The 57,671-nt window shown below is 59.1% G+C and carries 45 protein-coding genes and 4 pseudogenes (2 of these 49 running past the window's edge); 36 read left to right on the top strand and 13 right to left on the bottom strand.

The features are described 5' to 3' along the window. From JW799_RS19940 to JW799_RS19955, 4 genes are all read left to right on the top strand, one after another. Positions 1 to 413, top strand: the 3' portion of a protein-coding gene (locus JW799_RS19940; protein WP_080840334.1) for a hypothetical protein. 7 nt of this gene lie to the left of the window's left edge; 413 of the gene's 420 nt are visible here — the last part of the coding sequence; its start codon lies beyond the left edge, outside the window; its stop codon occupies positions 411 to 413. A gap of 103 nt (positions 414 to 516) precedes the next feature. Further along, complete coding sequence (ytxJ, locus tag JW799_RS19945; RefSeq protein ID WP_240353349.1) at positions 517 to 873, top strand: bacillithiol system redox-active protein YtxJ; 357 nt, start codon at positions 517 to 519, stop codon at positions 871 to 873. 140 nt (positions 874 to 1,013) lie between these two features. Next, positions 1,014 to 2,021 carry a catabolite control protein A gene (gene ccpA, locus JW799_RS19950; RefSeq protein WP_080840330.1) on the top strand — a complete coding sequence of 336 codons (1,008 nt, stop codon included), beginning with the start codon at positions 1,014 to 1,016 and terminating at the stop codon, positions 2,019 to 2,021. An 89-nt stretch (positions 2,022 to 2,110) separates the two neighbouring features. Further along, positions 2,111 to 2,806 carry a 5'-methylthioadenosine/adenosylhomocysteine nucleosidase gene (locus tag JW799_RS19955; RefSeq protein WP_080840329.1) on the top strand — a complete coding sequence of 232 codons (696 nt, stop codon included), beginning with the start codon at positions 2,111 to 2,113 and terminating at the stop codon, positions 2,804 to 2,806. A 30-nt stretch (positions 2,807 to 2,836) separates the two neighbouring features. Here the strand turns inward: JW799_RS19955 and JW799_RS19960 are convergent. Together JW799_RS19960 and JW799_RS19965 are read right to left on the bottom strand one after the other, a co-directional pair. Continuing rightward, positions 2,837 to 4,041, bottom strand: a pseudogene (locus JW799_RS19960) (acetoin utilization protein AcuC). Positions 4,042 to 4,061: 20 nt separating this feature from the next. Then, entirely contained in the window at positions 4,062 to 4,694 is a 633-nt protein-coding gene (locus tag JW799_RS19965) for a GNAT family N-acetyltransferase (protein WP_080840325.1), read from the bottom strand. 213 nt (positions 4,695 to 4,907) lie between these two features. On the opposite strand from JW799_RS19965, the pseudogene acsA reads away from it, so the two are divergent. Further along, a pseudogene (gene acsA / locus JW799_RS19970) lies at positions 4,908 to 6,631 on the top strand (acetate--CoA ligase). A gap of 110 nt (positions 6,632 to 6,741) precedes the next feature. Here the strand turns inward: acsA and JW799_RS19975 are convergent. Further along, the gene (locus JW799_RS19975) at positions 6,742 to 9,897 is read right to left on the bottom strand and encodes a penicillin-binding protein 1A (RefSeq protein WP_205431403.1); all 3,156 of its coding nucleotides are present in this window, start codon (positions 9,895 to 9,897) and stop codon (positions 6,742 to 6,744) included. 120 nt (positions 9,898 to 10,017) lie between these two features. Here JW799_RS19975 and tyrS point away from each other — a divergent pair, with 120 nt between their 5' ends. The 3 genes from tyrS (at position 10,018) to JW799_RS19990 (ending at position 13,608) form a co-directional block, all read left to right on the top strand. Continuing rightward, entirely contained in the window at positions 10,018 to 11,277 is a 1,260-nt protein-coding gene (tyrS, locus tag JW799_RS19980; protein ID WP_205431406.1) for a tyrosine--tRNA ligase, read from the top strand. A 237-nt stretch (positions 11,278 to 11,514) separates the two neighbouring features. Then, on the top strand, positions 11,515 to 12,039 hold the full coding sequence (locus JW799_RS19985) for an NfeD family membrane protein (protein ID WP_080840319.1): 525 nt from the start codon (positions 11,515 to 11,517) through the stop codon (positions 12,037 to 12,039). A gap of 24 nt (positions 12,040 to 12,063) precedes the next feature. Next, positions 12,064 to 13,608, top strand: a complete 1,545-nt coding sequence (locus JW799_RS19990) for a flotillin family protein (RefSeq protein WP_080840317.1) — start codon at positions 12,064 to 12,066, stop codon at positions 13,606 to 13,608. Positions 13,609 to 13,675: 67 nt separating this feature from the next. Here JW799_RS19990 and rpsD read toward each other — a convergent pair whose 3' ends face one another. After that, positions 13,676 to 14,275, bottom strand: a complete 600-nt coding sequence (gene rpsD, locus JW799_RS19995) for a 30S ribosomal protein S4 (RefSeq protein ID WP_080840315.1) — start codon at positions 14,273 to 14,275, stop codon at positions 13,676 to 13,678. 373 nt (positions 14,276 to 14,648) lie between these two features. Here rpsD and JW799_RS20000 point away from each other — a divergent pair, with 373 nt between their 5' ends. The 6 genes from JW799_RS20000 (at position 14,649) to JW799_RS20025 (ending at position 20,207) form a co-directional block, all read left to right on the top strand. Further along, positions 14,649 to 16,631, top strand: a complete 1,983-nt coding sequence (locus JW799_RS20000; protein WP_205431409.1) for a diguanylate cyclase — start codon at positions 14,649 to 14,651, stop codon at positions 16,629 to 16,631. A gap of 163 nt (positions 16,632 to 16,794) precedes the next feature. After that, positions 16,795 to 17,598, top strand: coding sequence for a hypothetical protein (locus JW799_RS20005; protein ID WP_080840312.1), 804 nt, complete (start codon positions 16,795 to 16,797; stop codon positions 17,596 to 17,598). A 21-nt stretch (positions 17,599 to 17,619) separates the two neighbouring features. Continuing rightward, on the top strand, positions 17,620 to 18,735 hold the full coding sequence (locus JW799_RS20010; RefSeq protein WP_080840311.1) for an aminopeptidase: 1,116 nt from the start codon (positions 17,620 to 17,622) through the stop codon (positions 18,733 to 18,735). A gap of 84 nt (positions 18,736 to 18,819) precedes the next feature. Further along, on the top strand, positions 18,820 to 19,059 hold the full coding sequence (locus tag JW799_RS20015; protein WP_080840309.1) for an HPr family phosphocarrier protein: 240 nt from the start codon (positions 18,820 to 18,822) through the stop codon (positions 19,057 to 19,059). A 114-nt stretch (positions 19,060 to 19,173) separates the two neighbouring features. Further along, positions 19,174 to 19,788, top strand: coding sequence for a DedA family protein (locus JW799_RS20020; protein ID WP_205431411.1), 615 nt, complete (start codon positions 19,174 to 19,176; stop codon positions 19,786 to 19,788). Between the two features lie 125 nt (positions 19,789 to 19,913). Continuing rightward, entirely contained in the window at positions 19,914 to 20,207 is a 294-nt protein-coding gene (locus JW799_RS20025; protein WP_080840305.1) for an Fpa/YlaN family protein, read from the top strand. Between the two features lie 100 nt (positions 20,208 to 20,307). Here JW799_RS20025 and cax read toward each other — a convergent pair. Beyond that, positions 20,308 to 21,365: pseudogene (gene cax / locus JW799_RS20030) on the bottom strand (calcium/proton exchanger). Positions 21,366 to 21,526: 161 nt separating this feature from the next. Here cax and JW799_RS20035 point away from each other — a divergent pair. Next, positions 21,527 to 21,907: an Asp23/Gls24 family envelope stress response protein gene (locus tag JW799_RS20035; protein ID WP_080840304.1), complete on the top strand. Its 381-nt coding sequence runs from the start codon at positions 21,527 to 21,529 to the stop codon at positions 21,905 to 21,907. Positions 21,908 to 21,965: 58 nt separating this feature from the next. Here the strand turns inward: JW799_RS20035 and ftsW are convergent. Together ftsW and JW799_RS20045 are read right to left on the bottom strand one after the other, a co-directional pair. Then, positions 21,966 to 23,164 (bottom strand): annotated as a pseudogene (gene ftsW / locus JW799_RS20040) (putative lipid II flippase FtsW). Positions 23,165 to 23,181: 17 nt separating this feature from the next. After that, positions 23,182 to 23,526: a YugN family protein gene (locus tag JW799_RS20045; RefSeq protein WP_080840300.1), complete on the bottom strand. Its 345-nt coding sequence runs from the start codon at positions 23,524 to 23,526 to the stop codon at positions 23,182 to 23,184. Between the two features lie 230 nt (positions 23,527 to 23,756). Here JW799_RS20045 and JW799_RS20050 point away from each other — a divergent pair, with 230 nt between their 5' ends. The 8 genes from JW799_RS20050 to JW799_RS20080 all read left to right on the top strand — a co-directional run bounded on the left by JW799_RS20050 (position 23,757) and on the right by JW799_RS20080 (position 31,826). Then, positions 23,757 to 24,905 (top strand): M20 metallopeptidase family protein, encoded by a 1,149-nt coding sequence (locus tag JW799_RS20050; RefSeq protein WP_080841026.1) that lies wholly within the window; start codon positions 23,757 to 23,759, stop codon positions 24,903 to 24,905. An 86-nt stretch (positions 24,906 to 24,991) separates the two neighbouring features. After that, positions 24,992 to 25,432 (top strand): CBS domain-containing protein, encoded by a 441-nt coding sequence (locus JW799_RS20055; protein ID WP_080840298.1) that lies wholly within the window; start codon positions 24,992 to 24,994, stop codon positions 25,430 to 25,432. A gap of 184 nt (positions 25,433 to 25,616) precedes the next feature. Continuing rightward, entirely contained in the window at positions 25,617 to 27,323 is a 1,707-nt protein-coding gene (locus tag JW799_RS20060; protein WP_080840296.1) for a DNA repair helicase XPB, read from the top strand. Further along, the gene (locus JW799_RS28880) at positions 27,320 to 27,997 is read left to right on the top strand and encodes a hypothetical protein (RefSeq protein WP_240353351.1); all 678 of its coding nucleotides are present in this window, start codon (positions 27,320 to 27,322) and stop codon (positions 27,995 to 27,997) included. Before JW799_RS20060 ends, JW799_RS28880 begins: the two co-directional genes overlap by 4 nt. A gap of 395 nt (positions 27,998 to 28,392) precedes the next feature. Then, positions 28,393 to 29,340 (top strand): helicase-associated domain-containing protein, encoded by a 948-nt coding sequence (locus JW799_RS28885; protein ID WP_338026362.1) that lies wholly within the window; start codon positions 28,393 to 28,395, stop codon positions 29,338 to 29,340. Between the two features lie 118 nt (positions 29,341 to 29,458). Then, on the top strand, positions 29,459 to 30,805 hold the full coding sequence (locus JW799_RS20070; protein ID WP_080836672.1) for an ISLre2-like element ISTco1 family transposase: 1,347 nt from the start codon (positions 29,459 to 29,461) through the stop codon (positions 30,803 to 30,805). A 285-nt stretch (positions 30,806 to 31,090) separates the two neighbouring features. Continuing rightward, positions 31,091 to 31,510: a YlbF/YmcA family competence regulator gene (locus JW799_RS20075; RefSeq protein ID WP_240353352.1), complete on the top strand. Its 420-nt coding sequence runs from the start codon at positions 31,091 to 31,093 to the stop codon at positions 31,508 to 31,510. A 52-nt stretch (positions 31,511 to 31,562) separates the two neighbouring features. Continuing rightward, the gene (locus tag JW799_RS20080) at positions 31,563 to 31,826 is read left to right on the top strand and encodes a YlbG family protein (RefSeq protein WP_080840289.1); all 264 of its coding nucleotides are present in this window, start codon (positions 31,563 to 31,565) and stop codon (positions 31,824 to 31,826) included. A gap of 102 nt (positions 31,827 to 31,928) precedes the next feature. On the opposite strand, the gene JW799_RS30290 is transcribed toward JW799_RS20080, so the two are convergent. Continuing rightward, on the bottom strand, positions 31,929 to 34,004 hold the full coding sequence (locus tag JW799_RS30290) for an Ig domain protein group 2 domain protein (protein WP_420830641.1): 2,076 nt from the start codon (positions 34,002 to 34,004) through the stop codon (positions 31,929 to 31,931). A 378-nt stretch (positions 34,005 to 34,382) separates the two neighbouring features. Here JW799_RS30290 and JW799_RS20090 point away from each other — a divergent pair, with 378 nt between their 5' ends. The 5 genes from JW799_RS20090 to JW799_RS20110 all read left to right on the top strand — a co-directional run bounded on the left by JW799_RS20090 (position 34,383) and on the right by JW799_RS20110 (position 40,984). Further along, positions 34,383 to 35,093, top strand: a complete 711-nt coding sequence (locus JW799_RS20090; protein WP_205431414.1) for a response regulator transcription factor — start codon at positions 34,383 to 34,385, stop codon at positions 35,091 to 35,093. A 116-nt stretch (positions 35,094 to 35,209) separates the two neighbouring features. Next, positions 35,210 to 38,548: a response regulator gene (locus tag JW799_RS20095; RefSeq protein ID WP_205431415.1), complete on the top strand. Its 3,339-nt coding sequence runs from the start codon at positions 35,210 to 35,212 to the stop codon at positions 38,546 to 38,548. 126 nt (positions 38,549 to 38,674) lie between these two features. Further along, positions 38,675 to 39,112: a hypothetical protein gene (locus JW799_RS20100; protein ID WP_080840284.1), complete on the top strand. Its 438-nt coding sequence runs from the start codon at positions 38,675 to 38,677 to the stop codon at positions 39,110 to 39,112. A 134-nt stretch (positions 39,113 to 39,246) separates the two neighbouring features. Beyond that, complete coding sequence (locus tag JW799_RS20105) at positions 39,247 to 40,155, top strand: selenium metabolism-associated LysR family transcriptional regulator (RefSeq protein WP_080840282.1); 909 nt, start codon at positions 39,247 to 39,249, stop codon at positions 40,153 to 40,155. Further along, positions 40,142 to 40,984 (top strand): PHP domain-containing protein, encoded by an 843-nt coding sequence (locus tag JW799_RS20110; protein WP_205431416.1) that lies wholly within the window; start codon positions 40,142 to 40,144, stop codon positions 40,982 to 40,984. The genes JW799_RS20105 and JW799_RS20110 overlap by 14 nt, the downstream gene beginning before the upstream one ends. Positions 40,985 to 41,108: 124 nt before the next feature. Here the strand turns inward: JW799_RS20110 and JW799_RS20115 are convergent, their stop codons facing one another. Next, positions 41,109 to 42,860 carry an Rqc2 family fibronectin-binding protein gene (locus JW799_RS20115; protein ID WP_205431417.1) on the bottom strand — a complete coding sequence of 584 codons (1,752 nt, stop codon included), beginning with the start codon at positions 42,858 to 42,860 and terminating at the stop codon, positions 41,109 to 41,111. Between the two features lie 204 nt (positions 42,861 to 43,064). Between JW799_RS20115 and JW799_RS20120 the strand changes: the two genes are divergently transcribed. Then, entirely contained in the window at positions 43,065 to 45,896 is a 2,832-nt protein-coding gene (locus JW799_RS20120) for a calcium-translocating P-type ATPase, SERCA-type (RefSeq protein ID WP_080840277.1), read from the top strand. A gap of 21 nt (positions 45,897 to 45,917) precedes the next feature. Here the strand turns inward: JW799_RS20120 and JW799_RS20125 are convergent, their stop codons facing one another. Genes JW799_RS20125 through JW799_RS20140 form a run of 4 tightly spaced genes read right to left on the bottom strand, consistent with a single transcriptional unit; the run spans position 45,918 to position 49,408 of the window. Then, positions 45,918 to 46,097, bottom strand: coding sequence for a twin-arginine translocase TatA/TatE family subunit (locus JW799_RS20125; protein ID WP_080840275.1), 180 nt, complete (start codon positions 46,095 to 46,097; stop codon positions 45,918 to 45,920). 44 nt (positions 46,098 to 46,141) lie between these two features. Then, entirely contained in the window at positions 46,142 to 46,891 is a 750-nt protein-coding gene (gene tatC, locus JW799_RS20130; RefSeq protein WP_080840273.1) for a twin-arginine translocase subunit TatC, read from the bottom strand. Further along, positions 46,888 to 48,609 carry a GMC family oxidoreductase gene (locus tag JW799_RS20135; protein ID WP_080840271.1) on the bottom strand — a complete coding sequence of 574 codons (1,722 nt, stop codon included), beginning with the start codon at positions 48,607 to 48,609 and terminating at the stop codon, positions 46,888 to 46,890. Before JW799_RS20135 ends, tatC begins: the two co-directional genes overlap by 4 nt. Positions 48,610 to 48,631: 22 nt before the next feature. Next, positions 48,632 to 49,408, bottom strand: a complete 777-nt coding sequence (locus JW799_RS20140) for a gluconate 2-dehydrogenase subunit 3 family protein (protein ID WP_080840269.1) — start codon at positions 49,406 to 49,408, stop codon at positions 48,632 to 48,634. Positions 49,409 to 49,638: 230 nt separating this feature from the next. Here JW799_RS20140 and dapF point away from each other — a divergent pair, with 230 nt between their 5' ends. The 7 genes from dapF to rpoZ form a co-directional block, all read left to right on the top strand. Further along, the gene (gene dapF, locus JW799_RS20145) at positions 49,639 to 50,469 is read left to right on the top strand and encodes a diaminopimelate epimerase (protein ID WP_080840267.1); all 831 of its coding nucleotides are present in this window, start codon (positions 49,639 to 49,641) and stop codon (positions 50,467 to 50,469) included. A 523-nt stretch (positions 50,470 to 50,992) separates the two neighbouring features. Next, positions 50,993 to 52,228, top strand: coding sequence for an IS110 family RNA-guided transposase (locus JW799_RS20150; protein ID WP_205431418.1), 1,236 nt, complete (start codon positions 50,993 to 50,995; stop codon positions 52,226 to 52,228). 322 nt (positions 52,229 to 52,550) lie between these two features. Next, a complete protein-coding gene (locus JW799_RS20155; RefSeq protein WP_080840775.1) occupies positions 52,551 to 54,188 on the top strand; it encodes an IS5 family transposase in 1,638 nt (545 codons plus the stop codon). 321 nt (positions 54,189 to 54,509) lie between these two features. Beyond that, positions 54,510 to 56,387 (top strand): bifunctional homocysteine S-methyltransferase/methylenetetrahydrofolate reductase, encoded by a 1,878-nt coding sequence (locus JW799_RS20160; RefSeq protein ID WP_080841024.1) that lies wholly within the window; start codon positions 54,510 to 54,512, stop codon positions 56,385 to 56,387. Between the two features lie 258 nt (positions 56,388 to 56,645). Further along, positions 56,646 to 56,906, top strand: coding sequence for an extracellular matrix/biofilm regulator RemA (gene remA / locus JW799_RS20165; RefSeq protein ID WP_027084220.1), 261 nt, complete (start codon positions 56,646 to 56,648; stop codon positions 56,904 to 56,906). A 13-nt stretch (positions 56,907 to 56,919) separates the two neighbouring features. Further along, positions 56,920 to 57,555: a guanylate kinase gene (gene gmk, locus JW799_RS20170; RefSeq protein WP_205431419.1), complete on the top strand. Its 636-nt coding sequence runs from the start codon at positions 56,920 to 56,922 to the stop codon at positions 57,553 to 57,555. 3 nt (positions 57,556 to 57,558) lie between these two features. Further along, positions 57,559 to 57,671, top strand: the start of a protein-coding gene (rpoZ, locus tag JW799_RS20175) for a DNA-directed RNA polymerase subunit omega (RefSeq protein WP_080840261.1). 121 nt of this gene lie beyond the right edge of the window; the window shows 113 of its 234 coding nt (coding positions 1–113); the start codon lies at positions 57,559 to 57,561; the stop codon falls past the right edge of the window.

Raw genomic sequence — 57,671 nt, forward strand, 5'->3', positions numbered from 1 at the left:
TGCATAAGCGCTGTCCATGCGGCCACGGCCAGCAATTAACGCTCCGCACCGTTTTGCACGCGCGCAAGGCGAGCATTGCCAACGTGCCGGTCTATTCATGCGATGAGTGCGGTCGAAACGAAGTGTTTCCCGGAGTCAAGGCGGAGCTCGGACGCCTCATCGGCGAGCTCGGGCCGGCGCCGCGGCCGCAGACCGTTCTTTTCGACGAGCGGCATGAGTGGGTCGGCGTTCTTGCCGCTTTGCACAAGCGGGAAAGGCGGATCACGGCGACGGCCGTCGCGAGACGGACCGAGGAGCGGATGGACGAATTGCTGGATTTGCTGCTGGTCGCATCCAACGTCGGAGACGAACAATGGAAAACGGAGCTGAACGGACGATTGTCGCAATTAAGCTCGCAATACATATGCTATTGACGAATGGAGCGAAAACGGGGCGGCATCGCCTCGTTTTTTGCGAAAAAAACGATTTTCTGTTACCATGAAAATAAAGAGCATCATTTTCAAGGAGGCATCGGCATTGGCACAAATACGCCGTTTGATGACGGTAGACGATTGGGAAGACGCCCTTCGCGCCACGAAGGAGAAGCCTTTGCTCGTATTCAAGCACAGCACGCAATGCTCCGTAAGCGCGGGCGCGCACGAGGAGTGGCAGCATTATACGGCGGACGACGAAGCGGGCGGGGTCGACTACGCTCTCGTTCATGTGATCGAGGAACGGCCCGTCAGCAACGCGATCGCCGAATCGCTCGGCGTTACGCATAAATCCCCGCAAGTGATCCTGGTTCGGGACGGAAAGCCGGTCTGGGACGAGTCGCATTGGCGAATTACGTACGATTTTCTCAAAGACCGTTTGAGTTCCGCGGAAGCCGGATGAGGCCATTCGGCCAAAAGTCGAGATTTGGCTTTTCAAGCGGCCGTGTTACATTGCGTTAACGGCAAATTTGTCGTATCATTACCTTATTATCCCATGGACAAGCCCTATCGAGGATGTCTATGAACATTGGAGCGAGGACTGTGACGGTAACCATTTATGACGTGGCTCGTGAAGCTGGCGTGTCGATGGCGACAGTTTCCCGTGTCGTTAACAACAATCCGAACGTGAAGCCGCAGACACGCAAGAAAGTATACGAAGCAATCGAACGGCTCGGTTATCGCCCCAACGCCGTCGCCCGCGGGCTGGCGAGCAAGAAGACGACGACGGTCGGCGTGGTCATTCCCGACATTGCCAATGCGATCTTCGCCGAGGTTGCGCGCGGTATCGAAGATATTGCGAACATGTATCACTACAATATTATTCTCTGCAACGCGGACAAGCGCAAAGAGAAGGAAATCCGCGTCATCAACACCCTTCTGGAGAAGCAAGTGGACGGTTTGCTGTTCATGGGCGGAGCGGTGACGGACGAGCACCTTCAGGCGTTCAGCACTTCGAACGTTCCGATCGTCCTGTGCGCGACGACCGACGAGAAGGGGACGATGCCGTCCGTGGATATCGACCACGAAGCGGCTGCTTTCGACGCGGCGAGCAAGCTGATCGCGGACGGCCACCGGCGGATCGCCATGATCAGCGGTACCCTTCAGGATCCGGCCAACGGCTATGCCCGTTACCACGGATACAAGCGCGCGCTCGAGCAGGCGGGGCTTGCGCTCGACGAAACGTACGTGCGCGTAGGGAACTACAAGTACGAATCGGGAATCGAAGCGATGCAGTATTTCCTGGAGCTGCCGGAACGGCCGACCGCGGTATTCGCCGCAACCGACGAGATGGCGATCGGGGCGATCCACAGCATCCAGGATGCCGGATTGAAAGTGCCGGATGACATTTCGGTCATCAGCGTGGACAACATTCGCATGGCATCGATGGTTCGCCCGCAGCTGACGACGGTCGCGCAGCCGATGTACGACATCGGGGCGGTATCGATGCGGCTGCTGACGAAGCTGATGAAGAAGGAAACGGTAGACCAGGCGAGAGTCGTTCTCCCGCACGAGTTGATCGTTCGCCGTTCGGCCAGCGCTCTTTCTTGAGCCTGATCGCGCAAGCGGCCATACGACAGGCCCCGCTCGGGAAGTTTCCGTCCCGGCGGGGTTTCTTTATCTGAAAACGAAGGGAATGAATGCCCGTGATCGGAATTATCGGGGCCATGCAGGAGGAAATCGACCTGCTCCTCCAAGGAATGCGCGATGTCGTGACGATGAACCGCTCCGGCATCGATTACGTCATCGGGTCGCTCCATGACCGCAAAGTGGCCGTATGCAAATCCGGCGTGGGGAAAGTCAATGCCGCCGTTTGCACGCAAGTGCTGATCGACCGTTTTTTGGCGGATAAAATCATTTTTACCGGGGTGGCCGGCGCGGTGGATCCGAGCCTGGAAATCGGGGATATCGTCGTCGGGTCGAGCTGCCTTCAGCACGACATCGACGTGACGCCGCTCGGCTTCAAACGCGGAGTCATTCCGTATCAGGACGTATCGGAGTGGAAGGGCGACGACACGCTGATCCGAATGGCGGTCGAGGCCGGCGAACGGCTATACCCGGGACGCTGCAGGACGGGCGTCATTCTTTCCGGCGACCAGTTCGTCGCCGACCGCGATGTCGTTCGGGCGCTGCACGAGCAGTTCGGCGGCGCTTGCACGGAGATGGAAGGAGCGGCCGTCGCCCAGGTCTGCGCCATGAACGGGGTGCCCCACGTCATTATTCGCTCGATGTCCGACAAAGCGGACGGCTCGGCGCACGTCAATTTTGCGGAATTTACCGTCGAGGCGGCGGGCCGCTCCTTCGCGATCGTCGACGACATGATTCAAAGGCTGTAACCCGAGCCGGAAAGGCAGGGCAGCCAGGCTTTACGCGAGGTGCTGGAGCGCGAGTTCCAGCACCTCGCGGTTTTTGGCGGCGATTTCGGCGCGTCTTGGCATTGGCGTCCACGCGGACGCATCGTCAAGCCAGGAAGCCGGCATGCCTTCGGGGACGCCGTCTTGCCGCGCCGGCAGCCAGGAGGCCGGCAGAGGCGCTCCGCTCGGCGCGGCGTCGATGGCTTCGAGAAGCGGATGGCCGGTCATTTCCAGCCACAGCAGCCCCCAAGCGCGGGGAACGACGCGGTAATGATCGTAGCCCCCGCCGCCCAGCGCGATCCAACGGCCGTCCGTCCATTCGTGGGCGAGGCGGTGGATCCGCTTTGGCATTTCGCGGTAGATGCGCATGCTGCAGTGAACGTGCGACAGCGGATCGAACGCATGGGCGTCGCAGCCGTGCTGGCTTACGATGACGTCGGGCTTGAACGCGCGGACGGCTTTCTCGATGGCGGCCCCGAAGCTGTCGAGCCAGGAATCGTCCTCCGTATACGGCTCCACGGGAACGTTCAGGCAAGCGCCGTAGCCGGACTGGGTTCCCCGCTCGTGGGCGAATCCCGTTCCCGGAAACAAATATTTTCCCGTCTCGTGAATGGACAGCGTAAAGACGTCGGGATCCGTGTAAAAACACCACTGCACGCCGTCGCCATGATGGACGTCCGTGTCGATGTACAGCACTTTCGCGTCATACTTCCGCCGTATCCAGGCGATGGCCGCCGCTACGTCGTTGTACACGCAAAAACCGGCTCCCCGGTCGGGAAACGCGTGATGCAGCCCGCCCCCAAATGAAGCGCATGCGGCGCCGCCCCCGACATGACCGCCTCGGCCGCGGCGATCGTGCCGTGCACGACCGCTTGCGCCGCTTCGTGAACGCCGGGGAAGTAAGGGGTGTCCCCGTCGGGCTCCAGACCGTACTTCGCCGCCAGTTCGACGGCTTCTTCGGCGGGAGAGGTCCCGCTCAAGCGGCGGACCGCCTCGATGTAGTCGGCGCGATGGATCCAGGCCAGCGCGGCTTCCCAGTCCGCCGGAGGCTGCGGGACGGCGATTTGCCGCGCTTCGAGCGCGCCGCATGCTTTCAGCAGCCGTTCCGTAAGCTTGAGGCGGACCGGGTGGAACGGATGGTCTTCGCGAAACCGGTACCGGCCCGAAGACGCGTTGTCGATCCAAATCGGGCCGGAAATCGGTGAATTCACAAACATCGCTTCCTTTCGTACGAGCGTTAGTACATAAACCGCTGCCGGAACCGGACCCGGTCGAACTTTTCCACGGAGGAAAGCGGCACGTCCTTGCCGATCCGGACCATGAGGCAGTTCGCCGGATGGGCGCAAATTTCCGGGTCGTCGGTTGCGAACCAGACCATCCCTACGGATTTCATCAATTTCTCCATCATCGCCCGGTATTCCCAGACGTTCAGTCCGCTTCCTTCCAGGTCCCAGTGCCAATAATACTCGGTCGTATAGACGATGGCGTTATCGAGCTGGCCGTCTTCGAAAGCCGTTTGAATCAGGCTCTTGCCGAGGCCGAGTCCCCGGTAATCGTCCGCCACTTCGATGGCCCCGAGCTCGATCAAATCGTCCATCCCGCCTTGCGACCAGGTTTCCAGCTCGTCCGGGTAGTGAAACGTGACGTAGCCGACGATCAGGTCGCCTTCGAGCGCCGCGACGATTCGGCCTTCGGGGAGCTCGGCGATTTCGACGAGCGCGGCATGCTGCTCCGCGGGACGCCGGAAAGCGTCCAGCTTCGGGTGAAGCCGGTACTCCCGGAGCCGTTCCGGCGGAATCGGGCCTTCGACGGAGATCGGACCGTTCGTCCCGTCGCGAATATGCCGGTGGAACCGTTTCAGGTGCTCCATGTCTTTCCCTCCTCGAATGCTGTCATTATACAACAAAAGGGGAGGAAGGAGGAGAGCGCTTACTTATAAAGCGCTTTATATGACAACATTGTGACGATTCGCCGGGTTTTATGATATACTTAATTTCGTTAGCCGGAAAACGAATGAATGAAAGCGCATTCCTTCGGCGTGATCGGCACTTTGAATTCGTATTCGAACGGGATGGTGAGGGCAATGACTCTGCAGCACAATGAGAAGCTGGCCGTAACGGCGAAAGGTTCCAACCTCGAATCTTATGAACAAGCGGTGCAAAACTTCCGTTGGGAAGACATCGAGCAACGATTCTCCTGGTCGACGACCGGCAAAGTCAACATGGCTTACGAGGCGATCGATCGTCATGTGGAAGAAGGGAAGGGCGACCGCATCGCGCTGCATTACAGCGACAGCGTACGCGATGAAAGTTATACGTATGCCGATCTGAGCAGGGAGTCCAACCGCTTTGCGAACGTGCTCCGCAGCCTTGGCATCGGCAAAGGGGATCGCGTCTTCATTTTCATGCCTCGGACCCCGGAGCTGTATTTCAGCCTGCTCGGGATTTTGAAGGTCGGAGCGGTTGTCGGTCCGCTGTTCGAAGCGTTCATGGAAACGGCCGTCAAGGACCGGCTGCAGGACAGCGGAGCCGCGGCGATCGTCACGACGCCGGCGCTGCTTCCCCGCGTCGCCCGCGACGAGCTGCCGGAGCTGAAGCATGTGATCGTATTCGGCGACGGCGTCGAGGAAGGCGGAGGCATCGTCGATTTCCGCAAAGCGATGGACGAAGCGCCGGGAGAAGCCGAAATCGAGTGGCTGACCCGGGAGGACGGACTTATTCTTCATTATACGTCGGGGTCGACGGGCAAGCCGAAAGGCATTTTCCACGTGCAAAACGCCATGATCCAACATTATTATACGGGCCGCATCGTCCTGGATTTGCGGGAAGACGACGTTTACTGGTGCACCGCCGACCCGGGCTGGGTGACCGGAACGTCGTACGGCGTCTTCGCCCCGTGGCTGAACGGCGCTTCCAACGTGATCCGCGGCGGAAGGTTCAGTCCGCAGGATTGGTATTCGACGCTGCAAAAATATAAAGTAACCGTTTGGTACAGCGCGCCGACCGCGTTCCGGATGCTGATGGGCGCGGGCGAAGAAGCGGTCAAATCGTACGACCTGTCCCATTTGCGCCACGTGCTCAGCGTCGGCGAACCGCTCAACCCCGAAGTCGTGCGGTGGGGGCTGAAGGCGTTCGATCGGCGCATCCACGATACGTGGTGGATGACGGAAACGGGCGGGCAGCTCATTTGCAACTATCCGAGCATGGAAATCAAGCCGGGCTCGATGGGCAAGCCGATCCCGGGCGTTCAGGCGGCCATTCTCGACGATCAGGGCAACGAGCTGCCGCCTTATCGGATGGGCAATCTCGCGATCCGGACGCCGTGGCCGTCCATGATGCGCAAAGTATGGAACAATCCCGCCAAGTACGAGGAATATTTCCGTATTCCGGGCTGGTACGTGTCCGGGGATTCCGCTTACAAGGACGAGGAAGGCTACTTCTGGTTCCAGGGCCGGATCGACGACGTGATCAATACGTCGGGCGAGCGGGTAGGGCCGTTCGAGGTGGAAAGCAAGCTCGTCGAGCACCCGGCGGTCGCCGAGGCGGGCGTCATCGGCAAGCCGGATCCGCTTCGGGGGAAATCATCAAAGCGTTCATTTCGCTGCGAGAAGGCTTCGCTCCTTCGGACGAGTTGAAGACGGAAATCTCCAAATTCGTCAAAGAGGGATTGTCCGCGCACGCCGCGCCCCGCGAAATCGAATTCCGCGACAAACTGCCGAAGACGCGCAGCGGCAAAATCATGCGCCGCGTGCTGAAGGCTTGGGAATTGAATTTGCCCACCGGCGACTTGTCGACGATTGAGGACTAATCCATGATCATCCGGCCATTCGGCACTCTTGAAAATAAATAAAAGCAAACGAAGGGCGATCTTCGCGGTTTCGCAACCGGAGGATCGCCCTTCTGCCGTTCTTTATTCCGTTAGTTCGTTTTCACTTCGATCGCGGCGGAAGGCTCGGATTGGCCGACGCCGTTAATCGCCGTAATCCGGTACCAGCCGGCGTTGACCGGCGCCGGCGCTTCGTAGCCGGGGGTTTGCGCGGAGCCGAGCAGCGTGTACTTGCCGTTCTGGGACGGACTGTACCAGACCTCGTACTTGGTCACCGCGTCGGCGTCCGAATTCGGGTTCCACGACAGCGCGAGTCCGGTATCCCGGATTTGCGCCTGAAGCCCGGAAGGCGAGCCCGGCGCCGCGAGCGGATTGCCCGTTCCGGGAGCTTCGGACCCCGGAGCCTCGGTTCCGGGAGCTTGGGTGCTGCCCGGATCGGAAGTTCCGCCGCTGCCCCCGTCGGTTCCGCCTGCGGGCGGCAAATTCGGATCGACCGGAATCTCTCCGGCGCCGCTTCCCGCGCTTACGACCGCGCTGCGCCCGGACTCCTTGCCGACCACGTCCACGGCGGTGACGTAATATTGATAGGCGTTGCTGGACGAAATGTAATTGATGAACTTCGCCTCGTCACCCGTAAAAACGGAGTTTTCGACTTTTTGGAACGGGCCTCCGTTGACGGAGCGGTACAGGCGGTAGCCGGCCACGTCCTTTTGCGGGCTTGGCGTAAACGTAATCCGAACCTTGCCTCCGTCCAGCGTTTCCGCCGAGACGTTGGACGGAGCGGAAGGCGTCCCTCCGTCGTCGCTGCGCGGGTCGGTCTTGGACGGGGCGCTGTCCTTGGCGTCTTTCGGCAAATAGTACGAGAGCGACTTGCGGCTTTCCGAAGAGACGTTCGGCAGCGCGGCCTGAAGTTCTCCGATCAGCTCGTCGATCGGCTTCTCGCGCTTCACCATAATCGCTTCCCGCAGCAGATCGGAAGGCGTTTCGTCGTGCGGCAAGTAGTTGACGCCGTTGTACGTGATATATTGGACTTTGACCAATGCGTCGTCGGACTCGGTCGGGATGAACTTCTTGTTGAAAATGTCCGTCGTAAGCCGTCCTGCCTGCCGAGTCAGATCGGTCGGCAGCTTTCCGCTGACGCTCGATACCGTCATCGAAACGATGCCGTCGGGCTTTTCGAACTTGTCGGTCGGGAACAGCTCGGGCTTCGCTTCGGTCACTTCGTTCATGATTTTCGCCCAAATTTCCCTGGCGCGGGCGCGTCCTTTGGTCGACAGCGTGTGGGTCGATTTCTCGTAACCCGCCCACACGCCGAGCGTAATGTCCGGGGTGTAGCCCTCGAACCAGACGTCCGCATAATTTTGCGTCGTTCCGGTTTTGCCGACGACCGGGATTTTGCCGTAGTTCTCGAATTGCGATTTGATCGACGTCGCCGTTCCGCTCGTAATGACCGTACGCATCATATCCGTCATCAAATAAGCGGACTGCTCCGAAACGACGCGCTGCGGATTCGGCGTGTGCTTGTAGACGACGTTGCCTTCCGCATCGGTAATTTCTTCGATCATGTAAGCGTCGTTGAACACGCCCTTGTTGGCAATAGCGGCGTACGCGTTCGTCAATTCCTCGACGGACACGCCGTACTTCAGGCCGCCGATGACGCCCGTTTGCGCGTAATTGTCTTCCTCGACGAGCGAGGTGATGCCGAGCTTGCGCGCGAAATCCCAGGCTTCCGGGATCGTCAGCTTTTCCAGGAAAATTTTCAGCGCGGCGGTGTTCAGCGACTTGTCGAGAGCCGTCCGCGCGGTGACGAGACCCGTGTACGTGTTGTTCGAGTTTTTCGGGATATGTTTGGCTCCGCCGCTTCCGTTGTTCAGAATGATCGGCGCGTCGTCCAGTACGCTCGCCGGCTGAATGAGCCCTTTGTCGATCGCCGGCAAATAAGCGGCGATCGGCTTCATGGCCGATCCGGGCTGACGGAGCATTTGGGTCGCGAAATTCAATTGCTCGATATGAAATTCGCGGCCTTCGATCATGCCGAGAATGGCGCCGGTTTTATGATCGATCATGATCGACGCGATTTGCTCGACGCCCTTCGTCGCGTCGTCCGGCGAGAAATTGTCCGGATTTTCGGCGATGTCGTGCATGAGGTCGTACACTTCTTTGTCGATCGTCGTCTTGACCTTGTAGCCTCCCCGCAGCAATTGCTCGCGGGCCTGCTCGAGCAGCGGGGCGTTCTCCTCCTTGCTCAAATCCTCTTTCGTCAGTTCGGGGTATTCCTTGAGCACGAGAAGCTGGGCCGCTTGGCGTTCGACCTCGAGCATTAAATAAGGATACGTATTGTAAGCCTTCTGGACCGGTTTGGCGAGCGAGGCGTAAAGATCGAACGCGAGCGCCTCCTCGTACTCCGCCTGGGTGATCTTCCCGTACTCCAGCATTTTGGCCAGGACGAGCTTTTGCCGGTTGACGGCCCGGTTGAACCGGCTTTCGTTGAATTCCCCTTTGCTGGTGAAAGCGGAATGGGCGGACGGAAGCTGCGGAACGCCGGCCAGGTAGGCGGCTTGCGCCAGATTGAGGTCCTTCAGCTCGACGCCGAAAATCCCCCTGGCCGCCGCTTTGATTCCGTACAGGTTGTAACCGGACGAGCCGTTGCCGTAAGCGATTTTATTCAAATAAGCGGTTAAAATTTCTTCCTTGTTCAAAAAGCGTTCGAGGCGCAGCGAGAGAAAAATTTCCTTCGCTTTGCGCGTGTTCGTCCTGTCCAAGGTCAAAAATACTTGCCTTGCGAGCTGCTGGGTAATCGTGCTTCCGCCCGTCTGCACGGATTCGTTGAGCACCTGCTGCTTGACCGCGCGCATCAGCCCGTTCGAATCGATCCCGATATGATTGAAAAAATCTTTGTCTTCGATCGATAAGACGGCGTCGATGACGATTTGCGGAATTTCGTCATAGGTGACGGGCTGCCGGTCTTCTTCGGTGCGAAGCTGGCCGACCAGCGTGTTGTCGTTGAAATACACGAATCCGGTAATGGCGTTTTCGTTGATTTTCTCCTCGATGAGCGAGCGCGGGCGCACCGGATCGTCCTTGACGAGCGCGGCTACGTAGCCCCCGACCGCTCCCGCGGCCACCAGTCCCGTCAGGATGCCGAACAGAATGAGCCATAATACGGTGTACACCGCAATCTTCACGCCGAGTAGCCAGCCTGAGCCTCTCCTTTTGGAGGGGGGAGGGGTCTGCATCGTTTCTTCCATAAAGAACCTCCTTCAACAAACAGAAATATTATACCACAACTAACCATCGTTTGACTTCCTTCGAAGGGGTGTGCTATAAAGAGAGAAATTGTGAACTTATTCGGAGGAATATGAGCCGCCATGTCTGAAAATATAGGAACTTTGACTCAAGAACAGCAGCGGGAGGTCGACCGGCAGCTGGCGATCATCAGGCGCGGAGCCGTCGAAATCGTTCCGGAAGAGGAACTGGCGGCCAAAATCGCCGAGGCCGTCCGTACCGGACGATCGCTGAAAATCAAGCTCGGGCTCGATCCATCCGCGCCGGACATCCATATCGGCCATACCGTCGTGCTGCACAAGCTGCGGCAATTCCAGGAGCTCGGCCATGAAGTCCAACTGCTGATCGGCGATTTCACGGGGCGGATCGGGGATCCTACCGGCAAGTCCGAAACGCGCAAGCAGCTTAGCGAAGAGGACGTCAAGCGCAACGCAGAAACGTATCAGAAGCAAATTTTCAAAATATTGGACCCCGGCAAAACGAAGGTCTACTACAATTCCTCCTGGCTGTCGCCGCTTCAATTCGCGGATATCATCCAATTGGCGGCCAAGCTCACCGTGGCGCGCCTGATGGAGCGCGACGATTTCACGAAGCGCTTCCAGTCCGGACAGCCGATCAGCGTGCACGAATTTTTCTATCCCTTGATGCAAGGCTACGATTCCGTGGCGCTGGAGAGCGACGTGGAGCTGGGCGGAACCGATCAGAAGTTCAATCTGCTGATGGGCAGGACGCTCCAGAAAGAGTACGGCAAGCCGACGCAGGCCGCCATCATGCTGCCGCTGCTCGAAGGGCTCGACGGCGTCAACAAAATGAGCAAAAGCCTCGGCAACTACATCGGAATCGACGAGGAGCCGAACCAGATTTACGGCAAGGCGATGAGCGTGCCGGACGAATTGATGCTGAAGTACTACGAACTCGCGACAGACCTGACGAACGAGGAAGTTGGCGCTCTGCGGTCGGGACTGGAAGACGGAAGCGTTCATCCCCGCGACGCGAAGATGCGCCTCGCCCGGACGTTCGTCCGCATGTATCACGGGGAAGAAGCGGCGGCCGCGGCCGAGTCGCATTTCGTGACCGTATTCCAGCAGCGCGCGCTTCCCGACGACATCGAAACGCTGGAGCTGCCGGCAAGCGAGCTGGCGGACGGTTCGATCCGACTCGCGAAGCTGCTGACGCTTCTGGGGCTGCAGGCTTCGGTAAGCGAAGCCAGACGCAGCATTCAGCAGGGAGCGGTGCGCTGGAACGAAGAGAAGCTGACCGATCCGAATGCGGAAATCGCGCCGCAGGACGGCGACATCGTCCAGGTCGGCAAGCGGAAATTCGGCCGGCTGGCGATTCGCTAAGAAAGACCGCATCGGCCGCATGGGCCGAAAAAACGAAAGGACGAGCGAAGGGAAGTCCATACTTTCCGCGCTCGTCCTTTTTCGCTTCTTTTTCCGTTTCGGTCGGACCCGGGTCAGGCTTTGTTGACGCCTTCGAACAGCTGTCTAACGAAAGTTTCATGAAACTTTCACATATTTTGCGACGTATTATGAGAGTAAGGAAGGGAGTCCCAAGTTTGTCGGAAAGGAGGTAAACCGATGGATATCGTGTTCGGATGCTGCCTTGCGTTCGGGGCTTTGCTTGCCGCCTTCACGCTTTTTTTCGGCGACATCCTCGACAGTGCCCTAGACGGGATGTTCGAATGGCTGTCGATCGACGCGCACGAGCTTTTCCAGCCGGTCGTCGTGACCGGGGGCATTACCGTTTTCGGAGGCACGGGGCTGCTTCTGTCGCGTTATTCGTCCCTTCCGGCGGCAGGAGTGTATGCCGCGTCCGTTGGCATAGCGGCGCTCATCGCCATCGGGATGTATTTCGTTTACGTCCGGCCGATGAAAAACAGCGAAAATTCGACGGGGTATTCCATTCAGGATTTGGCCGGAAAGCGCGCGGAGGTGCTCACTCCGATTCCGGCCGCCGGCTGCGGCGAAGTGCTCGTTCGGGTGGGGGCGGGCAATTCGAACCATGTCGCGGCAAGCTTCGAAGGCGTGGAGGTGGAGGCGGGAACGCCGGTTGTCGTCGTCGAAGTGAAGGAAGGCACGCTGTACGTAGCGAAGCTGGATTAGCAACCAGGAGAAAGGGGTAATCGAATGGAAAATTTTCCGGACTATTTGTACATACCCGTCATCGTCGTTGCCGTTCTCGCGGTAATCGGCATCGCGTTCTGGGCAAGGTATAAGACGGTGTCGCCGGACGAAGCGATGATCGTCACGGGATCGTTTCTCGGCAGCAAAAACGTGACGGTCGACGATTCCGGCCGCCGCATCAAAATCGTCCGCGGCGGCGGCGCGTTTATTTTGCCGATTTTTCAGCAATCGCAATTTTTGTCCCTGCTGTCGCACAAACTGGACGTCTCGACGCCCGAAGTCTATACGGAGCAAGGCGTGCCCGTCATGACCGACGCGGTGGCGATCATCAAGATCGGAGGCTCCGTGGAAGACGTGGCCACGGCGGCGGAGCAATTCATGGGGAAGCCGACCGACGCGCTCAAGGGGGAAGCCCAGGAGGTGCTGGAAGGGCACCTGCGGGCGATTCTCGGCATGATGACGGTGGAGGAAGTGTACCGCAACCGCGATAAATTCGCCCAGGAAGTGCAAAGCGTCGCGGCCCGCGACTTAAAGAAGATGGGCCTGCAAATCGTCTCCTTCACGATCAAGGACGTGCGCGACAAGCACGGGTATCTCGAAGCGCTCGGCAAACCGAGAATCGCGGCCGTCAAGCGGGATGCCGACATCGCCGAAGCCCAGGCGATCCGGGATGCCCGGATTCAGAAAGCGCTCGCGGAGGAAGAGGGACAGAAGGCCGAGCTGCTTCGGGATACGAACATCGCCGAAGCGACGAAGGAGAAGGAGCTGAAGGTCGCTTCCTTCAAGAAGGATCAGGATTTGGCCAAGGCGGAAGCCGATCAGGCGTATGCCATTCAGGAGGCTCGTTCCAAGCAGAGCGTCGTCGAGGAGCAGATGAAGGTCGAACTGGTCCGCAAGGAGCGGGAAATCGATCTCGAAGCCAAGGAAATTCTCCGCCGCGAGAAGCAGTACGACGCGGAAGTGAAGAAGAAGGCCGACGCCGACAAGTACGCGGTCGAGCAGGCGGCGGAAGCGGACAAGGCGAAGCGGATCCGCGAGGCGGATGCCGTGAAGTACCGCATCGAAGCGGAGGCGAAAGCGAATGCCGAGCTGAAGCGGCTGAACGGGATCGCGGAAGCGGAAGCGGAGCGGGCCAAAGGCACGGCCGAAGCCGAAGTCATCCGGCTGCGCGGTCTGGCGGAAGCGGAAGCGAAAGAAAAGCTGGCGCAGGCGTTCGAGAACTTCGGGGAAGCGGCGGTTCTCGACATCATCGCGAAAATGCTGCCGGAGCTGGCGGGCAAAGTGGCCGAGCCGATCGCGTCGATCGACAAGCTGACCGTCGTCGACACGGGTCACGGCGAAGGGGCCGCCCGGGTGAGCAATTACGTCACTTCGCTGATGGCGACGGCGCCCGAAATGCTGAAAAGCGTTTCCGGCATCGACGTCGAAGGGCTGGTAAAGGGCTTGACGCGGAAAGTCGCGCCTCCTCCCTTACCGGTCGCGACGGTTAGGCCGGCCGCGGAAGCGAAGCTCGAGCCGAAACCCGATTCGCGGCCGGCCGCGGAATAATCGGCTGCCTAAAAGAAACGCCCTTGCCGAGCAAGATCGGCAAGGGCGTTTCTCTGGCGTCGCCGGCTTAGCGGCTGTAGAATTCGACGATTTGTTGCTCTTCGATGTCCTGGGACAGCTCTTCGCGGGAAGGAAGACGAACGTACTTGCCTTCCATCGCGTTCGCGTTGAAGTCCAGGTAGCCCGGCAGGTGGTGACGTCCTTCGAGCGCTTCTTTGATCGTTTTCAAGCCGCGGCTGCGTTCGCGAAGACCGATTACGTCGCCCACTTGAACGGTGTAGGAAGCGATGTCCACTTTGCGGCCGTTGACCGTTACGTGACCGTGCGATACGAGCTGGCGGGACCCGTAGCGGGTGTTCGCCCAGCCGAGGCGGTACACGAGGTTGTCGAGACGGCTTTCCAGCAGGAACATGAAGTTTTCGCCGGCTTTGCCTTTCATTTTCGATGCGCGGTCGAACAGGTTGCGGAATTGCTTCTCGTTCAGGCCGTACATGTGGCGAAGCTTTTGCTTTTCTTGCAGCTGCACGCCGTAGCCGCTCAGTTTGCGGCGTTGGTTGGCGCCGTGCTGCCCCGGAGGGAATGCGCGTTTCAGTTCTTTGCCGGATCCGCTCAGGGAGATGCCGAGACGGCGGCTCAGTTTAAACTTCGGTCCTGTATAACGTGACATGGATGCAAGCTCCTTTTTCCAAAAAAAGTTTTTTGAAAAATGGGTGCCGTTGCGCCGGATTTCTCCAAATCGAAAACTGGTTTCGATTCCGACAGGAAGTTCAGCCGCTGCCCGTCGGCGGATTGTCCGTGAGGGTGACACAAACCTTCAGCCCAATATTCAACTACTAATATTATAAGAATAAACGAGCCTATGTCAAGTGCGCGCAGGGATTGTAAGCGCTATCCAAAACATATATTTCACGCCTGCGAATTCATGCCGCAAGTCCCCTTAATTTCGGTTCGATATAGTGCAAAATTCCTGTATTCATTGTATAGTTAGTGTATAAAAAGAGAAGAAGAGGGCACGAGCGGACGGTAAGGAGGATGGCGGGATGGCAAATCATGACGGAAACCGCGGGATTACCCGGTATATTCAGGCAAACGTTTTACCATCCCTTACTCCGAGCGAATTGCCGACGTGGGTGCAACGCCAGGATTTGTCGGAAGCGGACTTGCCTTATATACAGGCTTTGCTTACCGAAAGCTTCGCGGATTGGAACGAGCAGGCGGAACAATTTCCGTGGCTGGCGGGGTGTTCGATCGTTTTGCTTCACCCCGACGGCACGAAGGCGGCTTGCAAAGGAGAGCCGGACGGCGACAACCGGTTACCCGCGAACTGGAAGACGGAACGGATCGGAATGACGGCCGCCGGCTCGGCGCTGCAAACCTGCCGCCCGGCGCTTACGCGCGGAGACGAACATGAATTTGAGGCGTTTCGCTTTTTCGATATGATGGCCGCCCCGATGTTCACTAGGTCTTCAGGACTACTTTGCGGCGTGTTGGTCGGCTTGATGCCGGCCGGACAAGCGCAAGCCGGCGAACTGAAGCTGCTGCAAGCCGCAGCCCTTCATTTGCGCAGCTGCCTGTACCGGCGGTTCGAACTGATGCTTCTGGGCGACCATCTGCATTCGACCGAGCTGGTCAGGCGGGAAGAACGCCGAAGCACGCTGTTGTTCGAAGCGATGCGGAAGCTGAACGACCATATTTACGTGGAAGACGTTCTTTCGGAAATGCTGGGCATTTTGGATCAGGTTTATCCGTTCTGTTGCGCGGATTTGTTTTTGTCTCAGGATTACAGCAGCATGAACGAGAAAGTGAAGCCGCTTGCCTTCCATCAGCAGGAAATGGACTTGTGCTGGAAAGCGTTCATGGACGGCGAAATCCGCGAGGAATTTCAGGGGACGAACCGCCGGATCGCCTTTCCGCTTGCGGGCAAGCAAGGCGTTTACGGCGTGATGCTGCTGGAAATGCGCGGCAAGCCTTTCGACGAAGCCGATCTGCGATTCGTGACGATGCTGACCGGCGTCGCCGGAACCGCATTCGAAAAGGCCAAGCTTCACGAGCAGGCCAATACGCTTGTCGGAGAGCTGCGGCTGATCAACGAGCTGACGCAGCGTCTGAACAGCAGCCTGAAACTGAAAGATACGATGACGTTCGCCACCGACGCGCTGCTCGATATGTTCAAGGCGGATTATTGTTTTATTTTGCAGCTCGATTCGTTCAAGGCCCAGTTCACCGTGATCGCCTCGAACGTGCCGGAAATGACGACCGAAGTGTTCGCGGCCGATTACGGATTTTGCGGCGTCATGCTGTCGACCAAGGAACCGATCATTTTATCGGATTATCATAACGCTACGCCCGTTCACTCGCGAATTATGGATGAGACGATTTCCAGATCGCTGCTTGCTTCTCCGCTCATCATTAACGGGGAAGTGATCGGGGCCGTGCTCGTCACCCACCGGCTTCCCAACCATTTTTCGTACGACAATTACAAGCTGCTTCAGGTGCTGGCCGCCCATCTGGGTCTGGCCGTTTCGAACGCCACGATGCACGCGGAAATGCGGCGGATGGTCATCACCGACAATCTGACCGGCTTGTTCGCCCGGCATTATTTGAACGAGCGGATTCAGCGCAGACAGCTTCGGGACGGGTCGGGCTCGCTTATTTTGGTCGATATCGACCATTTCAAAAAAATCAACGACACGTTCGGCCACCAGGTGGGGGACGTAATTTTGATGCAGGTCAGCAGCATCGTCCAATCGGCCATCCGGGATTCGGATATCGCCGCCCGCTGGGGCGGGGAGGAGCTGGCGATTTATTTGCCCCAGCTCGGGCTGGAGCAAACGAAACGAATCGCGGAGCGGATCCGCAGGCGGGTGGAAGAGGAGACCGATCCGAAAGTTACGGTGTCGTGCGGGGTTTCGCAATGGACGACGGCCGACGAGCGGGTCAGCGTAGAATCGCTGTTTTACCGGGCGGACATGGCTCTCTACGACGCCAAGCACAGCGGACGCAACAACGTGGCCGTCGGATAAACGGATCGAAGCGGGGGAGAGCCTCGCGAACGGACAATCGGCCGGACCGGGAACGGATCGTTCCTGTCCGGCCGATTGTTTGCGTTTGCGGCCGGGTTGCGTTTTAGCGGAATAAGCGGCACATATCGGGACACGATAGGGGGAAACGAGCGGGGGGATGAATATGGAGACGACGGACCGGACACGCGGCAGAAGCAAATTCAGGCGCTCCGGATTTCGCTGCAAGGGGCTTTGCGCGCTTGCGCTCATCGGGCTAAGCCTGTCCGGATGCCTGGCCGACTGGAACCGTTTGACCGCCGAGGAGGCGTTTGCCCGATCGGCATCGGCGCTTGCCGGATACGATTATTTCGCCTTCGACGGCAATGTCGCTCTCTATGCGCCCGGAGGAAACGTAGAGAAGCAATTGGAGTTTCGCGGCGAGGTGGCGGGCCACAAGACGGCGGCGCTGGAATGGGACCGGGAAAACGTGCCCGCGCAAGAGAAGGGCGGCCACCCGTTGTCGCTGCTGAAAATCATGCAGTCGCAAGCGAAATCGGTTGCCTTCGCGCCGGATTCGGAGAAAGGGGCTGTCGCGCTGGCCATCCAGGTTCGGCCCGAAGCCGCGACCGCCCGGTTGAAGGATTCGATCCGGGAACGGATGGCCTCGGTCCGGGACGAAATCGAAAGCGGGCCGGCGGAGCCCGGAACGCTCCCGGCGGCGGGAGCCGGCAACGGCGGGAGGAAGCAAGCGAAACGAATCCTTGCCGAAGCGGAGAAAGAGCTCGAGGCCGCGCTGTCCACGTTGAAGGTGGAAACGGAGTGCCTGTGGACGGCGGACAGCAAAACCTGGTTCCCGAAGCGAATGACGGAGACGACCGTGCTCACCTATGCGCTGAACGGGAAAACCTACACGGAAAAAAGGACGTCCGTCACCAATTTCCGCTTGGACCCGGGCGGTGATACAATGGATAAGCAACCAACCTTTTGAATACCGGGGAGGAACACCGAAATGCGAGATCCTCGTCTTGCGAAGCTTGCGGCCAATCTGGCCGGCTATTCCATCAACGTGCAGCCCGGCGACAACGTGCTGATCGAGATGATCGGCTCCGAACGGGAGCTTCTCAAATGCCTGATCGAAGAGGTGGCCAAGCGGGGCGGGCGCCCGTTCGTCGAAATCGAGGACCGTTCGGTCACGCGGACGCTGCTGAACGTCGCCACGCCAGAACAGATGGAAGTGTGGGCGGCCTACGATTTGGAGCGAATGAAGCGCATGCAGGGGTACATCGGCATCCGTTCCGGCGACAACGCGAGCGAACTCGCGGACGTGCCGTCCGACAAAATGAAGCTGTTCGACCGGGTTCACCGGCATCCCGTGCATATGGAACAGCGCGTCAAAAAAACGAATTGGGTCATTTTGCGCTATCCGAGCCCCTCCATGGCGCAGTCCGCGAACATGAGCACGGAAGCGTTCGAGGATTTCTATTTCGACGTCTGCAATTTGGATTACGAGAAAATGGACCGCGCGATGGAACCGTTGCACGAGTTGATGGCCCGAACGGACAAAGTCCGGATCGTCGGCCCGGGAACGGAGCTCGAGTTTTCGATCAAGGGCATCGGCGCCAAAAAATGCTCCGGCAAGCGGAATATTCCGGACGGAGAAGTGTTTTCGTGTCCGGCGCGCAACTCCGTGAACGGAACGATCGCCTACAATACGCCGAGCGTCTATAACGGGTTTACGTTCGAAAATATCGCCTTTACGTTTGAAAACGGAAAAATCGTCAAAGCGACGGCCAACGATACGGACCGCATCAACGCGATTCTCGACAGCGACGAAGGGGCGCGGCACATCGGCGAATTCAGCCTCGGATTCAATCCGTACATCCTTCATCCGATGAAAGACACGCTGTTCGACGAAAAAATCGCCGGCAGCCTGCATTTTACCCCCGGCCAGGCGTACGAGGAGTGCGATAACGGCAACCGCTCCTCCATTCACTGGGATCTGGTGCTCATTCAAAGGCCCGAATACGGCGGCGGGGAAATCTATTTCGACGACAGGCTCATTCGAAAGGACGGCTTGTTCGTCGTGCCCGAGCTCGAAGGGTTAAACCCGGATTCTTTGAAATAAAGCGTTTTCCCTATTGCATCCGCAGGCGGGAACAAGGTATGATGAGGGAAGAAATTGACCACCCTAACTTTTGGAGGGATTTCCATGTCCAACAATGCAGCAATCGTGGAATTGTCTCAAACCGCCAACAAATTCCGCTCTTCGATTGTGCTACAAGCTGAAAATAAGTATATCGACGTTAAGAGCATTCTCGGCCTGTTTACGACGCTGGTCGGCGGCCATTCCTATGAGCTTCACGTTCACGGTCCGGACGCCGACGAAGCGAAAGCCGAGCTTGGCAAAGTGTTCGAAAAGCACAACCTGAATGTGACGATCGTCGACTAAGGCAGCTTCTCCGAAGCTCGCCGGCATGGATTTTCCGTTCCGCTTTTTTCATCCGGCAGCCTGCCCCCGTTCATTCGCGAACGGGGGCTTTTGACCAACGAGAGGATGATGGCGTTGCCCGTTACCGACCTGCTTTTGGGGCTGATGTTTGAATTCGGGTACTGGGGGCTTTTGCTGGCGATGGCGCTAGGCATCGCGGGCTTACCCATGCCGGACGAGCTGCTGCTGACGGCCTCCGGCTATATGATCGCCCAAGGACGCATGTCGCTTGGCTTCACGATGCTGGCCGCCATCGGCGGAAGCGTCGCCGGCATGTCGCTCAGCTATTGGGTCGGAAGGAAAGCGTTCGCCGGATTCGTTCGGAAATTCGGTTCGCGCGTCGGATTGACCGAAGAACGTCAAGCGCGGTTCGACAGGCAATTCGAAAGGTATGGCCATTCCGTGCTGCTGATCGGTTTTTTCGTTCCGGGCATGCGGCATTTGACCGCGCTGTTGTACGGCGCCAGCCGCAAGCCTTTCGGCGCTTTCGCGCTGCACGCCGCATTGGGGTCGCTCACGTGGACGAGCGCGTTTCTGCTATTCGGCGTCATGCTCGGAGAAAATTGGCGCGACGCGGCGGAATGGGCGCAACGGGAGCTGGCCGCCGCGCTTGCCGTAATCGCGCTGATCGCGGCGATTGCCTGGCTTCACAAGCGGCATTTGGGAAAGCGGGGAGCGAGCGGAACGTAAAAAAAGGGGCTTCCATCGAGGAAAAGATCGACTTTCCCGATGTCCTGTCCTTGTGCTGGCGGCCAATTTCGTCTAATATGAAAGGGATAGCTAAATTGGCAAGTTAGGGCACAGGGGGAGTGGGAATGGCTTCATCGGATGTTATGGTGGATCTGAATCAGAAGGCTCTTCGCCTGCTGCAGGACGACGCCAGCAAAATCGAAAAACTGATCGCCATTCAAATGGAAAATTTGGCGACCCGCAAATGCCCGTTATATGAGGAAGTGCTGGACACGCAAATGTACGGCTTTTCCCGGGCGGTCGATTTTGCAGTAAGGGCAGGACTTGTGGAAGACGGCGCAGGGCGGCTTCTCGTCAGTCAGTTGGAACGCAACCTGGCGATTTTATACGAAGCGATGGCACAGAAGGAAGAAGCTTGATTCAGGATCTGAACGGACGGCATACGTAAAGGGCATTCCGAAGCGCGGACGACGCGGCGCTTCGGAATGCCCTTTATTGCTTTTGGGAGGCTTGGGCCCTTCAGACGAAGTAGAAGGCGACTCCCAAAATGATGTAGACGAGAAGCAGCAGCGTGCCTTCGTACCAGGTCGTGGCGCCGTCGCGAGACACGGAGGTCGCGATGAAAACCGCGACCGCGATCGCGGCGAGCTCTACCGTCGTAAATAGAATGTCCATATGCGGCGTGAACAGCAAACTGACGAACACGAGCACCGGGGCGACGAACAGGGCGATTTGCAGGCTGCTGCCGACGGCGATTTCGATGGCCGCCCCCATTTTGTTTTTCAGGGCGAGCATGACGGCCGCGCTATGTTCCGCGGCATTCCCGACGATGGCGACGATAAAGGCGCCGACGAACAGCTCCGACAGCCCGAATGCGCGCGTGAACACTTCAAGCGTCCCGACGAGCCACTCGCTGATGAAGGCGACCATGACGGTGGCAAGGACAAGGTAGACGATCGACCGGCCTTTGGACCAGGCGGCCGTCTCCCCATGGTCGGGCGACGTCTCTTCATGGTCTTCGAGAAGCTGCTTGTGCGTTATCATCGAGTAGACGAGCCAACCGGCATATGCCACGATAAGCACGCCGGCGATGATGACGCTGAGCGCAAGCGAGTTCTGATTCGCAAGATGCTCGCTTTTGACGAATACGGCGGGAATAAACAAGGCAATGACGCCCAGCAGCATCAAGGTCCCGTTTTGGCCGGCGAGGTGAAGGTTGAATTTTTGTTCCTTGTATTTCAACCCCCCGGCAAGCGCGCTTGCTCCCAGCACAAGCAGAAGGTTGCCGATGATCGAACCGGTCAGGCTCGCTTTGACCATTTCGAACAAGCCTTCCTTGACGAGAAAAATCGCGATAATCAGTTCGGCTGCGTTGCCGAACGTCGCGTTCAGAAACCCCCGAGCCTTTGGCCGGCGTAATGCGCCACGGATTCGGTCGACTTCCCTAGAAAGCCTGCCGCGAAGACGATCGCGACCGCCGCGACGACAAACTGGGCGATCGCATTCCAATCGGCATAATGAGCGACGGCGCTGAGCGCAAATGTCGCAAAGAGCAGCGGGAAAAAAAGCTTTTTCAGACGGACCACCTCGGATCGGGTTTCGTGAAGTCAAGCGCTAAGGTCTAATATAACCAGATTTTAGGATAAAATAAATCGGAACCCGATCTTAAGTCCAGTTGCTTGCGCGGGGGAAATTCCGATACAATGGAATTACGAAATAACGGGAGAGTGAGCCGCCGATGACCGAACATTTGCAGGATGGATTAATTCGAATTTCAAACGATGTCGTCGCAACGATTGCCGGAATGGCGGCATTGGAAACTCCGGGAGTCGCCGCTATGTCGGGAGGTATTTCGGAAGGACTTGCCAAACGCTTGAGCGGCCGAAACGCGCAGAAGGGCGTTTCCGTGGAAGTCGGCCAGGTGGAGGCGGCGATCGATTTGCGGATCGTCGTTCAATTCGGAATTCCGATTCAGGAAGTCGGCGTCCGGCTGCAGAACAACGTGCGCGAAGCGGTAGAGAATATGACGGGCCTTCGGGTCGTCGAAGTGAACGTGAAGGTCGAAGGCGTTGCCTTCAAAGACGAACCGGAAACGGAAGACGCGAATCGAGTCAAATGAAAACGGCGCCTGCGGGCTGTGAAAACAGCCGACGCAAGGCGCCGTTTTTCGATTCGGTTCAGGAAGCGTTCGCCGTTCTGCGTTGAGAAGTTCTGGCGTTCGATTGCGAGGTTTTGCCGACCCGGTTGTATTCTCTGGAAATGCTGAGCAGCACGCCCATGCCCATCATCAAGCTGAGCATCGACGAGCCTCCGTAGCTGATGAACGGCAGGGTTACGCCCGTAATCGGGATCGCGCCGCTCACGCCCCCATGTTGATCAGCGCCTGGATGGCGATCAGGGAAATCAGTCCGATGCCGACCAGCGTCCCGAAACGGTCCGGGCAGCGGATCGAGACGATCAGGCCGCGCCACAGGAACAGAACGTAAAACAAAAGGAACAGCGTCGTCCCCACGAAGCCGAGCTCTTCTCCGATGACGGCAAAAATAAAGTCGTTATACGCATACGGCAAATAGAACAGCTTCTGAACGCTGTTGCCCAGCCCGGTTCCCGTAAACCCGCCGTGACCGAACGCTTCCAGCGAGCGCAGCAATTGCAGCCCGTAGCCCTGGGGATCGGAGAACGGATCGAGAAAGGCGGTAAAGCGCGCAAGCCGGTAACCGCCGTCGAAATCCGGATTGGCCAGCAAATAAACGCTGAGGCCGAGCGCTCCGATCCCGGCGATGATGCCCGCCGACAGCAGCAAGTGCTTCAAGTTGGCCCCGCCCGCGACGATGATCGCCGACGCGCACAGCAGCAAGATGACGCACGAGCCCAAATCCGGCTGAAGCATGATGAGACCGGCGATAAAGCCGATGACGATCATGACCGGAAGCAAGCCCCGCTTGAACTCGCGGAATTTCTCCTGCTTCTTGGTGATGATGGCCGCCAGGTAAAGAATGACCGCAAGCTTGGCGAATTCGGTCGGCTGGATGCCGAAGCCGGCGATTTTCAGCCAGCTGCTGGCGCCGTTCACGTCGCCGACGAACGGCACGATGAACAGCAGAACGATCGTGAACACCAAGAACGGCAAAAACAGCTTTTTGTACCGTTCGTATGGAATATTCATCAGGACAAGCATGGCCACCGTACCGAGCCCGGCCCACATGACCTGCTTTTTCGTGAAGTACAAGGCGTCGTATCCGAAATCCTTCGACACGACCGTCATGCTGGAGCTGGCGCTGAACACCATGACAAGCCCGAATCCAACGAGCAAAAGCGTCATGATCAACAGCAAAAAGTCAGGCGTTCCCCGCTGTCCGCTCCCCGGGTTTTTCATTTGCTACCACCCGGCCGTCAAAGAAGGAGCTGCTTCAGCTGCTGGACCCTTTGGTTGGCCGTATCCAAAATCGCGGGCGGAATCGGGGACTCGTATTCCATCCCGTGCGGGAACGTAGCGCGGCCTATGTAGACGGATTCAATTTGCAGGATCGCTTCGGGATTTTCCAGTTTGCCTTCGACGGCGCGCGTGTTAATGCGCAGGAAATAATCGGAGCCGCTTGCGGCGTCGTGAAGCTTGAGATCGTAAGTGGCCCGGCGGTACTCCCATTGCCACCGGACGAAGCCGAGTTTCTCGCCGGAGTCGTCGAGGTGCGCGAGATCGCTTTTGATGCCGTTCAAGCCCGTATTTTCGAGAATCATGAAGGTTCCTCCTTAAACATGCCATTCGTGCCAATGTTACCCCTTCATCATAGACGGTTTGTCTTTCTTGCGCAAGCCTGCCTTCGGGGGAAATCGCGCAAAAAAGGCGGGAACCGGGACGCCGGTTTACAAGGAGGAACCCTTTTCTGATACAATGAAAGACAAAACGAGGATTGGGGAGCGGCGCTGTGAGCCTAAACGAAGAAACGCTGCTGTCGTTGTACGAAAGCATGGTCGAATGGCGGCGGCATTTGCATCGGAATCCGGAGCTGTCGTTTCAGGAAAACGAGACGTCCCGCTTTATTGCGGATAAATTGGAAGCCTGGGGCTACGAGGTGGTCAGGGGAATCGCCGGAACGGGGGTGCTCGGCCGTTTGCGTGGCGGACTGCCGGGGAGGACGATCGCGCTGCGCGCCGATATCGACGCCCTGCCGATTCAGGACGAGAAGTCGTGCGAATACGCCTCCGCCGTTCCGGACGTCATGCATGCTTGCGGGCATGACGGACATACGGCGGAACTGCTCGGGGTCGCCCGTTATTATTCGCTGCATAAGAACGAAACGCGGGGCGACCGCGTGCTGTTGTTTCAACCGGCGGAGGAGGTGCTGCCGGGGGGAGCGCTTCGCATGATCGCCGAAGGAGCGCTGTCCGGCGTATCGGCGATTTACGGCGTGCATCTGTGGTCGTCGTTTCCGTACGGCATCGCGACGACCCGCCCGGGCGCCTTCATGGCTTCCCCCGACGAATTCGAGGTGGAGCTCGTCGGCCGGGGCGGACACGGTGGCTTGCCGCATCAAAGCAGGGACGCCCTGTTGGCGGGGGCTCATCTGGTAACCGCGCTCCAGACGGTCGTGGCGCGCAACGTCAATCCGGTCGATTCGGCCGTCTTGACGGTTGGCCGCCTTCAGTCCGGAACGGGGAACAATATTATCGCCGACAAGTGCAAGCTCGGCGGGACGATTCGCACCTTCGCGCCGGAAGTCCGGGCGCTCATGAAGCAGCGGCTGGAGGAGGTCGTTCGCCATACCGCCGCCTTGCACGGAGTCGAGGCGAGGGTGCAGTTTTTCGAGGGCTACCCGCCGGTCGTCAACGACGAGAGGGAAGCGGCGCGGGTGCTGAATATCGCGGCAAACCGGCTCGGTTCGGACCGCGCCCGCCCGTGCGAGCCGATTATGGCCGGGGAAGATTTTTCCTATTATTTGCAGGAGAGGCCGGGCTGCTTCATCTTCATTGGCGCCGGACGGGAGGACGGGAGCTCGCCGCCGCATCACCATCCCCGCTTCGATATCGACGAGCGGGCGATGCTGATCGCGGCGGGGCTGCTGATCGCCGTAGCCGACGATGCGGCGGCGGACGACGAGCCTGCGGCCGGCGCATAATGCCGGTGCTATATGATGGAACGAATGAGGATCGATCCCTTCGGTGATGCTAAGGCACGGAACCGAAAGGAGGAATCCGTTTTTTCATGAGAAAAGTATCCGATGTCATGTCGACCGATTGCGTGACCGTTGCTCCTCAAGACAACATTTACGAGTGCGCCGTCAAAATGAAGGACCACGATATCGGGTTTTTGCCGGTCGTCGAAGGCCGCAAGCTGATCGGCGTCATTACGGACCGGGACCTGGTCATTCGCGGGTATGCCGAGAAGCACCCCGGGTCCGAATCCGTCATGACGGTGCTGACCGAAGGCGTCGAAACGATCTCTCCCGACACGTCCGTGGACGAGGCGGTTTCGCTTATGTCTTCCCGGCAAATTCGCCGCCTGCCCGTCGTAAGCGGCGGAGAGCTGCAAGGCGTCGTTTCGATCGGGGACCTGGCCATTCGGGAAATTTTCGTTCAGGAAGCCGGGGAAGCGCTCAGCGGGATTTCCGAGCACGAGCACCGGGAATCTTCCTTTATGCATTAAGGAGTATGTTTCGCAGGCCGGCAAACGCCGTCTCTCAAGAGCCTTTGGCCTTGGGGGACGGCGTTTCCTTTTCGGCATTCCCGTCCCGGAAGACTTATTCGTCGCGGAAATGGACAAAATGCAAAATAAACGCTTTTCGACCTTCCGCGTTTCGCAGCGGGATTTCGCAAGGAGGATATGGAACATGCCGTTTGCCGATTCGAAGCCGCTGCTTATGCAATCGGACGGAACTGTGCTGCTGGACGAGCAGCATCCGAATTACGACGAAGCCGTCCGGTCGCTGAGCGAGTGGGCGGAGCTGATCAAACGTCCCGGGCGCTTCCATACGTACCGCATGACGCCGGTAACGCTTTGGAACGCGGCCGCGGCGGGCTGGACGGCCGCAACCGTACTCGCGCGGCTTGACGAATTGTGCCGGTACGGGGTGCCGGCCGTCTGGAAAGACAAGCTTCGCGCGATTATGCAATCGTATGGCAAACTTCGGCTCGTGCAGGATCGGGAAAAGCTCCTGCTGCGCGCCTCGGATGCGGAGCTGATGAAAGCCGTCAAAGCGCTAAAGGGACTGGAGACGGCCTGGCTCGGCGCGGATGGCGACGATGCCGTCCGCGTCAAGCCGGAAGCGAGAGGATGGCTGAAGCGGGAGCTTGCGGCCAAAGGCTATCCGGTCGTGGACGATGCCGGTTACCGCGCCGGCGAAACGCTTGCGGTCGCGTTCCGCGAAGCGGCGGACGACGGCCGCGCTATCCGGCTCCGCGATTATCAGCGGGAAGCGGCGGAGGCGTTCGCGGATGCCAGCATAGGCGCCGGCGGCAGCGGCGTCGTCGTTTTGCCGTGCGGCGCCGGCAAAACGTGGGTCGGCATGGCGGCGATGGCCCGGCTGCGCTGCGAGACGCTCATTTTGACGCCGAATGCCGTTTCCGTTTCGCAATGGGTGCGGGAGCTGCTGCAACATACGACGCTGACGGAATCCGATATCGGCGCGTATACGGGCGAGACGAAAAACGTCCGTCCGGTCACGGTCGCCACCTATCAGGTGCTGACGTACCGCAAGCGGAAGGAAGGGGATTATCCGCACTGGAAGCTGTTCGGGGAGCGAAATTGGGGGCTCATCATCTACGACGAGGTTCATCTGCTCCCCGCTCCCGTGTTCCGGTTGACGGCCGAGCTGCAGGCGACTCGGAGGCTCGGACTGACCGCCACGCTCGTTCGGGAAGACGGCAGAGCCGGCGACGTGTTCGCCCTGATCGGCCCGAAAAAGTACGAACTTCCGTGGTTTCGCACCGCATCGGAAGGCTGGATCGCGAAAGCTTCGTGCCGGGAAGTGAGAGTGCCGCTGAACGGGAGCGCGGCTTTGATGTACGCGTCGGCCGCAAGGCGCGAGCGCTTCCGGATCGCTTCGGAAAACCCGGCGAAAGCCGAATTCGTGCGGCGCCTGCTCAGCCGCCATCCCGACGAGCCTACGCTCATCATCGGCCAGTACTTGAATCAGCTTCGCGATATCGCCGAATCTTTGTCGCTGCCGGTCATCACGGGAAGCACTCCGCAAAAGGAGCGGCGAGAGCTGTTCGACCGCTTTAACGCCGGCGGGCTCAGGGCGCTCGTCGTATCCAAAGTCGCCAACTTCGCCATCGATTTGCCGGACGCTGCCGTCGCGATCCAGCTGTCCGGCAGCTACGGCTCCAGGCAGGAGGAGGCGCAGCGGCTGGGCCGGATTTTGCGGCCGAAAAGTTCCAAAAGGGAAGCGCTGTTTTATACGCTTGTCAGCGAAGGGACGGAGGAAGTGGAATACGCGCGCAAGCGGCAACGGTTTTTGCTCGAGCAGGGCTACCGGTACGAAATCGAGTTTTGCGGCGATCGCTCGGAAACACCGATGGAAGGAGCGGGAACATGAATTTGGCGGAGACGCTGTCCAGACTGCCGGACGAGGCGCTCTTTTCGCTTCGGTCCGAGCCGCTGCTGGCGTCGAGGCTGGCATCCGGCGGCACTCTGGAGCGGACGCTCGCGGATCGGAGCTGGGCGAAGGAGTGGCTTGATGCCGCGGGCTCATCCGTCAGGGAGACGCTCGAGTGGATTGTCGGGCGATACGGGGCGATGCCTTTCGAGGCGGAAAAGCTGGAGCGGGAGATGCGGCACGCCACCCGCTGGACCGGAGCGGAAATCCGGGTAGCGCTCATTCGCCTGCGAAAATCGGGGATCGTGTTTGCGGTACGCAAGCTGTGGGGGGAAACGCTTATGTACGTTCCGACGGATACGGCCGCCATGTGGAGGCGTCTGCTGCTGCCGGTCCGAAGCGCGCCGCTGGAAACGGGCGAGGAGCGAAACGTCCGGAAGCCGGAGGCCGATTACCGGCCGCCGCTGTCGATTCAACTGCTCGCCGTTTGGTCCGACATCCGGAAAACCGGACTGCCTCTTACCTCGAAAGGACTTCCCCACAAAACGGCCGCCGCGCGAATTGCCGGAAGTTTGCGCTTTGCCGCTTCCGAGCTCGGCGCCATCGCGTTCGCGCTGCCGAATGCGGAGGGCTGCCCCCGCCTCTGTCGCTGGCTCTCGACCTGGGCCTGCTGACGGGCGTCCTCGTCAGGGAGCCGTCCGCGATCGCGGCCGCTCCGGATCCTCAGTGCCCGAGCGAGTGGGCCGACCTGCTCCCGGAGCAATTCGACCGGCTGCTGCTGGGGCAAATCATCGACCGGTTCGCTTCGCAGCAGCCGCTTCTGTTCGGCGCGGCCGTCGCGATTTCGCAGCTTGTCCCGTTTCGGTGGCATGTCGAACGGGAGGCGCGCGCCGGACTTCCCGAAGAAGCGTCGGCCGATTTCGCGGCGTGGATCCGACTGCTCGAAGCGTTCGGCTGGATCGAGAGGGGCGAGTGGAGATCCGAAAGCGTTTTGCGCTGGAAGATCGACCCCGGATTCGCCGAGGAAGACGGGGAACCGATAAAGCGAGCTTCGGCGGAAAAAGCTTTCGTGCTGCCGGACTTGGAAATTATGGTGCCGCCCGGGGTGCCCGTCGGCCCAAGATGGCTCCTGGAGGAAATCGCCGACCGAAAGGCTGTCGATGTCGTGTCGACGTATGCGTTGACGAAAGAAGCCTGCGTAGCGGCCGGCAGGCGAGGCTACGATCCGGAGTCGCTGCTCGCGGCGCTTGAGCGGATTTGCGAAGGCGAACTGCCGGGCAACGTGCGTCTCGTCGTCCGGGACTGGTTTCGGACGATCGGCAAAGCTTCGGTCGAAAGCGCCGTTTTGCTTCGCATCGGCGACGAGAAGCTGACGTCGCTGATCGAACGGGATCCCCGGGCGCAGTCGATGCTGGCGGAAAAAATCGGACCCCGAGTTTACCGGATTCTGCCCGAGCGCGCAGACGATGTCGGCCGATGGATTGCTGAATTCGGATACTCGACCGACAGGGCTGCCGATTCTCCGGCGCTGCCGGCGGGGAAGAAAGAGACGGCGGGAGACTTGCGCGCGAAAGCCCCGGCAGCGGGGACGGCCGCCAAACCGGCCGAAGCGGCGATCGGCGGAGGAAGCGGCGGCGGATGGGCGCTGCGCCGCCATGAGTTGGGCTATTACGAGCAGGATCCGCTGCTTCCGGACGAAACGGAACTGTTTCCCGGGGTGGACGGGATTCCCGCTTCGTGGTTGAGCAAGCCCGCCGCCTACCATCCCTCGACTCGCCGGAAGCTGATCGAGCGGGCGATCGCCTGGCGAACGGCGCTGCGCATCGGCAGCGGGCAGGCGGGGCGGATTTTCGTGCCGGAAACGCTCGACGGAGACGAGGGAGGCTGGCGCGTGTCGGGAACGGTTCGGCCGGACGGCCCGTTCGGGGCAAGCGATTCGCCGGGAACCGAAGGGAAATTGACGCTGACGGCGGACGAATTCGGGGAGATGATGATCGTCCTGCCCGGAAAGCCGTAACGGCGATAGTGTAAAATCTCTGTGGGTGTAGGAATTGGAAAAAGCGGATATAGAAAAAGAGCTTCTCCCTTGGTAAAGTGATGTTTGCGCACAACACACCAAGAAGGAGGAAGCTCCTGTGAGCCACTTTACCACAACAATGCCGACGATGAAAGAGATTGAGCAATGGATTTTCCGGAAAATGCAGGAGGAATTCGCTCGTGCGATGAAGCAGGTACTGGAGGCGCTGGATCAGCAGATCCTGGAGCAACGGGACCGAGAGCGTTATCGAGTAAAGGACGAGCGTGAAACAAGCGTCAACACAGTGTTCGGGAATGTGCGCTTTAAGCGGAGATTGTACTGTGACCGTAGAAGCGGCAAACACGTGTATCTGCTGGATCAGCTGTTGCAATTCGAAGGGCGCGGGAAAGTCAGTCCGCATTTGGAAGAGACAGCAATCGCATTCGCAAGCCAAGGACCGTCGTACCGGGACAGCGCAAAGAGGCTGGAGCAGCTTTTGGGCTACAATGTGCTGAGCCACCAAGCGATCAGGGAAAAACTGATGGAGCGTGCGCAACAGCCGATGCCAGCGGTGAAACGGCGCGCTGCCCGCGTGCTGTTCGTGGAAGTGGATGGGCTGTACACGAAGCTGCAGCGGAGCAAAAAGCGCGGGATGGAGAACGCAATTGCAGTCGTACACGAAGGCTGGGAGAAGAACGGCAAGCGGGTACAGCTGAAGAACAAACAGCATTACCTGCATACGAGCGGCGGCGACTTCTGGGAAGGGTTCGGGGACTTTCTGGTGGAGCGTTACGAAATCGACGAGAACACGTGGCTTGTGGTGAACGGAGACGGCGCGGCGTGGATCGGGGAATGTACATCCTACTTTCACCAATGTCTGTACATGCTGGACCGCTTTCATGTGGCGCGTGATTTGAAACGCTTTGTTGGTCATTTGCCGCAGGTGTGGGAGACCGTGAGACGGTCTTTGGCCAAACAGGATGCAGCCGCGCTTATGGCGGTCCTGGAAGGCGTGTCGGAGCAAGAGATAGCGGAAGAGAACCGGAAGGATTGGAAGCCGTATAAAAGATTTCTAAAGCGGCATGAGAAGCATTTGGACGACTACCGAAAAACACTCCAGGCGAAGGGGATCGACACAAGCGGTATGCGCCCGATGGGAAGCGCGGAATCGCAGATGCGTATATTCGCCAAGCGGACGAAGCGTGGCGGGTACAGTTGGAGTGAGCGAGGCGTCAGGGCGATGCTGAGGACGATGATGAGGATTCAAGAAGCGGGCACGGTGGTAAGAACGGTTGAAGGACAAGCGAGTAAGCAGGCAACGCCGCAGCAGTCGATAAACATGCGGCAATTGCTCAAGAACGTGACGCAACCGGTCAAGGGTTGTATCGCTGGAATGATTCGCATGCTGCAAGGACCGAAGCAAAGCAGCACAACGGGTATGGCACTCAAAGCACTTCGCGGATAACGGCAAAAAATTCTGACAAATCACTTGTGTTTGATGAAAGAACGAAGCAAAGCGCTTACAAGGAAGAGGTTCCTTCGGGGTTCGCGTTCCAGGCATCTTAAATGACTGCCCACGCTAGCTTGACACTGACCGTAACGGCATAAGGATTGACCAACTTCCCGGGCTTTGTGGTATGATAGGATAGATCGCAAGCCCAAAGGTGAGGTGGACCCTATGGTTAACGGAGCGGAGACCCTCCCGGCGGCGAGGCCTGCGGGAAGATCGGCCCAAGGAGGCGTCGCCGATATGACATTGCTGATGACCCGCGCTTTCGAGCTGGGGGATATGATTAAACAATCCGCTCTCGCGGCGGAATACGTTTATTGCAAGGAATGGGTGCGGCGCGACGAGAGAGCGAACGAGCTCTCCCGCGAATTCGTCAAGGCGAAGGAGAAATTCGCCGACTGCGAGCGTTTCGGACGCTTTCACCCCGATTACAACGAGGCGCTGGACCGGGTGAAAGGGCTCGAAAAGACGCTGGCCGACCATGAACCGGTACGCCGGTTCAAAGCGGCGGAGGAAGCGGTCGATCTGCTGCTTCACGAAGTTTCGCTCGCGATCGCCCGCGCCGTGTCCGAAACGATCAAGGTGCCGGACAACAATCCGAACCCGAAAGGGTGCGGGGGCGGGGGCAGCTGCTCGTGCGGCAGCGGCGGGTGCGGTTGACGGCGCCGCAAAAACGCCCGAAACGGTCATTAACTTTGCGGGAGGCTCGCGCATGATTGCGGAACGAACCGGATACATCGTTTGGTTCAGCGATTGGAAGGCGGCGCGCGGACTGGACAAATACGGAACGCTGCACTATTTGTCCCGCAGGATGCATTACGCCGTGCTTTACGTCAATGCGGAAGCGGCGGAAGAAACGATGCGAAACATTCAGCGGCTGCCCTACGTTCGAAAGGTCGAACGTTCCTATCGCGGCGAAATCAAGACGGAATACGAGCGCAACGTCCCCGACAAAACCCGGTTTTACGGGCTTTGAACGGAATGTTGCCGAAAAGAAGGAGCGCGCCCGGATCGTGGGCGCGCTCTTTTTTTTTGCCTTTAAGCGGCACGGCGCATAGAACGGGAATGCTGCAACTTCTTAATGAATTTCGAAATCGTCGATGTTGATCCGCTGGCCGCTCGTTCCGCCGACGACGATCTTGAAGCGGACGTTGCCGGTTTCGCCGACGGCGATCGTTTGCGAAGCGAGCGCGCTGCCGCTTGTATGGGAGCCGCCGACGGCCGTCCAGGTGGAGCCGCCGTCGAGCGATTTCTGAAGCGTCCAGCTTGCGCCCGAATCGGAGCCGAAGTTCGCGTGCCAGACGGTGACCGAATTCGCTCCCGCAACGTCGAAGTTCATCGCGATCGAGCCGGCGGATCGAATCCGGGCGGCTTTGGTTCCGTTCTTCTTGTCGGTCGCCAGGTCCCCGAGCAGCGCGTTGTCGAAATGCCAGGAGCCCGAGGCGAGCGTCACGTTCGCGGCGGCATAAGCCGTCTTGACGCCGGATTCGTAAGACTCGCCGACGCTTGCCGCCGGAGTGACGGTGAAATCGTCGATGTTGATCCGCTGGCCGCTCGTTCCGCCGACGACGATCCTGAAACGGATGTCGCCGGTTTCGCCGACGGCGATCGTCTGCGAAGCGAGCGCGCTGCCGCTAGTAAAGGGTCCGCCGACAGTCGTCCAGGTGGAGCCGTCGTCGAGCGATTTTTGAAGGGTCCAGCTTCCGCCCGAATCGGAGCCGAAGTTCGCATGGCTGACGGTGACCGATGCCGCGCCCGGTGCGTCGAAGCTCATCGCGATCGAGCCGGCGGAGCGGATCCGGGCCGCCTTGGTTCCGTTCTTCTTGTCGGTTGCCAGGTCCCCGAGCAGCGCGTTGTCGAAATGCCAAACGCCGGTGTCCAACGTAACGCTCCCGGCCGTATAGGCGGTTTTGACCCCGTCTTCGAAATCTTCGCCGTCGCCGATCGTTCCGCCGCCTCCCGGACCCGGGTCCTCATAACCGTAAGAGCCGGGTTTGAACGTCGAACGGTCCCACCATTTGTAGCCGGCGGCCGGAGCAGTCCAAGGTTCGGGAGCCGGTTCCGTCGACACGGACGGCGTTTCCATCGCAAGCAGCGGGGTCGGCGAATCGAGCGTCAGGCCGGGCACTTGATCGAGAGACGTGTAGCTCTCCGGGGTCGCGAGCCAGTTGACCAGGTTGACCAGCAGTTCGCCGTTATCCAGCTCGGTAAACCCGTCGTACGTCGTTTTCGCGCCGCCCGTTTCTTCGCGCAAATATTTGGGCGTGCTGTCCTCGACGGGGGAAGAGTCGCCGATGGCCGCGACTTTTCCGAGCTCCGCTTTCGCGACGGCGACGAACGGACCTTCGTCGATGCCGCCGCCGTTGTATACCCCTTGATCGACGGCATTGCCCCACGCCTCGGTCGTCTCTTCCATGTAGACGATGCCTTTCGCTTTCGTCGGATCGGTAATCGCGATCGTCGAGCCGGCATGCATCGTGACCGTTTCAATGCCGGCCGTAATGCCGAACGCTTGCGAAGGAGCAACGATATAGCCGGAGTCGACGTTGCCGAGAGCGTTGTAACGAATCCGCATTCCGAAGTTGTCCGAAAGCCAATCCGAGCTGCTGACTCCGTCCATGGCGTCCGATGCCGTCTCTTCCGCGCTCATGCCGGCCGCGGGATTGCTCCATCCGCCGCGTCGGTAGCCGTTAAACGCTTCGGAGGAATCCCAGCGGTTTTTATTGCGGTCGGCATTGTAATGGTCCGCGATAAAGAAAATGCTGCCGCCGTTCTCGACGTAATCCAGCATCGCCTGCTGTTCGGTCGTTTTATAGGGAATATTGGCTTCGGGCACGATGAAAACGTCGAAATCCTCCAGATCGGAAAGAGCGATGGGGTTACTCTTGCGCAGTTCTTTGACGTAATAGCCTTCGTCCGCCAGCGCTTCCGCAAAGTCGGAAAAGCCGCCGTCGATCACCCAGTCGGCCGCCCCGGCGGTTTGGGCGTGCGTGTTGTCGAACAGAACGGATTTGCCGTTGGCGGTGCCGGAAGGGAAGATTTCGGGAGCCGGATCGGAAGGGCCTTCGGCGAGCGCAAGGGGGACGGGGATCAACGAAAGGGCGAGCAGGAGGGCAAGGGCGACGGAGAGAAAGCTTTTTCGCGAGAACATCATGAATTACCACCTTCCATTAAATTGGATTTGGCGTAGTCAGTCTCGGATGTGTTCGAACCGAAAAACGACGGCGCGTTTCGTCTCGGAATCTCTCAGCTCCTTTATTTTCGTCATGTAGAAAGTGAATCCAGTATAGCATAAATAATAGGTTAAAAATGTAATAAAAGTTTAAGTCTGAGTAAAAAGTGGGAATGCGGAAACCGGCGCCGCCCCGTTCATTCACATAAATTTAATAGTTTCTTTACAAATGGAAGGAGGTTGTCCCGCCTTATCGGCCGGAATTGTAAGGTGGACAACAATTTTTCTAATCGATATAATATAAATATTAAAGAAATATTAGGAATCAAAACATTTGACGACGACAAGAGGTGCCCCACATTGACCAAAATTCTCGTCATCGAGGATGAGAAGATTGTCGGAGAAATGATATCCATGTATCTGACGGATGAAGAATTCTCCGTATGTAGTGTCGAAAGCGGCGAAGAAGGCTTCGAGTCGCTTCGCACGTTCAGGCCGGACGTCGTGCTGTTGGACCTTATGCTTCCGGATATCGACGGAACGCAGTGGTGCGAACAAGTCCGGCGCTATTCCGATACCCCCATCATCGTCATTTCCATGAAGGCGAAGGTTAACGAGCGCATTCAGGCGTTGAACGCCGGCGCCGACGATTATTTGGTCAAGCCGTTCAGCATGCAGGAGTTGAAGGCGCGCATCGGAGTGGCGCTCCGCCGGGCGCGGCCCGGCCATGCCGCCGAATCCGACATCGCCGCCGCGTCGGAGACGGCGTATGCCGAACTTCACCTTGATTTGCAGAAGCGGCTCGTATTCGTGCGGGACGCCTCCATCGAGCTGACGTTTTCCGAATTCGAGCTGATGAAGCTGTTGTTCGAGTACCCGGGACGCGTCTTTACGCGGGACGAGCTGATCAACGCCCTCCGCGGCATCGACTCGTACGTCAACGATCGGGCGATAGACGTTCACATTACCAATCTTCGCAAGAAGCTGGAATCCAATCCCAAAGAGCCGCAATATATTAAGACGGTTTGGGGAGTCGGCTATAAATTGCAACTCGATAAAGCCGGCGCCTGAGGGGATGGTCCGCAGGCGCGGACAAATCGCAACCTTCTTCTTTCAAGCCCGCTTGAACGTTCATGCTAAGAAGAAGGTTTTTTGTATGACCGCTTTCGGCCAAGGGGGCGCTTGACGTGTTACGATCGCTGCGATTTCGCACCTGGTTTTTGCTGCTGCTGACGACCGTCTGCGCGATCGCCGCATTCGGGACGATCTATTATTCGGCGGCCGAGAAGACCGCAAGGGCATCGCTCTTCGACAAGGCGGAGTCCGACGTCCGCGAGCGCGCGGAGGAGCTGTCCGCGTGGCTGGCTTCCCGGTTGGAAACGGCCGGGGGCATCAGCGTTTCCGAATCGCTTAGGACCGGCACCGCCGACTCCCGGAACGCTTATTTGGAAAGCGAACGAAAGAAGCGGAACGGGGAATTTTCGAACCTGGCCTATATTGACGGCGACGGGTCGCTTCGCATGCCCGGCGGCCGAACGGAAAGCTATGCGAACAGTCCGTATTTTCTCCGCGCAATGAACGGCGGACAAGCGATTCAGCCTCCCTTCTTCGAACCGGAAGACGGGCGGAATGCCGAGATCGCCCTTTACTTGCCCGTCTACGATCTCTCTTACCGGATCGAAGGCGTGTTGAGGGCAACCTTGCCATGGGACTCGATCTTCGGCCGGCTTGCCGAGCGAAACGGCATGGCGGTCGCGGGCTATCTCGCCGACGAGTCGGGCACCGCCGTCTATCACACCCGCAATGCTTCCGCGCTCGACGCGCAAACGCGCTCCGCCGTTTTCCGCCTCCTGTCCGAACGGCTTCGATCGGTCGATAACGGTCGCGGCGAGCTTTTGATCGCCTATCCCGTCGAAGGCAGCGAGTGGCATTACGTAGCGGGTTTCTCCGTGGAGCGGCTTTACCGGCCGCTTGACGCTTTGCTGGGGCGGACCGTTACGGCCTGCCTTGCGGCGACGCTGCTGATCGCCGGATTGCTGCATCTTTCGATCGAGCCTCCATTTCGCAGAATCAAGGCGATGCTTCAGGCTACCGAAGCGGTCACGGACGGCCGGTTTGGCGTGAAGCCGCTGGAAGAGCAGCCGCGCGACGAGATCGGGACGCTCGCCGCTTCGATCAATGCGATGGCGGAAAAGCTGCGGAAACGGTACAAGCCGTTCGATGCCGTGCGCAGCCAAAGCGAGTACGGCATTATCGTCACCGATCCGGATTACGTTATCGTCAGCTTCAACGAGGGAGCGTCGCGCATACTCGGTTACCGCGAGGAAGAGGTTACGGGCGTTACGCCGGCCTCTTTTTCCGATCCGTCCGACCTCGAAGAGAAAGCGGAGCGCCTCTCCGCGAAATTGGGGAGGACGATCGCTCCCGGGGTTTCGTACTTTACGGCCCGCCTGGAAAATCGGCTGTCCTACTCGGAAGAAAGAATATACGTGCATAAGAACGGCACGGGGGTTCCGGTCTTTTTAAGCGTCAGCAAAATGGTGAGCGACGACGGGCAGACGCTCGGCTACATCGGGCTGTTCCACGACATCGTCAGGCAGAGATCGATTCAGGCGGAGCTTTCGCAGGCCAAGCAAGCGGCGGAGGAGGCAAGCCGCGCGAAAAGCATGTTCCTGGCGCGCATGAGCCACGAAATCCGCACGCCGCTCAACGGCATCGTCGGATTGTCCAAGCTGTTGCAGCGGACGAAAATGACCGACATTCAGCAGGATTACGCGCTGAAAATCGTCTCCTCCTCCGAAGTGCTGCTGGGCATCGTCAACGACATTCTCGATTTTTCCAAAATCGAGGCCGGCAAAGTGGAACTCGAAACCGTCTCGTTCGAGCCGGACGAGCTGTTTCGGAAGCTGGCGGACACCATCGGCATTTTTATCGGCAAAAAGCAGATCGAAGTCGTCTTCGACATCCCCCGGCCGATGCCGGGCCGTTTGATCGGCGACCCGCTCCGGCTGGAGCAGGTGCTGCTTAATTTGCTTAATAACGCTATCAAATTTACGGACGAAGGCCATGTTCATTTCCAGGTGCAGACGTTCGGCGTCCGCAATGGCGAGGCGATGCTGGAATTCGCCGTGGAGGATACGGGCATCGGCATCGCGGAAAATCAGCTGGCGCATCTGTTCACGCCGTTCACCCAGGCGGACGGATCGACGAGCCGCAAGTACGGCGGGACGGGGCTCGGGCTCGTCATCTCGGAGGAATTGGTCAAGCTGATGGGCGGACGCCTTGAGGTGGAAAGCAGAAAAGGCGTCGGCAGCCGCTTTTCGTTCGCGCTGCTGTTTCCGGTCGTTCCCGCAACATGGGCCGAGCCGGAAATTTCGGTTTCCCGCCCGACCGTTCTCTGCATCGAACGTCCGGGCTTGATGCAGCGCGCTCTCACGGACATGCTCGGTTCCATCGGCATGGAGGCGACGTGTTCGGGCAGCTGGAAGGAGGCCATCGCGCTCCTTTCCGGGCTGCCCGAAGGCGAGTCGTTCGATTACGTTTTTTTTAATATGGAAATGGCCGACATGTACGGGGAAGAGACGTGGTTCGCCCTTCGCAAGGCGGTCCGTTCGGCCAAAACCATCGCCATGACGACGGCGTTCGGCCAAAACGAGTGGCTGCGCATGCCGCCGGAGGAAAGGCCGGACCGGACGCTGATCAAGCCGGTAAACCGGAGGGCGGTGCAGCATATGCTGGCTCACCTGGCGGAAGAAACGAGGCACCTCGAAAGCTCGGGCTTCCGGCGAAAAAAAGGACCTCTTTTCGCCCCCCGCATTTTGCTGGTCGAGGACCATGCGATCAATCAACAGGTGGCGAAAGAACTGCTCGCGGGCAAAGGGTACGAAATCGGGATCGCCTGCGACGGTTACGAAGCGCTCGACATGCTGGAGCGGGAAGATTGGGATCTCGTCCTGATGGATCTGCATATGCCCGGACTGGATGGAGTCGAAGCGACCCGCGCGATTCGGCGCGCTCGGACCGGCTGGGAGCTTCCCGTGATCGCGATGACCGCGAACGTGGTGCAGGAAGACCTGCAAAAATGTTTCCAGGCCGGAATGAACGACGTCGTGACGAAACCGATCGAGCCGGAGGAACTGTTCGCCGCCGTCGAACGGGGGCTTCGTGCCGCCGGCCGGCTGAAATGGGAAGAGGCGAGCCGAAGGGTAGGCGGCAAACAAGCGATTTTATGGCATATGCTTCACACCTTTCGCCTGGAAAATCGTTCGTTCGGGGCGCAACTGGAGCGGAGCCTTGCCTCCGGAGAAGTCGAAGGAAGCCTGAAAATGCTGCACGGGCTCAAAGGGGTGGCCGGCAATCTCTCGGCCGTCTACTTGTTTGATGAGGCGGCTGCATTGGAAACGCTGCTGCGTCGGCAAGGGCTTGCCGGAGACGAGTGGCGCCAGCCGCTCAAACGCCTGCAAGATGAGATTCGCGAGCTCTGCGACGCCATCGAATTCGAAGAAAATGCAAAGAGAGTATCCTGAATATGGAAAATATGGGCCCGGTTTATTTTTTTGTTGAATCTTCTCGAATCCGTGAGTTAAAATAATCTTGACTTCCTGTTTCTCTGCCATGAACGTAGTCCTATAGGCCCGGAAGGGGAGAGCCCGGTGAGAGACAAACAAAACGAGCGATGGAGTACATACGAACCTTTTCATGTTGTTTTAGGAGACAAAAAGGTTGTAGACATTATCATCACCAACCATGCGCGCGCTCGTTGGGCCGACCGGGTACAAGCCGAGAAGGCGGATTATGCCGACATCGCCGAATTTTTGTGGCAATGTCTGAAGGAAGGCAGAATCGCTTCTTATTATCGCAACGAGCAGGACGTTTATATGGTTGACGAAGATTTGATTTTCGTTGCAGAATTTGCCGTGTCGGACAAGGAAGTCGATTTGCTGGGCAACCCTCTTCACAAGATGATCGTCGTCACGTTTCTCGGACGGATGTCGGAAACGATGGAACTGCGAGATTTGAAAACGTATTACTCCTGGCTGAGACATTCCCGAAGAATGACCTTGATCAAAAACAACCGCAAACGCCGCTGACCGCAGTCGGAGGGAGCCGCGAGGACTCGCTTCGGCTCTTTTTTTTGCGCCCGGCGCCGGCCCGCGGGTCGGGAGGCGGCTTTATCTATGGTATAATGGAACGAACGACTACGAACGGAAGGCGGAATGGGCGGATGTCGCTGAACGTGCATCAACTTCATATCTTTTACATGGTGGCGGAACGGGGAAGCTTCTCCGCGGCCGCGCAAGCCCTGCACATGACCCAGCCTGCCGTTACGATGCAGATCCAGGCGCTCGAGGAAAGGTTCGGCGTCAAGCTGCTGCACCGGTCGACCAAAAAATTGGAGCTGTCGGAAGCCGGCCATTGCCTGCTCCCGCAGGCTCGCAAGGCGGTCGAGCTCATGCGGGAAACCGACATGAAAATGGCCAAATATACGGAAGAACTGAAGGGACAACTGCAATTCGCCGCGAGCTTGACGATCGGCGAATACGTGCTTCCGAGACTGCTAGGGCCTTTTCTGCTTCGGTTTCCCAATTTGTCGGTCAGCATGCGGGTGATGAACACGACCGAAATCGTCGAGGAAATCGCGCGCCATGCGCTCGACTTCGGCCTTGTCGAAGCGCCGACCGACGACCCGAACGTCATATCCGAGCCGGTCATGGACGACGAGCTGCTGCTCGTCGCGCCGCCGGGCCATCCGTTTGCCTCAAGGGACGAGGTGGAGCTGAAGGAAGTGCTGGCCGAGCCGCTTGTCCTGCGGGAGCGAGGCTCGGGCACGAGACAGGTAATGGTGGAGGAATTGGAGCGGCAGGGCATAGAGGAAGGAGACTTGCGGATCGTCAGCAATTTCGGGAGCAACGGAGCGGTCAAATCCGCCGTCGAGGCCGGTCTCGGCTTGTCGGTGCTGTCCAAATGGACGATCAAAAACGAGGTCGCCCTCGGCTTGATGAAACCGGTGAAAATCAAGGATGTCTCGTTCCGGCGGAAATTTTTCGCCGTGCGGTCGAAATCCTCCGAGCTGCCGCTGCACGCGGTTACGCTGCTCGATTACGTCAGGGGGCTTGCCCATGAGCAAAGTTGATTTGCATACGCATACGACGGCATCGGACGGATTGCACCGTCCGAAAGAGAACGTCCGGATGGCGGCGGAAGCGGGGCTTTCGGCCGTCGCCATCACCGATCACGACACGGTGGCCGGCATTGCGGAAGCGGCGGCGGCGGCCCCGATTTACGGCATCGAAGTCGTTCCCGGCGTGGAGATCAGCACGTCGCTCGCCGGAAAAGAGATTCACGTTTTAGGTTATTACATCGACATTCGGGACGGGCTGCTGCTTGAAAGGCTGATTTCCCAGCGGAAAGTGCGGGATAGCCGGAACGAAGGCATCGTCGCGAGGCTGAACGAGCTCGGCATTCCGTTGACGACGGAGCAAGTGGCGGAAGCGGCCGGCCGCAAGCCGGGCGCCATCGAAACGATCGGCAGGCCCCACATCGCCGAAGCGCTCGTGCGAATCGGCGCGGTCGACAGCGTGCAGGAGGCGTTCGACCGGTATTTGGCCAAAGGCCGGGCCGCCTACGTCGATCCGCCGCCGCGAATTACGCCGTTCGAGGCGTTTGCGTGGATTCGCGAAGCGGGAGGCGCCGCGATCGTCGCTCATCCGGGCTTGTACGGAAACGACGAGCTGGCCGCGGAACTGCTCGACGGCGGAGCGGACGGCCTGGAGGCGTACCATTCCGACCACGAGGCCGAACAGGCGGAGCGGTATCGCGGCCTTGCCGAAAACCGCGGGAAAATCGTCACCGGCGGATCGGACTTCCACGGGGCGCGCAAAGGCAAGCTGTACCACGGCGCCATCGGCAGCCGGTCGGTCGACGCGAGCGTGCTTGAGCGGCTGCGCGGCGCGCGGGGGTGAAGCGGGATAGGCGAATCCGCCTGGAACGCTTGTTCTTTTTGCTGCGCCAAGCCCGCAACCCGTCGAGCGGCACCGGACCGCACACCGGGAGCCGGGCAAGGGGAGATTGCCGTCAAGCCCTTTCCTACATCTGCTTAATCGTGCTTGGCAGCTCCTTGACCGCCGCTTCGTCCGGCGTAACGAACAGCGTTCGCTGGCCTTCGTAGATGACGAAGCCGGGCTTGGCGCCGTTCGGCTTGCGGACCTGGCGGATGCGCGTGTAGTCGACGGGCACGCCGCTCGACTCGCGCGCCTTGCTGTAATAGGCGGCCAGCATCGCGGCTTCGCGCAGCGTCCGCTCCCCGTATTCCGAGGCGCGGATGAGCACGTGCGAACCCGGAATATCCTTCGTATGCAGCCACGTATCGTTCGGCTGCCCGAGCCGGTTTGTGACGTAATCGTTTTGCGTATTGTTTTTGCCCACGAAAATCGAAATTCCCTCGCTGGACTCGTAGCAGAGCAAGGCCGGGCGGTCCTGCTTTTTTTTGCGCGCGGATTTGCCCGCTCCCCGCTGCCGAATGTAGCCCTGCTCTTTAAGCTCCTCCCGGATCTCCTCGATATCGCCCGGCGTCGCGGTTTCGAGTCCCTGCAGCACCGAGGCCAGGTACCGGATTTCCGCTTCGGCTGCCCCGATCTGCTCGGCGACGACCGCGCGGCTGTTTTTGAGCTTGTTGTATTTGCGGAAGTAGCGCTGCGCGTTCTCGCTCGGCGTCAGCTGCGGATCGAGGGCGATCGAAACGAGCGGCTGGTTCTCGTCGTAGTAGTCGACCACCTCGGCGGCGGCATCCCCTTTGGCGATCGCATGCAAATGCGCGGTCAGCAGTTCCCCGTACTTGCGGAAGCGGTCGGCTTCCTCCGCGTCCTGCAGCGTTTCCTTCAGCTTGTCGATTTTTTTCTCGTTTTTGGCCGTTTCGTTGAGGAGCAGCCGGGTCAAATCGGTCGTCCGCTGGCGGACGAGATCGCGCTCGGCTTTGTCCTTGTAATACTCGTCGAGACATTCGCTCGCCGAATCGAATTCGCGAACCTCTCCGCTCAGGTGCGAGAGCTCGAACACCGAAAAAAACGTCTTGCCGCCGTCCGTCTCGACGCTGGCCGGGCGGTACCGATGAAGCTTCGCCCGATCGACGATCGCGGCGAATTCGCCCCATAGCCGCGTGCGGTTCCCCTCCGCCCGGTGAACGATTTCCTTGGAAAGCAGCGGACTCAAACCGGTAAAAGCGTTCAGCAAAAACGAAGACAGCTCCTTGGACGACGGCTCCGAATCGGGCGCCAAATCGGCCGAAGCCAAAAGGCTTGCGAACTCGGCTTCCGTCGTCTCGAGCGGATTTTGCTTGTTTTGCTCGGGCGGTGCGACGTAAGCGGAGCCCGGCAGCACCGTCCGGTAGCTGCTGATCGCCGGCGTCACGTGGTGGATGCTGTCGTGAATCGTTCCGCTCTGCGGATCGAGCAGCATCAAATTGCTGTGGCGGCCCATCAGCTCGAGCGTAAGCCGTTTGAGCGACAAGTCGCCGAGCTCGTCCCGGTGGCGGACGTCGATTTCGACGATGCGCTCCATTCCGATTTGCCGGACGGTTTCGACGATCCCGCCTTCGCAATGCTTGCGCAGCAGCATGCAGAACATCGGCGGCTCCTGCGGGTTCGTCCAGGTTTGCTCGGTAAAATGCAGGCGCGGCATCGAAGGGTGGGCGGAGAGCAGCAGCTTGCGGCTGGCTCCCTGGCCTCTTAAATGAAGGACGATTTCATGTTCCGTCGGTTGATAAATTTTATGAATACGCGCGCCGGCGAGCGTTTGCAGCTCGCGCACGATCGCGCGGACGACGAATCCGTCGAGTGACATGGTCGTTGCTCCCGTGTGCAATGAATTCGGAGATTTCCCGTCCTCCTATGATGCCACAGTTGGCGGGAAAGGGAAAGTGGCCCGGCCGCCCTTCCGTTCAAGCTTCCTTTGAGGGAGGCGGGATATTTCGCGGCTTGTCTGAATACATATAGGGCAGAACGGCTGTCCCACTTCGGCATCGGGACGGCGAACTCGCGGGAGGGGATGACCGTCGTGGAAGGTAAGGCTTGGCATCAGATGAACGAAACGGAGTTGGCCTTGGCGCTGGGCACCGATTTAAAAGGGGGCCTAAGCCCTGACGAAGCGGCATCGCGGCTGAAAAGCCAAGGGCTGAACGAGCTGGAGGAGCGGAAAGGCGAATCGCCGATCAAGCTTTTTCTCAACCAGTTCAAGGATTTCATGGTGCTCGTGCTGGCCGGAGCCACGATCGTCTCGGGGCTGCTCGGTGAAATGCTGGATGCGCTGACGATCATTGCGATCATTATTTTGAACGGCGTGCTCGGCTTCTTTCAGGAATTCCGGGCGGAGCGCTCGCTGCGCGCGCTCAAGGAGCTGGCGGCGCCGAACGCGAAGGTCATTCGCGGCGGCTCGCTGCACGTCGTGCCCGCGCGGGAGCTCGTTCCCGGCGACCTGGTGCTGCTGGAAGGCGGAGACCGGGTTCCGGCGGACATCCGGCTTATCGAAAGCAATCAATGCGCGATCGAAGAAGCGGCGCTTACGGGGGAATCCGTCCCGGTGGCGAAGGAAGCGGCCGCGATCGCGGCCGCCGAGCTTCCGCTGGGCGACCGCAAAAACTGCGGCTTTCTCGGCACGATGGTGACGAAAGGAACGGCGAAAGGCATCGTCACGCTTACCGGCATGGATACGGAAATGGGCAAAATCGCCGGCCTCATCCAGCAGACGGAGGAGGCGGAAACGCCGCTGCAGCACCGGCTTGAGCAGCTCGGCAAAATTTTGATCGTCGTGGCGCTGGCGCTCACCGTCGTCGTCGTCGTCGCGGGCGTGCTTCACGGACAGCCGCTGTACGGCATGTTTCTCGCGGGCGTCAGCCTGGCGGTCGCCGCGATTCCCGAAGGCCTTCCGGCCATCGTGACGATCGCCCTGGCGCTGGGCGTGCAGCGCATGATCAAGCGGCGGGCGATCGTCCGCAAGCTGCCGTCGGTCGAAACGCTCGGCTGCGCGTCCGTCATCTGCTCGGACAAGACGGGGACGCTGACGCAAAATAAAATGACGGTCACCCGGCTCTGGCTCGGCGGGCGCCATCTCGACGTTTCCGGAGAAGGGTACGAGCCGGCGGGCCAATTTTTCGAAAACGGCAAGCCCGTCGAACTGAAAGGGGACGTCGAGCTTCGCCGCCTGGCGCAAGTGGCGGCCCTGTGCAACAACGCCGAGCTGACGATGGAGGAGCGAAGCGAAGACGCCAAACGGAAAAAACCGGCGAAGGAGACGAATGCCGCCGCGGCCGGGTCCGGCGAATGGACCGTCAAAGGCGATCCGACCGAAGGCGCATTGCTCGTCCTGGCGGCCAAATCGGGAAATTCCCGCTCCTCCCTCGAAGCGCTGTACCCGAGGGTCAAGGAATTTCCGTTCGACGCCGACCGCAAGCGGATGTCGGTTCTCGTCTCCCACCAGGGCGGCCAGCTGCTTTGCACGAAAGGGGCGCCGGACCTGCTGATCGAGCGGTGCGCTTACGTGCTCTGGAACGGCAACGTCGTGCCGTTCACGGGAACGCTTCGGCAGAAGGTGCTGCAGGCCAACGAAGCGATGGCGCAGGATGCGCTTCGCGTCCTCGGCTTCGCCTTTCGCGAGGTTCGGCCGAACGATCCGTGCGAGGGCGAGGACCAGGCGGAACGCGGCCTCGTGTTCATCGGCCTCGCCGGGATGATCGACCCGCCGCGCCGCGAAGTTCCCGAGGCGATACTCAAATGCCGCCAAGCCGGCATTCGCACGGTCATGATTACCGGCGACCACCGGACGACGGCCGAAGCGATCGCGCGGGAGATCGGGATTTTGCCCCGCGACGGCCGGACGATGAGCGGGGCCGAGCTCGCCGGCTTAAGCGACGAAGAGCTGGAAAAGCAGGTGGACAACGTCTACGTGTTCGCCCGCGTTTCGCCCGAGCATAAGCTGCGCATCGTGCAGGCGCTGCAGCGGCGCGGACACGTCGTCGCGATGACCGGAGACGGCGTCAACGACGCCCCTGCCGTCAAAGCGGCCGATATCGGCATTGCGATGGGGATCGCCGGCACCGACGTGACGAAAGAAGCGTCCGCGCTCGTGCTCGCGGACGACAACTTCGCCTCTATCGTGTCCGCCGTCGAGGAAGGCAGGGGCATTTACGAAAATATCCGCAAATTCATCCGCTATTTGCTCGCTTCGAACGTGGGGGAAATTTTGACGATGTTCCTGGCGATGATGGCGGGCTTGCCGCTGCCGCTCGTGCCGATTCAAATTTTGTGGGTCAATCTCGTGACCGACGGATTGCCGGCCATGGCGCTCGGCGTCGACCAGGCGGAAGGCGATTTGATGCGGCAAAAACCGAGAGCCGCCAAGGAAAATATTTTCGCCCGGCGGCTCGGCTGGAAAATTATCAGCCGCGGCGTGCTGATCGGCGTCTGCACGCTCGGCGCGTTCGTGCTTGCGCTCGGAGACGGGGCGGGAGACCCCGAGAAGCTGACGCATGCGCAAACGGTGGCGTTCGCGACCCTCGTCATGGCGCAGCTCATCCACGTTTTCGACTGCCGGAGCTCGCGCTCGATTTTTCACCGCCGCCTGTTCGAGAACAAGTTTCTCGTGCTTGCGGTCGTATCGTCGCTGGCTCTGATGTTCCCCGTCCTGTACGTGGAGCAGCTGCAGCCGATTTTCAAAACGGTTCCGCTGTCGCTTCGGGATTGGGCGCTCGTCTTCGTCGCCGCCGGCATTCCGACGTTCGCGATGGGAATCGGCAGCGTCTGGGGATCGTCCCGCCGCCGCCGCAAAGGCAATCGCATCACGTACGGAGCGGCGGGCGGCAACCCGCGCGCCATCGCGAGATAAACGGCGAAGCGGAGAAACGCTTTACACGATGCCCGTTTCGTCGTCGTTCCGATCGTCCGCGATGCCTTTGGTCGAATTGCGAAATTCGCGAAGCGTATCGCCGAAAGCTCGGCCGAGCTGGGGAAGCTTGGCCGGGCCGAAGACGATCAGCGCGATCGCCAGGATGATGATGAGCCCCGATACGCCGATATTGTTGAACATGCCGCCACCTCCTTTTCGTTTCGATTGACTCCGTGCCGGGAACGTCAGGCCGGTCGCGCCGCAAGCGCGGCTTTTCGCCGGTAGTAGCGGCCCGACACGAACGCGCTGATTTCGAACAGCAAAATAAGAGGGACCGTCACCGACAAATGCGAGACGAAGTCCGGCGGCGAGATGCACGAGCCTACGACGGCCAGTCCGACGTAGGCGTATTTGCGCACCTGCTTCATCATGCCGGGCTCGAGCAGCCCGATCCGGGTCAAAAACAGCATGACGAGCGGCATTTCGAAGGCCAGTCCCATCGGCAGCAGAAATCCGGTCAGAAACGACACGTAATGCTGGATGCCGTACACTTCCTCGGCGCCGATGCTTTGATTCAGACGGACCATGAACCGGATCATCATCGGCAGGGCGACGGCGTAGCCGAAGCCGACTCCGAGCGCGAACTGAAACAGGGAAAGCGGCACGTACAGCAGCGCCGATTTCGCTTCCGCGGCCGTGAGCCCGGGTTTCGCGAACAGCCACAGCTGAAGCAGCAAAAACGGCAGCGTCAGCGCCATGCCGATCGCAAACGCGCACTTCATGTAGACCATCAAGCCGTCGGAGAGCGAGAAGACGCTCCACTGTACGCGCAACCCTCCGAGATGATCGCGGACGTAAGCCAGCAATCGGGGGGCTCCGCCGAAGCCGGCGCCAAGCGCGGCGACGAACCAGACGGAAACGTACAACAGCCGTTTGCGAAGCTCGCTCAGATGGGCGATAAGTTCCCGGTCCGCCGCCGAATCCGCGCGGCTCACACGAGCATGCCGCCTTTTTGCAAATATTTCTCGATCCCTTCGGCCGTCCGGTAAGCGAGCGCGCCGACGGTCGCGGTCGGATTGTACCCGCTGTTATGCGCGAACGCCGTAGCCCCGCAAACGAACACGTTTTCCGCATCCCACATCTGCAAATAGCTGTTGACCGCGGACGTATCCGGGTCGCTGCCCATAATGGCTCCGCCCGTGTTGTGCGTCGACTGGTAAGGCACGATGTTGTAGGTCGACAGCGTGTCCTTGACGACGACGTTCGAGGCGCCCATTTCGTCGGCGATCCCCTTCACTTTCCCCGCGATGAATTTCACCAGCTCTTTGTCCTGGTCCAGAAAATCGAACGTCATCCGCATAAGCGGCAGCCCGTAAGCGTCCTTGTAGGTCGGGTCCAGGTCCAAGTAGTGGTAGCGGTACGGCAGCGAGCAGCCTTGCGCCCCGATGTTGAGCACCCGGTTCGCGTATTTGAGCGTCGCCTGCTTGTAGGCGAGGCCCCAGGACGGCGTGTCCGGCGGCGTCGGATTGTTCGCGATCGGCCGCAGGCCGGCTTGCGTGAACCGGATGTTGGCGCCGTGAAGGAAATTGAGATCGCTGTGATCGAAATTGTCGCCGTTGAAATCGTCGAGGCTGCTGCCGAGCGCGCCGGCTCCCATGAAGATGTTGAACTCCCGGTCGTCGTAGAAGGCGGTTCCCGACGCTCCGTTGTTCTGGTAGCAGTAGTTTTTGCCGATGACCCCGGTTTGCGTTTTCGGATCGTAGGGCTTGCCCAGCTTGGAAAGCAGCAGCAGCTTGACGTTGGTGAATACGTAGCCCGCAAGCACGACGACGTCGGCAGGCTGCGTGAACTCTTCGCCGGTCGTCGTTTGCACGTACGTGACGCCGGTCGCTTTTTTGCCGTCGTTTTCGACCCGGATGACGTTGCAGAACGTGCGCAGCTCCATTTTGCCGGTTTGCTGGGCGACGGGGAGAACCGTGACGACCGGGTCGGCCTTGGCGCCGTACTCGCAGCCGAACCGCTCGCAAAATCCGCAGTATTGGCAGGCCGCGCGCGCGATGCCGTCGGGGTTCGTGTAGTTTTCCGACAGGTTGGCCGACGGAATGATGTACGGGTGGTAGCCGAGCTTTGACGCGGCTTCCTCAAACAGCTTCATGCCGGGCGTTTTTTTCATCGGCGCCGTCGGGTAGGGCTTCGACAGCTTGCCGACGTTTTCCGGCGTCGTCGGTTCCCCGGAAATTCCCGCCATCTGCTCGTATTTCACGAAATAGGGATCGAGCTCGTCATACGTGATGCCCCAATCCTGCAGCGTCATTCCCTCCGGAATTTTCGCCTTTCCGTATCTTTCGACCGTTTTCGAATAGATTTCGAAATCGTACGGCAAAAAACGGTAATACTGCCCGTTCCAGTGAACGCCGGCTCCGCCGACGCCGTCCCCGAGCAGAAACGACCCGTACGATCGCATCGGCAGCGCGCGCACCTTTTCGTTGTTGCGGTAAGTCACCGTTTCCTTGGACAAATCCTGCATCAATTCGTAGCGGCTCGCGTAACGCAGCTCGTCGTGGACGTGGTAGTAATCGGACGTTCCCCGGTTTTTCCCCCGTTCGAGAACGACGACCTGGTGGCCGGCCTTCGTCAGCTCGGCCGCGATGATGCCGCCTACCCAGCCCATCCCGACGATGACGACGGACGCTTTAGGCAGTGTGGTTGCCACTTTCGCAGTTCCTCCTTTTCGGTCAGGTCGACAGATGATCGCTCAGGCTGAGAGGCTCGTACTTGACGAACTCCTCCTTGTCGATCACGTCGAAATAGCTCATCTGGTTGCCGGGAAAGTTGCGCATTCTCCAGCCGTTCATGTTTTTGTTGCCTCCGTACAGCGGGTCGGAGTAAACGCCCTCGATCGTAAGGGTTCGAAACATATTGAAAAACGTGGCGGCCGGAACGCCCTTCAGTTCGACTTCGTTCGCTTCGAAAGCGGCCAGCACCGCATCCTGCTCCTCCGGCGCGAGCTTCGTGAACGTTTTTTGATACTTGTCGCTGCTGTAATCGTTAAGCGCGGCAAGACCGAGCGAGATGAGCTCCCGGCGCTTGAACGCAAGCTGATAGCCTTGGTACGCCTCGGCTTTGTAAAACGGAGGCAGCATATAGTCGCGCGAGTTCATGCCGTAGCCGCCGGCCAGCTGATGGTCGATAAAAAACGCGACGCCCAGCTCCTTCGCACCGGCCCCGGCGTCGTCGGCGGGAAAAATCCGCTCGGCCGCGGCCTCGGCGATTTGGAACTCGTCCTGCGTGAAATACATGAGCGCCTGGTTGTAATCTTTGCCGTTCTGCGCGGCCGGGGATTGGGTTTCGGCCGGCTGCTGCTGCGGCTGGCCGCCGTTGCCGTCAAGCTGCGAGCCGACGATGCCGCCGACGACGCCGCCGACGACAAGTCCGCCGACCGCCGCGCCGGTGTACTTCAGAAACCTTCGTCTCGATTCGTCCTGGGGCTGGTTCGGTTTGTCGTTTGCCATGAGATCGCCAAGCCTTTCATTTATTTGTAAGAGGGTCGCTTGGCGGTATTATTTCCTCGATTGCAAAAGCTATCCATTGAGGACGGAAGCCGGGCTCGCCGATTGCGGCGAAAGCGAAAAAGTGCAAACAAAACCGAAAATCCTGCATCCGCAAAAAGAACGGAATTCGGTATGATAAAAACAAACGAAGGACAACCGCGGATCAAAGCGGCTGCAGGAGGGAATGCCCGATGAACTTTACGAAAATGCATGGCCTCGGCAACGACTTTATCGTCGTTTACGGAGAACGGGAACTTCCGGCCGGCGCGCCCGAGCTGGCTCAGCGCCTGTGCAACCGGTATTTCGGCATCGGCGCCGACGGACTGGTCTACATTCTGCCTTCCGAGAAGGCCGATTTCAAAATGCGCATCATCAATTCCGACGGTTCCGAAGCGGAGCAATGCGGCAACGCGATCCGCTGCGTGGCCAAATACGTGTACGACAACAAGCTGATCGACCGGACGGACATTACGATTGAAACGATCGGCGCCGGCGTGCAGCCGCTGCAGCTGGAAGTCGAAAACGGCGCGGCCAAGCTCGTCCGGGTCGATATGGGCGCACCCGTCCTGAACGGGCTGGACGTTCCGACGACGATCGACGCGAATCCCGTGCTCGGCCACAAGGTAACGGTGGACGGGCGCGAATTTGCCTTTACCGCCGTTTCGATGGGCAATCCTCACTGCGTCATTTACGTCGACGACGCGGTGAATTTCGATTTGGCGGCGTGGGGACCGAAGCTGGAGACGCATCCGCTGTTCCCGCGCAAAATCAATGTCGAGTTCGCGAAAGTCAACTCCCGCGACCAGGTGGACATGCGGGTATGGGAGCGCGGAGCGGGACCGACGCTCGCGTGCGGCACCGGCGCATGCGCGACGCTCGTTTCTTCGGTGCTGAACGGCCTGACCGACCGGAAAGCGACGATCTCGCTTGCAGGCGGAGACCTGTTCATCGAATGGAACGAAGACAACAATCGCGTTTACATGACGGGACCGGCCGAAGCCGTGTACACCGGAACCGTGTAAGCGGCGAATTTCAGCGTCTTTTCCGACCCGGCCGATGCCGGGTTTTTTATTGGTCTTATTTTGACATGGATGGGCATGGATGAGGGGTTAAGCCTTGGCCGTGCCAAAGCGCCCGTGAAGGCTTGCGGGCACCTGGCGGGCGCCGTTCGGACGGGGCGGAACATTTCTTAGGCGACATCTCCCGCATCCGCTGAGAAGTCGGCTCGGCCCGCGGGGGTCTGGTTGAGTATGGTAACTTCTCCCCACCCGCCGTGCCCATGAGGCCACACCTATTTGAGTAATCCCCTATGACGTTACCGTCACCGCCATAGATGAAAATGTGGTCGTACGCGTCCTTTTATCCTTCTTACATTCTGGACAAACAGATAATGAACAGATCAAAAGACGGAAATTTATTGGTCCCCCGTTGAGTAATCCGTCTTATTGCAGTTTGCGAGAGCCGCCCATTGTCCCTAAAGACGCGTATAAACTCTCTCCTTTAGGACTGCATGGTCTGTTTAATCTGAAACAAGAGGGTGTTGGTATGGATGCTGTACGTCAAATTTGTGCTGGTCTGGATGTCCATCAGGAAACCGTAGTTGCATGCGTCTTGTCGGGTTCGTTGGAACACAAACCCAAGTCCGAAATCCGCACGTTCGGTACCACTACCCGCGAATTGCTGGAGTTGCAGGATTGGCTCGAGGAGCGCGAGTGCCGAGAGGTAGCGATGGAGAGCACCGGTGTGCTGTGGAAGCCAATATGGAACGTCCTGGAGTCCACCTGTGAATTGACTCTCGCCAATGCACGGCAGATTCAAAAGATGCCGGGACGTAAAACCGACGTTCAAGACGCACAGTGGATCGCCCAGTTGCACCGCTGCGGGTTGGTACAACCCAGCATGGTCGCCCCACAAGAAATCCGTGAGCTTCGGGACTTGACGCGGTATCGTCGCAAACTGGTGCAGCAAACGACCTCCGAGAAGAACCGTGTTCACAAAATCTTGCAGGATGCCAACATCAAGCTCACCACCTTTATGTCCGATTTGTTTGGCGTCTCCGGCCGGGCTTTATTAGACCGACTTGTCGACGGCGAGGTATTGGAGGAGGCGGAAGTTCGCCAGCTCGTCAAATCCCAGTTGAAGAAGAAAGTCAAACAACTCATGGACGCACTGAATGGTAAACTGCTGAAACATCATCGCGAAATGATCAAGTACCACCTGGAGCACCTGAAGTTTCTCGAGGATCAAATTGGGCGGTTAGAAGAGAAAGTTCAAGCGCTGATCCAACCATACGAAGAAGAGGTGAAATTGCTAGATACGATTCCCGGCATGGATCGCACAGCGGCAATCACGCTGCTGGCTGAAATTACGCCTAATGCGGCTAAGCATTTCTCGTCAGATGCCAAGCTGGCCTCTTGGGTCGGTGTAGCCCCTGGGAACAACGAAAGTGCAGGCGTAAAAAAAAAAGTTAAAGCCCGTAAAGGGAACAAACATGCAAAAGGGATCTTATGCCAAGCGGCATGGGCAAACGCTAGAAGCAGCAACCGAATTGGCGACTATTTCAGGAGGGTAAGAAAGCGCCGAGGTGACCAAAAAGCAGCTGTCGCCACAGCCCATCTGATTTTGCGAATCGCCTATGCGATGCTTCGAGACCGGGTAAATTACCAGGAAATTGAATCCACCGTATTTCAGGAGTCGACCTCCAAGATGGTGGAACGTTTAACGAAACAGTTGCACCAGCTTGGATATAATGTCGATTTGAAACCTACTGGAACAACCTAAATTTTAAAAAAATTAGGGTTGAGATTTCGGGGTAGTGGGTCTTTTTTTTGCCTTCTTACGGCACTTCATTTTCGTATAAAAAAATACACATCTCAATGGTTAAGCGTCTGAAAGCCACATCCAATTGAGTCACCGTTACTCATCTTTGACCGGCCGAGCGCCTGGAGCCGCACCTATTTGAGCAATAATTAGGGCTTGCTGAACGCTTGAAAAACCGACAAAAACCGCATAACCACAAGGATTTTGAGGCCGATTTGTCGAAATCATATGCAAAGGAAATGTTCGAAAGCAGCCCAAAACCCTTGCAGATGGAGTGACGAAAATGTTCAAGCCGACCGCGCACCTCGAAAATCAATTGCTCCTGCCCGGCGATTTCTTTCTGCCCTTCGGCGGAAAGCTGGACGAAGAGAATCGCTGGGTCCGGTTGGCGCGATTGGTGCCGTGGGCGGCGGCGGAGCAGAAATACGGTCAGTTCTTCAAAAACACCTTTCGCGGCCAACAAACGATCAGTCTGCGAACGGGGCTCGGCGCGCTCCTCATTCAGGAGCGCATGCAACTGACCGACAGAGAGACGGTGGAGTCGATCAGCGAAAATCCCTACATGCAATACTTCATCGGTCTGTCCGGCTTCACAATGAAGCCGCCGTTTCATCCTTCGATGATGACGCATTTCCGTAAGCGTCTGACAGACGTGCTGGCCGAGCTGAACGAGATCGTCGCCATCGAAGGCGCGAATGAAACGAAAGACGATGACAACGATGGTCCCGGCATAAGCGGCGGCGGGAAACGCAAGCGGAAGGCGCCTCATCAAACGACGGACACGGCCAAGATCGAGCAACAAGTGCTGTTCGGAGACACGCCGATGGAATCGACCGCGCAACGGTCTGCTACGGCGCAGACCGTTGAAAGGGCAGCGCCACTTGAAGCGACCGAACGGGATGTTTATGAGGCGGAGGCTTCCGCCGCCGTGTCGGAAGCGCCGGAGCAACCGAATCAAGGAACGATGCTGGCGGACGCCACCTGCGCGCCAGCGGATGTAGCGTATCCGACCGATCTGAATCTGTTGAACGAAGCGCGGGAGAAACTCGAAGCGATCATCGATACGCTGCATGAACGGGTGATCGGACAAACGGCGAAACCGCGTACCTACCGGGAGAAAGCGCGAAAGCAGTTTCTGGCGGTATCCAAGCAGCGCCGGCCGGGACCGAAGGTGATCCGCCGCGCGATCCGCCGGCAACTGGGATTTGTGGGACGGAACCTTGCCATCATCGCCGAGCAAGTGAAGACGCAGCCGCTTACGCGTTTGAGCCGCAAAGCGTATCGCGATCTACTGGTGATTCAGGAACTGTACCGTCAGCAGCTTCACATGTACCAGAGGCGATCGCACCAGATCGACGGCCGGATCGTGAGCATCCATCAGCCGCATGTAAGGCCGATCGTGCGCGGGAAAGCGAAGGCGCGGGTAGAGTTCGGTGCGAAGCTCGCCGTCAGCATGACGAAGGGCTACGCATTCCTGGATCGGGCGTCCTGGGACAACTTCAACGAGAGTACCACGCTCATCGAGACGATCGAGAACTACCGCCGACGCCTCGGCTATTATCCGGCCGTCGTGCAGGCGGATCAAATCTATCGCACACGCGAGAACCGGAACTTCTGCAAGCAGCATGGCATTCGGCTCAGCGGTCCGGCTTTAGGACGGCCGCGGAAGGACGGTTCGACGAACGAGCAACGGAACCAGGACAAACGGGATGCCGGCGAACGCAACGCCATCGAAGGTAAATTTGGAGAAGGCAAGCGCAAATATGGGCTTGGCCGTATTCGCGCGCGTCTCGCGCAGACGAGCCTGTCCGCCATCACGCTGCAACTGCTGGTGATGAACCTGGAACGCAGGCTGCGCGTTCTTTTTGGCTTCCTATTTGCCATCCTGCTCCGCCGACGCCTCAGCCTGAATTTCGGGTAAAGTATCGTTCAGCAAACCCTAATTACTCATCTCGACTGGCTAAGCGCCTGGATCGACATCCAATTGAGTCACCGTTACTCATCTTGACCGGCCGAGCGCCTGGAGCCGCACGCAGTTGAGTCACCATTACTCATCTCGCCTATGGACGCACGCTTGAGTGCCGCAAATATTCGGGATCCCCGGCAGTTCCGCCATTCCGGGGATGCCGCCGGGTTTCGTGAACATGCGTTTTTGCCGGGCATGAGCGTTCGCATGTTCAAGGGAGCGGCGAAATGTGCTAAAGTAAGGTTACTCTGAATAATGAAATGGATGGGAAGCCTTGTGAGAACGGATTTGCGTGCCGCGCTGAAGGCCCGAACCCGGGTCGGCGACGGAGCGATGGGAACCTACCTGTATCAGTTGGGGGTTCCGATCGGCGTATCGTTTGAAGAATACAATTTGCTGAACCCGGAATTGATCGCGGACGTTCACCGCCGCTATATTTCGGCCGGCGCCGAAGTGATTGAGACGAACACGTTCTCCGCCCAGCGCTCGAAGCTGGCCCGATTCGGGCTGGAAAACAAGACGGAGGAAATCAACGCGGCGGGGGTGGCGATCGCCAGGCGCGCGGCGGGCGATCAAGCGTACGTGGTGGCGTCCGTCGGCTCCGTCAAAGCCGGCCAGCGCAGCGACGCGAGCGATGCCGAGGTGCGGCGCGACTTCGAGGAGCAGCTCGGCGCGCTGATCGCAGCGGGGGCCGACGGCGTCCTGCTCGAAACGTTTACGGATTTCGCGGAAATGTCGCTCGCCGTCTCGATCGTCCGCAAGCAAAGCGATCTGCCGGTCATCTGCCAATTCGCGGTCGGAGACGCGGCCCGGACGCACGACGGCGTTCCCCTTCCCGACGCGTTCGCGCGGCTTGCGGCCGGAGGAGCCGACGTCATCGGCTTCAACTGCCGCAGCGGGCCGGTCGGCATCCTGCGCGCGCTGGAGGAGCTGCCGGGCGGGCTCGGCATGCCGCTGTCGGCGTTCCCGAACGCGGGGCTGCCGGAATACGTGGACGGCAAAGTCGTCTATCCGGCGTCGCCCGACTACTTCGCGACGAACGCGCGGCGGTTCGCCGACGCGGGCGTGCGGCTGCTCGGCGGCTGCTGCGGCACGACGCCGGAGCATATCGCCGCGATCGCGGGCGCCTTGAAAGGCTACGAGCCCGACGCCGCTCCGGCGGCGGACGGCGCGGAGCCGCGCGAGCCGGAGCGGATCGAGGTCGCCGAGCCGGAACCGGTTCCGCCCTCGCCTCCGGCCCGGGAGCCTTCGATCGTCGATCTCGTCCGCGAGCGCCATACGGTCATCGTCGAGCTCGATCCGCCCCGCGATCTGGACATTTCCCGCTTCATGGCGGGCGCCGAAGCGCTGAAGGCGGCCGGCGCCGACGCGCTGACGATGGCCGACAACTCGCTGGCGGTGACGCGCATGAGCAACATGGCGCTCGGCGCGCTGCTCAAGGAACGGGTCGGCATCCGGCCGCTCGTTCACATCGCGTGCCGGGACCGCAATTCGATCGGCACGCAGTCGCATATGATGGGCTTCGATGCGCTCGGCATCGACCATGTGCTGGCGGTAACGGGCGACCCGGCGAAGTTCGGCGATTTGCCCGGCGCGAGCTCGGTTTACGACATGACCTCATTCGAAATCATTCGCATGATCAAGCAGCTCAACGCCGGCATCGCGTTTTCGGGCAGACCGCTGAAGCAGAAGGCGAACTTCGTCATCGGGGCGGCATTCAATCCGAACGTCAAGCATCTGGACAAAGCGGTGCAGCGGCTCGAGAAAAAGGTGGAGGCGGGCGCCGACTACATTATGACGCAGCCGGTGTACGATTCCGCCCAAATCGAAAAAATCGCCGAAGCGACGAAAGGCATCGGCATTCCGATTTTTCTCGGCATTTTTCCGCTGGCCAGCGGCCGCAATGCCGAATATTTGCACAACGAGGTGCCCGGGATTCAATTGTCCGACGAAGTCCGCCGCCGGATGCGGGGGCTCGAAGGGGCCGAGGGAAGGGCCGAAGGGATCGCGATCGCCAAGGAGCTTCTCGATACGGCCATGAAGCACTTTAACGGAATTTACTTGATGACGCCGTTTCTTTTTTACGAGATGACCGCGGAGCTGACCCGGTACGTCGCCGCGAGCCGATCCGCCGAAACGCGAAAATCGCGGTAGTTTGCTCTACCCCTTGTCCGGGCCGGAATTTTCAAGTAAAATTAATCAATATGACTTCCGGGGCCGTCCCCTTCCGAAGAGGACGGCCGCTTTTCCGGAAGCGGGCGCCAAGTACCGTCACACATGCGTACAGCGTCGATTGCGCAGGCTGATTGTATCGTTATCCTGCAGTATGCGAGGGACATCATCGGGCAACAATGGAAGAGTGTCCGACGTCTCGCGAGAGCGCTGCGAGGACCGACCGGAGGGAAGAGTTGCATGGCGATCAAACTGATCAATATCGGTTTTGGCAACATCGTTTCGGCGAACAGGATCATATCCATTGTCAGTCCGGAATCGGCGCCGATCAAACGGATCATCCAGGAAGCGCGGGACAGGCATATGCTGATCGACGCGACGTATGGCCGCCGCACCCGCGCGGTCATCATTACCGACAGCGATCACGTCATTTTGTCGGCCGTTCAGCCGGAAACGGTTGCGCACCGGCTATCCACCAAAGATGACGAACATGACGAATGAATCGGGGAAGTCCATGAAAAAAGGTTTGCTCATCGTACTGTCAGGCCCGTCCGGAGTCGGCAAGGGCACCGTATGCGCTTCGCTGCGCCGCCGGATGCCGGAGCTCGTCTATTCGGTTTCGGCCACGACCCGTCCGCCCAGAGAGGGAGAGAAGGACGGCGTCAACTATTTTTTCAAGACGCGGGAACAGTTTCTCGATATGCTCGCCTCCGACGCCTTGCTCGAGAGCGCGGAGTACGTCGGGAACTTTTACGGCACGCCCCGCGAATTCGTCGAGCGCACGATCGCCGAAGGCAAAGATATCATTCTTGAAATCGAAGTTCAGGGAGCTCTCAAGGTAAAGGAGAAGTTTCCCGAAGGCGTGTTCGTGTTCCTGCTGCCCCCGTCGCTCGGCGAACTGAAGCAGCGGATCGTCGGACGCGGCACCGAATCGCAAGACAAGATCGACCATCGCTTGTCCGTCGCGGTCGAGGAGATGAATCTGCTTAACAAGTACGACTACGCGGTCGTGAACGACGAGATCGATCGCGCGTGCGAGCGGATCCAAGCGATCATAACGGCCGAGCATTGCAAGCGCGAGCGGTTCCGGCATGAGCTGATCGCGGAATTGCAGGACCTGACCACGGCCAAAAACGGATCGGAGAGATGAACCATGCTTTACCCTTCTATTGACGAACTGGTAAGGAAAGTCGACAGCAAATATACGCTCGTCGTCGCGGCGTCGAAGCGGGCCCGGAGCTTGCGCGAAGGCAAGCAATCCGAGCT

The sequence above is a fragment of the Cohnella algarum genome (assembly GCF_016937515.1).
In the GTDB taxonomy this organism is placed as follows: domain Bacteria; phylum Bacillota; class Bacilli; order Paenibacillales; family Paenibacillaceae; genus Cohnella; species Cohnella algarum.

What these genes read in the sequence shown, in the direction of transcription:
- JW799_RS19955 (WP_080840329.1), top strand. Translation starts at nt 2,111, where the DNA reads ATGCCCGTGATCGGAATTATCGGGGCCATGCAGGAGGAAATCGACCTG.
- JW799_RS19965 (WP_080840325.1), bottom strand. Translation starts at nt 4,694, where the DNA reads ATGGAGCACCTGAAACGGTTCCACCGGCATATTCGCGACGGGACGAAC.
- JW799_RS19975 (WP_205431403.1), bottom strand. Translation starts at nt 9,897, where the DNA reads ATGGAAGAAACGATGCAGACCCCTCCCCCCTCCAAAAGGAGAGGCTCA.
- tyrS (WP_205431406.1), top strand. Translation starts at nt 10,018, where the DNA reads ATGTCTGAAAATATAGGAACTTTGACTCAAGAACAGCAGCGGGAGGTC.
- JW799_RS19985 (WP_080840319.1), top strand. Translation starts at nt 11,515, where the DNA reads ATGGATATCGTGTTCGGATGCTGCCTTGCGTTCGGGGCTTTGCTTGCC.
- JW799_RS19990 (WP_080840317.1), top strand. Translation starts at nt 12,064, where the DNA reads ATGGAAAATTTTCCGGACTATTTGTACATACCCGTCATCGTCGTTGCC.
- rpsD (WP_080840315.1), bottom strand. Translation starts at nt 14,275, where the DNA reads ATGTCACGTTATACAGGACCGAAGTTTAAACTGAGCCGCCGTCTCGGC.
- JW799_RS20000 (WP_205431409.1), top strand. Translation starts at nt 14,649, where the DNA reads ATGGCAAATCATGACGGAAACCGCGGGATTACCCGGTATATTCAGGCA.
- JW799_RS20005 (WP_080840312.1), top strand. Translation starts at nt 16,795, where the DNA reads ATGGAGACGACGGACCGGACACGCGGCAGAAGCAAATTCAGGCGCTCC.
- JW799_RS20010 (WP_080840311.1), top strand. Translation starts at nt 17,620, where the DNA reads ATGCGAGATCCTCGTCTTGCGAAGCTTGCGGCCAATCTGGCCGGCTAT.
- JW799_RS20015 (WP_080840309.1), top strand. Translation starts at nt 18,820, where the DNA reads ATGTCCAACAATGCAGCAATCGTGGAATTGTCTCAAACCGCCAACAAA.
- JW799_RS20025 (WP_080840305.1), top strand. Translation starts at nt 19,914, where the DNA reads ATGGCTTCATCGGATGTTATGGTGGATCTGAATCAGAAGGCTCTTCGC.
- JW799_RS20035 (WP_080840304.1), top strand. Translation starts at nt 21,527, where the DNA reads ATGACCGAACATTTGCAGGATGGATTAATTCGAATTTCAAACGATGTC.
- JW799_RS20045 (WP_080840300.1), bottom strand. Translation starts at nt 23,526, where the DNA reads ATGATTCTCGAAAATACGGGCTTGAACGGCATCAAAAGCGATCTCGCG.
- JW799_RS20050 (WP_080841026.1), top strand. Translation starts at nt 23,757, where the DNA reads ATGGTCGAATGGCGGCGGCATTTGCATCGGAATCCGGAGCTGTCGTTT.
- JW799_RS20055 (WP_080840298.1), top strand. Translation starts at nt 24,992, where the DNA reads ATGAGAAAAGTATCCGATGTCATGTCGACCGATTGCGTGACCGTTGCT.
- JW799_RS20060 (WP_080840296.1), top strand. Translation starts at nt 25,617, where the DNA reads ATGCCGTTTGCCGATTCGAAGCCGCTGCTTATGCAATCGGACGGAACT.
- JW799_RS28880 (WP_240353351.1), top strand. Translation starts at nt 27,320, where the DNA reads ATGAATTTGGCGGAGACGCTGTCCAGACTGCCGGACGAGGCGCTCTTT.
- JW799_RS20075 (WP_240353352.1), top strand. Translation starts at nt 31,091, where the DNA reads ATGACATTGCTGATGACCCGCGCTTTCGAGCTGGGGGATATGATTAAA.
- JW799_RS20080 (WP_080840289.1), top strand. Translation starts at nt 31,563, where the DNA reads ATGATTGCGGAACGAACCGGATACATCGTTTGGTTCAGCGATTGGAAG.
- JW799_RS30290 (WP_420830641.1), bottom strand. Translation starts at nt 34,004, where the DNA reads ATGATGTTCTCGCGAAAAAGCTTTCTCTCCGTCGCCCTTGCCCTCCTG.
- JW799_RS20105 (WP_080840282.1), top strand. Translation starts at nt 39,247, where the DNA reads ATGTCGCTGAACGTGCATCAACTTCATATCTTTTACATGGTGGCGGAA.
- JW799_RS20110 (WP_205431416.1), top strand. Translation starts at nt 40,142, where the DNA reads ATGAGCAAAGTTGATTTGCATACGCATACGACGGCATCGGACGGATTG.
- JW799_RS20115 (WP_205431417.1), bottom strand. Translation starts at nt 42,860, where the DNA reads ATGTCACTCGACGGATTCGTCGTCCGCGCGATCGTGCGCGAGCTGCAA.
- JW799_RS20120 (WP_080840277.1), top strand. Translation starts at nt 43,065, where the DNA reads ATGACCGTCGTGGAAGGTAAGGCTTGGCATCAGATGAACGAAACGGAG.
- JW799_RS20125 (WP_080840275.1), bottom strand. Translation starts at nt 46,097, where the DNA reads ATGTTCAACAATATCGGCGTATCGGGGCTCATCATCATCCTGGCGATC.
- JW799_RS20140 (WP_080840269.1), bottom strand. Translation starts at nt 49,408, where the DNA reads ATGGCAAACGACAAACCGAACCAGCCCCAGGACGAATCGAGACGAAGG.
- dapF (WP_080840267.1), top strand. Translation starts at nt 49,639, where the DNA reads ATGAACTTTACGAAAATGCATGGCCTCGGCAACGACTTTATCGTCGTT.
- JW799_RS20150 (WP_205431418.1), top strand. Translation starts at nt 50,993, where the DNA reads ATGGATGCTGTACGTCAAATTTGTGCTGGTCTGGATGTCCATCAGGAA.
- JW799_RS20155 (WP_080840775.1), top strand. Translation starts at nt 52,551, where the DNA reads ATGTTCAAGCCGACCGCGCACCTCGAAAATCAATTGCTCCTGCCCGGC.
- remA (WP_027084220.1), top strand. Translation starts at nt 56,646, where the DNA reads ATGGCGATCAAACTGATCAATATCGGTTTTGGCAACATCGTTTCGGCG.
- gmk (WP_205431419.1), top strand. Translation starts at nt 56,920, where the DNA reads ATGAAAAAAGGTTTGCTCATCGTACTGTCAGGCCCGTCCGGAGTCGGC.